At 51.6% G+C, this 57671-nt stretch carries 50 protein-coding genes (2 of these 50 running past the window's edge); 11 read left to right on the top strand and 39 right to left on the bottom strand.

The window, feature by feature from the left end:
• The 7 genes from NSQ80_RS04405 to NSQ80_RS04375 form a co-directional block, all read right to left on the bottom strand.
• Window positions 1-773: the 5' portion of an amidohydrolase gene (locus NSQ80_RS04405; protein WP_009224589.1), read on the bottom strand. It extends 427 nt beyond the left edge of the window; the window shows 773 of its 1200 coding nt (coding positions 1-773); its start codon is at window positions 771-773; its stop codon lies beyond the left edge, outside the window.
• 1 nt (window position 774) lies between these two features.
• Window positions 775-1791, bottom strand: a complete 1017-nt coding sequence (locus NSQ80_RS04400) for an LLM class flavin-dependent oxidoreductase (protein ID WP_339301524.1) — start codon at window positions 1789-1791, stop codon at window positions 775-777.
• A gap of 29 nt (window positions 1792-1820) precedes the next feature.
• Window positions 1821-2573, bottom strand: coding sequence for an amino acid ABC transporter ATP-binding protein (locus tag NSQ80_RS04395; RefSeq protein ID WP_339301522.1), 753 nt, complete (start codon window positions 2571-2573; stop codon window positions 1821-1823).
• On the bottom strand, window positions 2570-3280 hold the full coding sequence (locus NSQ80_RS04390; RefSeq protein ID WP_009224586.1) for an amino acid ABC transporter permease: 711 nt from the start codon (window positions 3278-3280) through the stop codon (window positions 2570-2572). The genes NSQ80_RS04395 and NSQ80_RS04390 overlap by 4 nt, the downstream gene beginning before the upstream one ends.
• On the bottom strand, window positions 3277-4062 hold the full coding sequence (locus NSQ80_RS04385; protein ID WP_339301520.1) for an amino acid ABC transporter permease: 786 nt from the start codon (window positions 4060-4062) through the stop codon (window positions 3277-3279). Before NSQ80_RS04385 ends, NSQ80_RS04390 begins: the two co-directional genes overlap by 4 nt.
• Before the next feature lie 30 nt (window positions 4063-4092).
• Window positions 4093-4920 carry a transporter substrate-binding domain-containing protein gene (locus NSQ80_RS04380; RefSeq protein WP_339301518.1) on the bottom strand — a complete coding sequence of 276 codons (828 nt, stop codon included), beginning with the start codon at window positions 4918-4920 and terminating at the stop codon, window positions 4093-4095.
• 103 nt (window positions 4921-5023) lie between these two features.
• Window positions 5024-5932, bottom strand: coding sequence for a LysR family transcriptional regulator (locus NSQ80_RS04375; protein ID WP_036644893.1), 909 nt, complete (start codon window positions 5930-5932; stop codon window positions 5024-5026).
• A gap of 244 nt (window positions 5933-6176) precedes the next feature.
• On the opposite strand from NSQ80_RS04375, the gene NSQ80_RS04370 reads away from it, so the two are divergent.
• Together NSQ80_RS04370 and NSQ80_RS04365 are read left to right on the top strand one after the other, a co-directional pair.
• Window positions 6177-6722 carry a GNAT family N-acetyltransferase gene (locus NSQ80_RS04370; RefSeq protein ID WP_127576342.1) on the top strand — a complete coding sequence of 182 codons (546 nt, stop codon included), beginning with the start codon at window positions 6177-6179 and terminating at the stop codon, window positions 6720-6722.
• Between the two features lie 119 nt (window positions 6723-6841).
• Window positions 6842-7591, top strand: a complete 750-nt coding sequence (locus NSQ80_RS04365; protein WP_260069732.1) for a GTP pyrophosphokinase family protein — start codon at window positions 6842-6844, stop codon at window positions 7589-7591.
• Window positions 7592-7665: 74 nt separating this feature from the next.
• Here the strand turns inward: NSQ80_RS04365 and NSQ80_RS04360 are convergent, their stop codons facing one another.
• The 3 genes from NSQ80_RS04360 to NSQ80_RS04350 all read right to left on the bottom strand — a co-directional run bounded on the left by NSQ80_RS04360 (window position 7666) and on the right by NSQ80_RS04350 (window position 11441).
• Window positions 7666-8898 (bottom strand): DEAD/DEAH box helicase, encoded by a 1233-nt coding sequence (locus NSQ80_RS04360; RefSeq protein WP_339301515.1) that lies wholly within the window; start codon window positions 8896-8898, stop codon window positions 7666-7668.
• Between the two features lie 508 nt (window positions 8899-9406).
• Window positions 9407-10561 (bottom strand): IS4 family transposase, encoded by a 1155-nt coding sequence (locus NSQ80_RS04355; protein WP_339302159.1) that lies wholly within the window; start codon window positions 10559-10561, stop codon window positions 9407-9409.
• 286 nt (window positions 10562-10847) lie between these two features.
• A complete protein-coding gene (locus tag NSQ80_RS04350) occupies window positions 10848-11441 on the bottom strand; it encodes a GNAT family N-acetyltransferase (protein WP_339301513.1) in 594 nt (197 codons plus the stop codon).
• Window positions 11442-11686: 245 nt separating this feature from the next.
• Here NSQ80_RS04350 and NSQ80_RS04345 point away from each other — a divergent pair, with 245 nt between their 5' ends.
• The 4 genes from NSQ80_RS04345 (at window position 11687) to NSQ80_RS04330 (ending at window position 17343) form a co-directional block, all read left to right on the top strand.
• Complete coding sequence (locus tag NSQ80_RS04345) at window positions 11687-13462, top strand: ABC transporter ATP-binding protein (protein ID WP_260069729.1); 1776 nt, start codon at window positions 11687-11689, stop codon at window positions 13460-13462.
• On the top strand, window positions 13449-15227 hold the full coding sequence (locus tag NSQ80_RS04340) for an ABC transporter ATP-binding protein (protein ID WP_009224576.1): 1779 nt from the start codon (window positions 13449-13451) through the stop codon (window positions 15225-15227). Before NSQ80_RS04345 ends, NSQ80_RS04340 begins: the two co-directional genes overlap by 14 nt.
• Before the next feature lie 218 nt (window positions 15228-15445).
• Window positions 15446-17002, top strand: a complete 1557-nt coding sequence (locus NSQ80_RS04335) for a flavocytochrome c (protein WP_009224575.1) — start codon at window positions 15446-15448, stop codon at window positions 17000-17002.
• A 143-nt stretch (window positions 17003-17145) separates the two neighbouring features.
• The gene (locus tag NSQ80_RS04330; protein ID WP_339301511.1) at window positions 17146-17343 is read left to right on the top strand and encodes a hypothetical protein; all 198 of its coding nucleotides are present in this window, start codon (window positions 17146-17148) and stop codon (window positions 17341-17343) included.
• A gap of 158 nt (window positions 17344-17501) precedes the next feature.
• On the opposite strand, the gene NSQ80_RS04325 is transcribed toward NSQ80_RS04330, so the two are convergent.
• The 14 genes from NSQ80_RS04325 to NSQ80_RS04260 all read right to left on the bottom strand — a co-directional run bounded on the left by NSQ80_RS04325 (window position 17502) and on the right by NSQ80_RS04260 (window position 34820).
• Window positions 17502-18209 carry a DNA alkylation repair protein gene (locus NSQ80_RS04325; RefSeq protein ID WP_009224573.1) on the bottom strand — a complete coding sequence of 236 codons (708 nt, stop codon included), beginning with the start codon at window positions 18207-18209 and terminating at the stop codon, window positions 17502-17504.
• A 106-nt stretch (window positions 18210-18315) separates the two neighbouring features.
• Window positions 18316-19167 (bottom strand): SUMF1/EgtB/PvdO family nonheme iron enzyme, encoded by an 852-nt coding sequence (locus NSQ80_RS04320; protein WP_036644892.1) that lies wholly within the window; start codon window positions 19165-19167, stop codon window positions 18316-18318.
• Between the two features lie 99 nt (window positions 19168-19266).
• On the bottom strand, window positions 19267-19902 hold the full coding sequence (locus NSQ80_RS04315; RefSeq protein ID WP_036644891.1) for a glycoside hydrolase family 11 protein: 636 nt from the start codon (window positions 19900-19902) through the stop codon (window positions 19267-19269).
• Window positions 19903-20382: 480 nt separating this feature from the next.
• Window positions 20383-21897 carry a cation acetate symporter gene (locus NSQ80_RS04310; protein WP_339301508.1) on the bottom strand — a complete coding sequence of 505 codons (1515 nt, stop codon included), beginning with the start codon at window positions 21895-21897 and terminating at the stop codon, window positions 20383-20385.
• A gap of 5 nt (window positions 21898-21902) precedes the next feature.
• On the bottom strand, window positions 21903-22244 hold the full coding sequence (locus tag NSQ80_RS04305; RefSeq protein ID WP_009224569.1) for a DUF485 domain-containing protein: 342 nt from the start codon (window positions 22242-22244) through the stop codon (window positions 21903-21905).
• Window positions 22245-22359: 115 nt separating this feature from the next.
• The gene (locus tag NSQ80_RS04300) at window positions 22360-22545 is read right to left on the bottom strand and encodes a hypothetical protein (protein WP_339301506.1); all 186 of its coding nucleotides are present in this window, start codon (window positions 22543-22545) and stop codon (window positions 22360-22362) included.
• Window positions 22546-22659: 114 nt separating this feature from the next.
• Window positions 22660-23103: a MarR family transcriptional regulator gene (locus NSQ80_RS04295; protein ID WP_009224567.1), complete on the bottom strand. Its 444-nt coding sequence runs from the start codon at window positions 23101-23103 to the stop codon at window positions 22660-22662.
• 144 nt (window positions 23104-23247) lie between these two features.
• Window positions 23248-24666, bottom strand: coding sequence for a group II intron reverse transcriptase/maturase (gene ltrA, locus NSQ80_RS04290; RefSeq protein WP_339301504.1), 1419 nt, complete (start codon window positions 24664-24666; stop codon window positions 23248-23250).
• Between the two features lie 447 nt (window positions 24667-25113).
• Window positions 25114-26463, bottom strand: coding sequence for a sodium-dependent transporter (locus NSQ80_RS04285; RefSeq protein WP_323079269.1), 1350 nt, complete (start codon window positions 26461-26463; stop codon window positions 25114-25116).
• Between the two features lie 74 nt (window positions 26464-26537).
• The gene (locus tag NSQ80_RS04280; RefSeq protein WP_339301501.1) at window positions 26538-28841 is read right to left on the bottom strand and encodes a helix-turn-helix domain-containing protein; all 2304 of its coding nucleotides are present in this window, start codon (window positions 28839-28841) and stop codon (window positions 26538-26540) included.
• Window positions 28842-28947: 106 nt separating this feature from the next.
• Complete coding sequence (locus NSQ80_RS04275; RefSeq protein WP_260069724.1) at window positions 28948-30462, bottom strand: extracellular solute-binding protein; 1515 nt, start codon at window positions 30460-30462, stop codon at window positions 28948-28950.
• A gap of 37 nt (window positions 30463-30499) precedes the next feature.
• Window positions 30500-31378, bottom strand: coding sequence for a carbohydrate ABC transporter permease (locus tag NSQ80_RS04270; protein ID WP_036644887.1), 879 nt, complete (start codon window positions 31376-31378; stop codon window positions 30500-30502).
• 4 nt (window positions 31379-31382) lie between these two features.
• Window positions 31383-32354, bottom strand: coding sequence for a sugar ABC transporter permease (locus NSQ80_RS04265; protein WP_323079272.1), 972 nt, complete (start codon window positions 32352-32354; stop codon window positions 31383-31385).
• 267 nt (window positions 32355-32621) lie between these two features.
• The gene (locus NSQ80_RS04260) at window positions 32622-34820 is read right to left on the bottom strand and encodes an ATP-dependent helicase (RefSeq protein WP_339301499.1); all 2199 of its coding nucleotides are present in this window, start codon (window positions 34818-34820) and stop codon (window positions 32622-32624) included.
• 155 nt (window positions 34821-34975) lie between these two features.
• On the opposite strand from NSQ80_RS04260, the gene NSQ80_RS04255 reads away from it, so the two are divergent.
• Window positions 34976-35560, top strand: coding sequence for a GNAT family N-acetyltransferase (locus NSQ80_RS04255; protein WP_036644885.1), 585 nt, complete (start codon window positions 34976-34978; stop codon window positions 35558-35560).
• Window positions 35561-35619: 59 nt separating this feature from the next.
• Here the strand turns inward: NSQ80_RS04255 and NSQ80_RS04250 are convergent, their stop codons facing one another.
• From NSQ80_RS04250 to NSQ80_RS04235, 4 genes are all read right to left on the bottom strand, one after another.
• Window positions 35620-36342 (bottom strand): MFS transporter, encoded by a 723-nt coding sequence (locus NSQ80_RS04250; protein ID WP_339301497.1) that lies wholly within the window; start codon window positions 36340-36342, stop codon window positions 35620-35622.
• Between the two features lies 1 nt (window position 36343).
• Window positions 36344-36532, bottom strand: a complete 189-nt coding sequence (locus NSQ80_RS04245; RefSeq protein WP_339301495.1) for a HAMP domain-containing sensor histidine kinase — start codon at window positions 36530-36532, stop codon at window positions 36344-36346.
• Window positions 36533-36720: 188 nt separating this feature from the next.
• Entirely contained in the window at window positions 36721-37641 is a 921-nt protein-coding gene (locus NSQ80_RS04240) for a tRNA-dihydrouridine synthase (protein ID WP_339302158.1), read from the bottom strand.
• A gap of 311 nt (window positions 37642-37952) precedes the next feature.
• Window positions 37953-38702, bottom strand: a complete 750-nt coding sequence (locus NSQ80_RS04235; RefSeq protein ID WP_260069718.1) for a carbohydrate-binding protein — start codon at window positions 38700-38702, stop codon at window positions 37953-37955.
• Between the two features lie 309 nt (window positions 38703-39011).
• On the opposite strand from NSQ80_RS04235, the gene NSQ80_RS04230 reads away from it, so the two are divergent.
• Window positions 39012-39821, top strand: a complete 810-nt coding sequence (locus NSQ80_RS04230) for a methyltransferase domain-containing protein (protein WP_339301492.1) — start codon at window positions 39012-39014, stop codon at window positions 39819-39821.
• A 659-nt stretch (window positions 39822-40480) separates the two neighbouring features.
• Here the strand turns inward: NSQ80_RS04230 and NSQ80_RS04225 are convergent.
• The 8 genes from NSQ80_RS04225 to NSQ80_RS04190 form a co-directional block, all read right to left on the bottom strand.
• Window positions 40481-41296 (bottom strand): hypothetical protein, encoded by an 816-nt coding sequence (locus NSQ80_RS04225; RefSeq protein WP_323079282.1) that lies wholly within the window; start codon window positions 41294-41296, stop codon window positions 40481-40483.
• Window positions 41289-43766: an FtsX-like permease family protein gene (locus tag NSQ80_RS04220; RefSeq protein ID WP_323079283.1), complete on the bottom strand. Its 2478-nt coding sequence runs from the start codon at window positions 43764-43766 to the stop codon at window positions 41289-41291. Before NSQ80_RS04220 ends, NSQ80_RS04225 begins: the two co-directional genes overlap by 8 nt.
• Complete coding sequence (locus tag NSQ80_RS04215) at window positions 43763-44446, bottom strand: ABC transporter ATP-binding protein (protein WP_323079284.1); 684 nt, start codon at window positions 44444-44446, stop codon at window positions 43763-43765. The genes NSQ80_RS04220 and NSQ80_RS04215 overlap by 4 nt, the downstream gene beginning before the upstream one ends.
• Before the next feature lie 30 nt (window positions 44447-44476).
• Window positions 44477-45748 (bottom strand): MFS transporter, encoded by a 1272-nt coding sequence (locus NSQ80_RS04210; protein WP_323079285.1) that lies wholly within the window; start codon window positions 45746-45748, stop codon window positions 44477-44479.
• Between the two features lie 206 nt (window positions 45749-45954).
• The gene (locus tag NSQ80_RS04205; protein WP_323079286.1) at window positions 45955-46503 is read right to left on the bottom strand and encodes a hypothetical protein; all 549 of its coding nucleotides are present in this window, start codon (window positions 46501-46503) and stop codon (window positions 45955-45957) included.
• Between the two features lie 61 nt (window positions 46504-46564).
• Window positions 46565-48367, bottom strand: a complete 1803-nt coding sequence (locus NSQ80_RS04200) for an ABC transporter ATP-binding protein (RefSeq protein ID WP_339301489.1) — start codon at window positions 48365-48367, stop codon at window positions 46565-46567.
• A 237-nt stretch (window positions 48368-48604) separates the two neighbouring features.
• Window positions 48605-49252 carry a response regulator transcription factor gene (locus tag NSQ80_RS04195; RefSeq protein ID WP_323079290.1) on the bottom strand — a complete coding sequence of 216 codons (648 nt, stop codon included), beginning with the start codon at window positions 49250-49252 and terminating at the stop codon, window positions 48605-48607.
• Between the two features lie 5 nt (window positions 49253-49257).
• Window positions 49258-51462: a PAS domain S-box protein gene (locus NSQ80_RS04190; protein ID WP_339301487.1), complete on the bottom strand. Its 2205-nt coding sequence runs from the start codon at window positions 51460-51462 to the stop codon at window positions 49258-49260.
• Between the two features lie 199 nt (window positions 51463-51661).
• Between NSQ80_RS04190 and NSQ80_RS04185 the strand changes: the two genes are divergently transcribed.
• The 3 genes from NSQ80_RS04185 to NSQ80_RS04175 all read left to right on the top strand — a co-directional run bounded on the left by NSQ80_RS04185 (window position 51662) and on the right by NSQ80_RS04175 (window position 54087).
• Window positions 51662-52051 (top strand): transposase, encoded by a 390-nt coding sequence (locus NSQ80_RS04185; RefSeq protein WP_339301485.1) that lies wholly within the window; start codon window positions 51662-51664, stop codon window positions 52049-52051.
• Between the two features lie 105 nt (window positions 52052-52156).
• Window positions 52157-52345 carry a hypothetical protein gene (locus tag NSQ80_RS04180; protein WP_323079308.1) on the top strand — a complete coding sequence of 63 codons (189 nt, stop codon included), beginning with the start codon at window positions 52157-52159 and terminating at the stop codon, window positions 52343-52345.
• Between the two features lie 521 nt (window positions 52346-52866).
• Window positions 52867-54087 (top strand): MFS transporter, encoded by a 1221-nt coding sequence (locus NSQ80_RS04175; RefSeq protein WP_339301483.1) that lies wholly within the window; start codon window positions 52867-52869, stop codon window positions 54085-54087.
• 182 nt (window positions 54088-54269) lie between these two features.
• On the opposite strand, the gene NSQ80_RS04170 is transcribed toward NSQ80_RS04175, so the two are convergent.
• The 3 genes from NSQ80_RS04170 to NSQ80_RS04160 form a co-directional block, all read right to left on the bottom strand.
• Window positions 54270-54545 carry a recombinase family protein gene (locus NSQ80_RS04170; protein WP_326249726.1) on the bottom strand — a complete coding sequence of 92 codons (276 nt, stop codon included), beginning with the start codon at window positions 54543-54545 and terminating at the stop codon, window positions 54270-54272.
• A gap of 380 nt (window positions 54546-54925) precedes the next feature.
• On the bottom strand, window positions 54926-56815 hold the full coding sequence (locus NSQ80_RS04165; protein ID WP_339301481.1) for an IucA/IucC family protein: 1890 nt from the start codon (window positions 56813-56815) through the stop codon (window positions 54926-54928).
• Window positions 56787-57671: the 3' portion of a type III PLP-dependent enzyme gene (locus NSQ80_RS04160; protein WP_323079296.1), read on the bottom strand. It continues 351 nt past the right edge of the window; 885 of the gene's 1236 nt are visible here — the last part of the coding sequence; the start codon falls outside the window, past its right edge; its stop codon occupies window positions 56787-56789. The genes NSQ80_RS04165 and NSQ80_RS04160 overlap by 29 nt, the downstream gene beginning before the upstream one ends.

Genomic DNA, 57671 nt, shown 5'->3' with positions numbered 1-57671 from the left:
TCCAGCAGCGCTGTTTCAGGGACGACGTTCCATGCCGTGCCGCTGTGGAGCTTCGTGACGCTGATGACGGCACTCTCCAGGGAGCCGACGTTCCGGCTGATAATCGATTGCAGCACCGTCACGAGATGCGCGGCGGTGACGATCGGGTCGTTGCCGGCTTCCGGCACGGCGGCGTGGGTCCCCCGTCCCGCGACCTCTACAACAAAGCCATCGGCGGCGGCCATAAGCGCGCCGCTCTTGATCCCGATCGTCCCGACGGGAAGATCGGGCTTATTGTGCATGCCGAAGATCGCCTGCACCCCATCGAGCGCCCCGCTGGCGATGACTTGCCGCGCGCCTTTGGCCTTCTCTTCGGCTGGCTGGAAGATCAGCCGGACCGTGCCCTTCAGTTCCTCCTCCCGCGCTTTAAGGGCATACGCCGTACCGATCAGGGCGGCAGTATGGAAATCATGCCCGCAGGCGTGCATCTTGCCGGGATTCGCCGAAGCAAACGGGAGTCCCGTCTCCTCCTGAATCGGCAGTGCGTCGATATCCGCCCGAAGCGCGATGACCGGCCCGCCCTGGAGCCCGCCAACCTCGGCTACCAGCCCCGTTGTCAGCGGAATGTCCAGGATCCGGATGCCCGCTTCCTCCAGCCAGCCGCGAATTTGACGGGTCGTCTCGAACTCTTCGTTTGACAGTTCCGGGTACCGGTGCAACTCCCGGCGAATCTCTACGAACCGCGCTGCCGCTGTACCGGACAACTCTTGAGTCGTATAAGTATCGTTAGACATGTTACGCCTCCACCGTCACTTCGACTAATGCTTCGCGAAGCAGCTCAAAGGAGCGGACTCGCTTCTCGAAAGGCGTGATATTGCTGGTGACAATCACTTCCTCGATGCCGGTGTCCTTCTGCAGCGCGAACAGCTGCTCCCGGACCGTTGCCTTGGTCCCTTTAACAATCCAAGGCTCCTGCTCCTCGATCGTATAGGGCTCTCCGGCCTGACGGCCGAACTCTTCCGCTTGCTCCCGTGTGCCAAGCGTCACCAATTTGCCGCTGGCGAGCCGCACCTTCACAACCTTCTGATTGCCGGCAAGCTCGGCGGCTTCCGCTTCAGATTCGGCGACGATGACGGACAACGCCAGGATGACTTGAGGCTCGGTACCGTGGGACGCCTCAAAGCTCTCCCGGTAGGTTTGGATCGCCTTGAGCGCAATCGCCGGATCCCCGTTAATAAACAAGGAAAACACATAAGGCAAGCCTAGTCCTGCAGCGATTTGCGCACTATCCACGCTCGCCCCAAGCACGTAGAGCTCAGGAGCCTCCGCCGGGAGCGGGGCCGCGCGCAATCCGGCCAGCGGATGGTCCGCCTCCAGGCGGTTCTGCACGTATTTGCGCAGCTCCACGATTTTGTCTGTCAAGGTCGCCGATTCCCTTACGCCTTGCTGCAAAGCCTGCGTGCTCTTCGGCAAACCTCCTGGAGCCCGGCCAACGCCAAGGTCGACCCGCCCCGGCGCCAGAGAAGCCAGCACGTTGAAATTTTCCGCCACCTTATACGGGCTGTAATGCTGGAGCATCACGCCGCCGGAGCCGATCCGGATCGTGCTCGTTTTCGCCAGAAGGTAGGAAATCAGCACCTCGGGCGAGGAACCGGCCACCTGCTCCGAATCATGATGCTCAGACACCCAAAACCGCCGGAACCCCAGCTCCTCGGATTTGCGGGCCAGCGATACGGTATGCTTAAACGCCTGCTCCGCACTCTCCCCCGGGTAAACCGGGCTTTGATCCAACACGCTAATCGTGAGTCCCATCTCTCTTTCGCCTCCTAAATCCTAAATGCTTAAATGCTATAGCTCGGCTCAGGGGTAATCCGTTTCAGAAACTGCTTCGTCCGCTCTTCACGCGGATGATACAGCAGCTCCGCCGGGCTCCCTTCTTCCACGATGACGCCGCCGTCCATAAATACGGCGTGGTTGGCCACATCCCGGGCAAACCCCATCTCATGGGTCACGACGATCATCGTGATCCCTTCCTTGGCAATCTTGCGAATGACCTCCAGCACTTCGCCAACCAGCTCCGGGTCCAGCGCCGACGTAGGTTCGTCAAATAAAATAACCTCCGGCTCAAGCGCCAGTGCTCGGGCAATGCCCACAAGCTGCTGCTGGCCTCCGGACAGCTGGCTTGGATAAGCGTCCAGCTTACCGGCCAGCCCCACCTTCTCCAGCAAAGCGATGCTGCGGACTTTGGCTTCTTCCTTGGGTATTTTTTTGACGATCACCAAGCCTTCCATCACGTTCTCCAGCGCCGTCTTGTGCCGAAACAAGTTATATTGCTGAAACACCATCGCCGTCTTTTGCCGGAGGGCATGAATGTCTTTCTTGGTCGCGCGGCTGCAGTTCACCCGGTAATCGCCGATGGCAATCTCGCCGCCGCTGGGCTTCTCCAGATAGTTGATGCATCGCAGCAGCGTCGTTTTGCCGGAGCCGCTTGGTCCCAGAATGACTACGACATCGCCTTGGTTCACCGTCAGATCAATCGATTTTAAGACCTGCTGGCGCCCAAAAGACTTGGATAATTGACGAAGCTGAATCATGCCACTCCCCCCCGATTGTAAAGTTGGATTCGTTTCTCGAGCCGCGCCGTGAGCCGTTCGATCAGGACGGTCAGCCCCCAGAAAATCAACGCCGCCGCAACATAGGCCTCAAAAAACTTCCAGTTGGTCGAGGCAACGATTTGCGCTTTCGCGTTAATATCCACGACGGATACGGTAAAAGCCAGCGTCGACCCGTGCAGCATCCCGATCGCCGAGTTGGACAGGTTCGGCAGGCTGAACGCCAGCGCCTGGGGGAACACGATCCGCCGCAGCGCCTGAAACGTCGTCATCCCGATGGAATAGGCCGCTTCGAGCTGCCCGCGGTTCACCGCCAGCAGCCCCGAGCGGACGACCTCGGACATATAGGCCCCGGCCGTGATAGAAAAGGAAATATAGGCAAAAGCAATCATCGGAATGGAGGCGGACTTAAAGCCCCAGCCGAACCCCTCCGATAAGCCGTCAATAATGACCGGCAACCCGAAGTAAATCAGCAATAAGTGCGTCAGCATGGGCGTCCCGCGAATAAAGGTGACATAAGCGGTGGAGATTTGCCCCAGCACAGGAACCCGATACAGCCGGAACAGCGCCGTGATCACGCCAATGACAAACCCAACCGAGACGGACACGGCGGTGATCATTAAGGTGGTGGGAATCGCCGACAACAGCTGAACGAAGGCCGTCCAGACAAAAGAAGGGTCGATTTTCATAGTTTTGCGCCTCCTTTTTCTGCGCCGAGCCCAACAAACATGCCTCTCAGCGACGGCTTCCGCTCGATCCGGAACCTCCTTCTCTCCGCTCCATCCGGCTGCTCATGCTTCAGCAAACGCCGTTCGGCGGCCCGCAGCAGCTTCTCTAATGTGAAGCTCACGACCAAATAGATGAACGCCAGAGCCAAATACGCTTCAATAAAATGCTGAGTAAGCGCGCCAAGCGTCTGGGCTTTGCCGGTGAGTTCCATGACGCCAAGGGTAAACGCCAGCGAAGTATCCTTCAACAAAGCAATCACCATATTGGAGAAGACCGGCACCGCCAACGCCAACGCTTGCGGCAATACAATTCGGGTGAATGCTTGATGCCCCTTCATCCCGATCGCATAGGCTGCTTCGACCTGTCCCCGATCCACGGCCGTCACCGAAGCGCGGATCATCTCCGACATAAAGGCTCCGGTATGCAGGCCGTAGGTCAAAATGACGAAGAACAACACGGGCGCTCGGGAGATATCCAGGTGGACCAGCTTCAACAGCTCCGGCAAGCCATAGTAGAACAGGAACAATTGGATCAAGATCGGCGTCCCTCTGAAAAAAGAGACATATACCTTCGAAAACTGCTGCAACACCGGAATCCGATACAGCCGGGGGAACGCGATCACAAACCCGACGATCATTCCCGTCAGCAGCGACCCGCCCACAATCAGCAAGGTGACGCCCAGCGTCGACCACAGCTTCGAAAAGGCGCTGATCACGAAAGAAAAATCAAACGGTGCCCCCACGAAAATCTCCCTCCTTTCCCGCCTTTTTGATTAGCTAGTGAAGTCTTCCCCAAGCCATTCCTTGCTCAGCTTGCTTAAGGTTCCATCCGCCTTCAATTCCTTGATGACCCCGTCGATCGCATCCGCCAGCTTCTGTCCCTCCGGATCGTCTTTGCGGAAGACGAAGAGAATATCGGCTTGTGACAGCTCCTCCCCGGTCGTCTTCAGCTTGCCTTGAGGATCGATCAGCGACAGCGAGAAGTCCGCTCCCAATGTGGCTTCGACGCGGCCGGAAGTGATTTGGCTGACCGTATCGTTGGCTGCACCGCTCTGGTACACGATCTCGATAGCATTGTTATTTTCCTTGTTGTAGTTCTCCAAAATTTGTGCCTGCGCGCTGGTTGGTGAGGTCAACACCTTCTTCCCCTTCAAATCATCCAAGGAATGAATCGTATTGTTGTCTTTCGCGACGATGATCTTATTTCTCCAGTGCGCGTAGGGCTCTTTGTTAAACAGGTATTTCTCGGACCGCTCCGGGTTCTTCTCCATCTCATGAGCGACAAAATCGATCTTCTTCGTCTCCAAGCTCAGCAGCAGGTTGGAAAACTCCTGGGTCTGGAACTCGAATTCATATTCCTCAAGACGCTGATCGATCTCGCGGACCAGCTCAACGTCAAATCCGGTTAATTTTCCGTTCTCGTCGATAAAGCATACTTTCGGAAAGCCTGTGCCCGTCCCTACGATGATTTTCTTCACTTCCCCCAAGGCCGCACTCGCCGCCGTATCCTTCGCTTCCGTCCCGCCGGACGCTCCCGCTCCGCATCCTGCCAGCGCCCCCGCTAACACCAGTACGGCCGCTGCACTTAACCATCTCTTCATGTCTCTAACCCCTTCCTTATTCACGGTGATCTTCGTTTTACAATCCCTATAAGTTTAGTCAGGATTATGTTGACACTACTTTACTGTGATTTTTGTTACACGTCTAATCGAGTTTTTCTATGGGTACATGCAAATCGTCGATAGGAGAAGCGCCTAGCTCTAACAAAGCGTCCAAAAACACGTTGTTTTCACCGCTGAGGGAGATAAGGTGGGTTTGTAAAGAAACGCCTGCCGTCTCAAGGATGTCTACCGGCACGAGGATTCCCTCCTGCACTTCTTGTCTGGCGGACAACCCAGGGAGAAAGCAGATGCCGGCCCGGCTGATCACAAGCTTCTTCGCAGTCTCGGCATTATCGACTTGAAATACGATGTTTGGCGGCTGCTCCAGGCTTTCGAACGCGCGGTGAATTCGCATCCAGTCGAGGGAGCCGCATTCGAAGAACACCAGCGGTTCCCGCCGGATGTCGCGGATGGATGCACTTCCGGCAGCGGCAAGCGGGTGATCCTTATACACGTATAGCCGGATCGGATCATCATAGAAAGGATAGGATTGGAACGACGGACTCATCTGCTTGCGTGCAAATGCCACATCGATTTCCTTGGCCGCCAGCTTGCCTGCCAGAACGTCAGTCGGACCGGTTGTCACCTTGAAGTTGATCAGCGGAAAGCGTTGATGCAGAAGCACGAGCAGGTGCGGCATTAAATAGTTGGACACGGAAACGGTGCTGCCAATCCGAAGCTCCTCAGGGGTACCCGGCCGGGAATGGAGATGATGTTTTCCCTTTTGGTAGATCTGGAGGATTTGCTGGGCATAAGGCAGAAATTGTTTTCCCTTCTCCGTCAGCTGGATTTGTTTCCCCAAGCGATCGAACAATCGGCAATCCAGCTCCCGCTCCAGCGATTGAATCCGCGCGGTCACCGTCGGCTGCGAAAGAAATAACACCTCCGCCGCTTTGTTGAAGCTGCCGTAGTGATTGATGTATACAAACGCCTCAATATGATCGATGTTCAAAAAGATCCCTCCCCTAATTACTCTATATTTCTTACTATACCAATCTATATAGGCGGTTTTATTAAAATTATCCTTAATCTTAGGGAGCCCGCCACTTTTTGTCAATCGTTCGATATAGAATTTTTTAATGTCTGTGTAAATATTTTTATATTCCGATGCGGTTAGTCGGTATTTAGTCTATACTGATTTCACTTCACCTGATTGGGATGTTAAATGAATTACTTCGATAAGGAGTGTTGGAGAGATGAGCCGTTTAGAGCAGGAAGTGTTAATCCGGGATGCCCGGGAGGATGAACGGGAACAAATTGCCAAGGTGATGCTGGAAGCTTACCGGCAATATGCGTTTGATATGCCCCGTGAGCGGTGGGAGGAATATCGCGAGAACATCCGAAGCTCTGTCTACGGCAACGGCCCTTATGCCCGCCTTGTCGCCGAGCTTAACGGAGACATCGTGGGCAGCGTGCAGCTGTTCCTGAACTCGGAAGCGGCCTATGGGAGATCGGACCTAGGCATCCAATCCCCCATCATCCGGCTGCTCGCCGTATCCCCCTATGCCCGCAGACGCGGAATTGCAAAGCAGCTTATTCGTGAGGCCGCCCGCCGATCCCTGGAGCTGGGCGCCCGCACGCTGTACCTACATACGTCGGACATGATGGCCGCTGCGGTGAAGCTGTATGAGAGCCTCGGATTCGAACGGGCTTACGAAGCTGATACCACCAATGGGGAGACCCTGGTCAAATCGTATAAGATCCAATTGACGGACGCGTTGCCCCTGCTGCAAACCTCGTAAGTACAATCAATCAGGGGCGTTCGCTCATGATATCCCCCTTTCTGGCATCTGGCCTGTCTCCTAAGCTATAATGGAAATGGAAATCATGTGATGAACAATGTTAAAGGACGGAGCCCCTAATGATAAATCAATCTTTTGTGAACCCCTTAGAGCAAATGAAGGCCTTGCAGAAGTCGTTGACCCGATTTATGATGATGTACAAATTTGCTCTCCACGAGGTGGAGACAAAAATCGAAATTTTGCAGGAGGAGTTTCAGCTTCTCCACGACTACAATCCGATCGAGCATACGAAGTCTAGAATCAAATCTCCGGAAAGCATCATGAAGAAGCTGTACCGCAAAGGCGGCGCTTCCTCCTTAGAGGATATCAAGCGCAGTATCCGCGACATCGCCGGCATTCGCATCACCTGTTCGTTTATCTCGGACATTTACCGGATCAGCGAAATGCTGCAGGCGCAGAAGGACCTGAAGATCCTTACGATCAAAGATTACATCAAGAACCCTAAGCCGAACGGATACAAAAGCCTGCACATGCTGGTCGAAGTGCCGGTGTTCATGTCAGACGGCGAGGAAATGGTGTGCGTCGAAATTCAGATCCGCACCATTGCCATGGATTTCTGGGCCAGTCTGGAGCACAAAATTTTCTATAAATACAACGAGTCCGTACCGGATCGTCTGCTCCAGGATCTCAAGAACGCCGCCGACACCGCCTACGAGCTGGACTTGAAAATGGAACAGCTGCAGCAGGAAATGGAGGAAATCAAGCACGCTCACCAAGTCGAAGCCTCCGAAGAGTTCCAGTTGCTCATCGACAACCAGAAGTTCAACATTCCGCAGAAGCTGCTGAAGTTGTTGTCGGGCGGGGAATGAGCCTTAGGAAGACCTACAAGAATAGGAGTTGCCCTGTACCATCATCAAGATGGGAGGTGCAACTCCTTCTTCATTTAGCGGGATTGTCTTACACGTTTGGTGTTCAAGGATTCCGTGCGCTTCTTGGACTCCCTTGCCGGCTGCACCGGCTTTGGAGCTAAGGCGGTCTGTTGCATCGGATAAGGGTGCTCCTTAATGACAGGGATCCGCTTTCCGATCAATTTCTCGATATCGGCCAGGTACGGCTTCTCGTCAAAATCGCAGAACGAAATGGCGACGCCGCTTTGTCCGGCCCGGCCGGTCCGCCCGATCCGGTGGACGTATGTTTCGGGAATATTCGGCAGCTCATAGTTGATGACGTGGGACAACTCGTCGATGTCGATGCCCCGTGCCGCAATATCGGTAGCAACCAGGACGCGCAAGGTGCGATTCTTGAAATCTTGCAAAGCCGTCTGCCTAGCGCCTTGCGATTTGTCGCCATGGATGGCTTTGGCGCTGACCTGCGCCTTCGTTAAGTGGCGCACCAACCGGTCCGCCCCATGCTTGGTCCGCGTAAAGACGATGGCGGATTCGATGGACGGGTCTTTCAAAAGATGAATCAGCAGATCCCTCTTGTTGCCCTTGTCCACGTAATACAGATACTGCCCGATGGTGTCCACCGTTGAGGAAACCGGCGTAATCTCCACCTTGACGGGATTTCTCAGGATGGAATCGGCCATTTGCGCGATCGCATCTGGCATCGTGGCGGAGAAGAGCAAGGTTTGCCGCTGGGACGGTGTCTTGGCGATGATCTTCTTGACGTCGTGGATAAAGCCCATATCCAGCATGCGATCCGCTTCATCCAAAATCAGGAGCTCCACGTTCTTCAGATCGATCAGCTTCTGCTGCATGAGATCGTTCAGCCTTCCGGGCGTGGCCACCAGAATGTCTACGCCCTTTTGCAGCGCGGCCTCCTGCGGTTTCTGCGACACGCCGCCAAAGATGACGGCGCATTTCAGAGGCAGGTACTTGCCGTAGGAGCAAAAATTTTCGTAAATCTGCAGCGCCAGCTCGCGGGTTGGCGTGATCACAAGCGCGCGGATGTTCCGCCGGCCTGCACGCGGGGCGCCATCCTTATGCAGCAACTGCAGTGTAGGGATGGCAAATGCTGCGGTTTTCCCCGTACCGGTCTGCGCGCAACCCAGCAAGTCTTGGCCGCTGAGTATCGGCGGGATCGCTTGTTGTTGAATCGGCGTAGGTGCCGTATAATTTTCCTGCTCCAACGCTTTTAAGATCGAAGGGATCAGGTTCAGTTCTTTAAATTGCATAATAACTCCTTGCCGGCCTTACTGCCGGAATCGCTAATTTTGGCAGGAAGCGCCCAAGGCTTGAAGCTCGTTCCACCAATCTTACCAATATAACACTTCACAGGTAACCCGGCAAATGGAGAGTTGGATCGGACCGGTTCGGTGCATGCGCGATGGCCGACCGTTCTCATTTCGGCAGAGCATTCCGATAAGGCCCTTTTGTGGCGTTATTTCCGCCCTTTTGCACTCCATGAAGAAAATAAGGCCCTTTTAGGGTCTTATTTGGAGGAAAAGAGGCTGAAATGTCCCGTATTGGCCCGATTTGAGATCAATAAGGCCATTTTAGGGCCTTATTTTCACTAGCGTTGCATTAAGACTTCTTTCTGCTTTGATTCAGACAAATACAGAACAACGATATAGTATATACAAACCGGATTAGTATATATTTTACAGACGCACTTTGCTTAAATTTGAAAAAGTTTAGAGGGGATTAGACCCGCACGTTACCCATTTTTTAAAATTTAAGTATTTAGTTCAATACTTCTACAATGATTCGTGGCTTCATCGATTTGTTCGCCTGCTTGGGGGGCCGACCGTTTCGCTTCGTTCGTCCTTTTGAGCTCCGTGTGGGCTTTTTGAATAAGGCTTCATGCAGCCTAGTCCATGACCGATCGGCATAGAGTCGAATCAATCGAAGTAACTGCCAAACGGTTTGCTTGCACTCTAGCTTCAGGCGTAGCAACAGGCACAGAGCATAGGATATCAACGCGATATACATCTGGTTCCAGATGGCTTCTGCGGTGTACCCATGAGGCTTCACTAAACGGAGGTGTTGCTTAATCCATTTAAAGAATAGCTCGATTTGCCAACGATGCCGATATACATCTGCAATTTGGTGCACGGACAAATCCATGCGACTTGTCACAAGGCGATATAAACGACCTTGCTGATCCTGAAACTCAATGAGTCGCAACTTCATTTGCTGCCCTGGCAGAGTTACATCCGCATCCCGAATGAAATCTCCCCGCTTGGGAAGAGCCCGTTCCTTGAGGATCGTCAATCGGGTATTATCCTTAACCCGAGCCACAAACTTCATCCCTTGGTCCACCCAGGCTTGAAAATGCTTGTGCACCTGATAGCCTCGGTCCATCACATAGGTCACTTCTTTATCGACCGTAAAGTTTGGGGCAACTTCGTGGTCTGCGACATCTTTGGTTGAGGCGATGATTTTATCTGGAACCATCGTCTTCGCGTCGACGACTAGAAGTGAAGTGTGCATTTTCACGCCGTGATTGGATGCAGAGCAGTAAGCCCATTTGGAAAGAATCGCTGGCAAGGTGATTTGAGTAGAATCCATGATCGCGAGCTTTCCGATCTTAGTCGTGATTCCTGGCTTACTCTCCGTTAGTTGTTGGATTTGTCTCGTTACTTGCATGAAAAGCAGGTGAAGGTTCTCTAGGGGAAGCTTCTTCATTTTCCGCGAGAGTTGGGATGGGCTTATGCTTTCAAGTCCACCAAGTATCGCTTGAAAATCTTCATTGGCTTCAAGATGCTCGGACATTTCAGCATAAGACTCTCGTTGCTGTAACTGGGCTTCAATGAACAGCAGTAGGGAAGAACCGACAAAAAGCTTGCGAGCACGATAATCCAAAACGCTATCTCGGGAAGAATTAATATTTAACATTTGTAGACATTGACATATGACACTTAAATTTGTACTGTTATCCATAGAAATCTCCTTTTGTTGAGAGGTTGATGGATAACCTTTGGATCAACTCAACATTAGGGGATTTCTTTATTTTTGTACATGAAAACCAGCCTATAATTTGCAAATTTAGTAAATTGTTGATTTGAAATATCGTTTGAAAAGTTAATGCAACGCTAGTGCCTTATTTTACGAGGAACGTGTTGATTTTGAAGAATAAGACCACTTTTTACCCTTATTTCAGCACCGAGTGAAGTCGGAAACCCTACCTGCGCACCACGTAGTCCTCCACCTGACACAACCATACCATATGGTCTTGCCCCGGCCCCCAGTAGTCCTTGGCCACGGCATAAGGCTCACCGAACTTGCGAAGCCACTTCTGCTGCGCCCGCTTGTAGCCGCTGTCGAGGCAGAACCGCTCGATGCCCCGCTCCCGCAGCGCCTTCGCCATCGCCTCGATCAAAGCCGATCCGATGCCTTGTCCTTGATAGGCGGACAGCACGTACAAGCTCCCCAGCTCGCCAACATTGTCCAACGCGTGCTGGGTACATTCCCTGATTTCCTTCCCGCAAGGGCCAAAGGAAATGATGCCGACCACCTCCCGAGCGATCTTCGCAGCGAGGAAAAAGACAGGGCTCTCCACCGCTTGTGGCCCATCCCCGCGTGAATCAAAGCCAGGTGCAGCCCCAAGCGCTGCGTCCACCAGCTGGATTTTCCCCTCAATTTCCTCGCGGATATCTTCTATTAAATGTCCAAGCCCTTCCGCGGCAAACGCCTCTGGAATCGTCTGCTCGAATACCCGGCAGGCTTCCTCTCGATCTTCAGCGGTTAACGGTACGATGACGATATCCTCGACCATGGCAATCCCTCCTTCACTTTTTTTCATATCGGCCTGCAAAATCGGAGCTATTCACTTCATATTCTAAAGATTTTACCGAAATAAAAGCAAAGAGGCGATCCCATCACGAAAACGCTAACCTACGTGACAACACGCTGGAATATGCGGGTTTTACCTGTGAACGGTTGTGGTATAATCACGATGATTTGCGAAAACGGGGTTGCATTTGACAGCTTGCAACAACAAACAGAAACGGGTGATCAGAATTGTTTGAACTCAAATGGCTGTGGCAGAATTTGGAGGGCAACCGGGCCAGATATATCACGGCGCTGGTGCTTTCCGTCGTGGGCTCCTCGCTCATGATTATCAATCCGTACATAGGCCAACGCATTGTCGACACGTTTATCACAGGTGAACATGCGATGGAAAATTTATCGCAGCAACGGGGACTGCTGATCATGCTCTGCTTGGGGATGATTGGTTTCTCTCTGCTGCGGACGGGGCTTGCTTATTTGACGACGATGCAATACGAGCAGGCTTCGCAAAATATGCTGTACAAAGTCCGCATCTACCTCTACAACAAAATCCAAGGCCAGGATATGGAGTACTATGACCATAACCGGACCGGGGACCTCATGACCAAGATGACCGGGGACCTGGACATGGTGCGGCACTCGATGGCGTGGATTATCAAGACGATTATTGAATCGGTGACGATCTTTGTTGCGGCCGTCGCTTATTTTTTCACAATTGATGCTGTGTTGACGCTGTGGCTGCTGATCTTGGCGCCTCCGATCTTCATCGTGGCTTACATCTTCGCGAAAAAGGTCCGTCCAATGTACGTGGATCTGCGCGAGCGGTTGTCCCAACTGAACACGATCACCCAAGAGAACATCTCGGGGAACCGCGTCGTTAAAGCCTTTGCCCGTGAAGAATTTGAAATTGAAAAGTTCACCGACAAGAACATTCACTTCTCAGAAGCGAACAAGAAAGCCGCGCTCGTGTGGCTGGACTACTTCCCGTATCTGGAGACGTTCGCACAAGCGTTTAACGTGATCCTGATGCTGGCTGGCGGATATTTTGTCATGCAGGGACGGATTACCTTCGGGGAATTTTCCGCGTTCTCCGCATTGATCTGGGCCGTATCCAACCCGATGCGCAACATCGGCATTATCATTAACGATATTCAACGTTTCTTCGCCAGCTTAAGTAAAATTGTAGAAATTTATTACGCCAAACCAAAAATCGTAAACGAGCACAAAGCGATCGAAAAGCGCCGTTACGAAGGACGGATCGAATTCAAGCATGTCAGCTTCAAATATGACAGCAATGAAGTGCTTCACGATATCAGCTTCTCGGTGAATCCGGGGGAAACGATCGCCATTATGGGCTCAACCGGTTCGGGCAAAACATCGCTCGTAAACCTGATCCCCCGCTTTTACGACGTATCCGACGGGCAAGTGTTGGTTGACGGCGTGGACGTCCGCGACCTGGAGCTCGATGAGCTCCGCAGCAACATCGGCATCGCGACCCAGGACGTGCTGCTGTTCTCCGATACGATCGACGGAAATATCGCTTACGGCGATCCCGAGCTGCCGGAGGAACAAACGAGAGAGTATGCCCGGCTCGCTGCTGCGCATGATTTTATTACGAAAATGCCGGAAGGGTATGACACCATCGTTGGGGAACGCGGCGTCGGCTTATCCGGCGGTCAGAAGCAGCGGATTGCGCTGGCCCGGGCGCTGGCGGTGCGCCGACCGATTCTGATCCTCGACGACACCACCTCCGCGGTTGACTTGGAAACCGAGGAGCATATCCAGAAGAGCTTGCGCGAGCTGAACTTCCCGTGCACGAAGCTGATCATTGCCCAGCGCGTGTCGACCACGGCCGAAGCGGACCGCATTCTGATCCTGGACGGCGGACGGCTGATCGAGGAAGGCACCCATGCGGAATTGCTCGCGAAACGCGGCTATTATTACGATGTATTTATGCTTCAAAATGAAGGGATCGGAAGGACGGTGAGCGCCCATGGCCAGAAATAAGTTCGATGTGGATGAGAATCTGGAGTCTCCTTTTGACATAAAGCACTTCAAACGTGCCATGGTGTACATCCGAAAACAGCAGAAGCCGATGATCATCGCGTTTGTGCTGAGCGCCTTGTCGGCTGCAATCGCGCTGTCGGCGCCGCTCATTATTCAACACGTTGTGGACGTGACGATTCCGGAGAAAGCGTTTGGTGCGCTGGTCGGGTGGTCTGCGCTGATGCTGCTCACGATCGTGGTCAGCGTCGAGCTGGCGACGATCCGCTCCCGGATCATGACCCGGGTCGGCCAGGATATCATCTTCGATATCCGTACGGATCTGTTCAAGCATCTGCAGCAGCTGCCGTTTAAATATTACGACGACCGCCCGCAAGGGAAAATCCTGATCCGCGTCGTCAACTACGTTAACGCCGTATCGGACGTTTTGTCCAACGGGATCATCAACTTTATTTTGGAGATCGTCAATTTGATCTTTATCGCTGTGTTTATGTTTGCGTTGGATGTCCGGTTGTCGTTCGTCACCTTGGCCGGATTGCCGGTGTTCCTCGGCGTTATGCTGCTGATCAAAACCCGGCAGCGCCGGGCATGGCAGGCTGTTTCCAACAAAAGCTCCAACATGAACGCGTATTTGCAGGAGAGCATCAGCGGGATTGGCGTGACGCAAATTTTCTCCCGCGAGAAGCATAACGAAGGCATCTTTACCCGCCTGGCCGGCAACTACCGCAAGGAATGGATGCGGGCGCTTCGCTACAACGCCCTGATCCCGTTCTCCGTCGACAACCTGGCGACGATCGTCACGACGCTGATCTATATGGTTGGCTTGCTTGCGATGGGTCCGGAAGGCGTGACCTTCGGGGTCATCCTTGCGATGAGTAACTATGCGGCCCGCTTCTGGCAACCGATCCTGAACCTGTCCCAGCTGTATAACAACTTCATTAACGCCGTCGCTTATCTGGAACGGATCTTCGAAACGATGGATGAACCGGTGACGGTCAGCGATGTCCCGGGGGCGAAGGCTTTGCCACCGGTGCAGGGCAACGTCCAATTCAAAGACGTTACGTTTGCTTACGATCCAGGCCTGAACATTCTGGAGCACCTGAACTTCGAGGTAAAAGCCGGGGAAAGCATCGCCCTCGTCGGACCGACGGGCGCGGGCAAGACCACGGTCGTCAACCTCATCTCGCGCTTCTATAATGTGAGCGAAGGTGCGATTCTGATCGATGGTCACGACATCTCTCAAGTGACGTTGAAGTCGCTGCGCAGCCAGATGGGGATAATGCTGCAGGATAGCTTTATTTTCTCGGGTACGATCATGGATAATATCCGATACGGCAAGCTGGACGCCACCGAGGAGGAAGTCATCGCCGCGGCCAAAACGGTCTGCGCGGACGAGTTCATCCGCGAGTTTGAGCAAGGGTACTACACCGAGGTGAACGAACGCGGCTCGAAGCTCTCCCAAGGACAGCGGCAGCTCATCTCGTTCGCCCGGACGCTGCTGGCCGATCCGCGCATTCTGATCCTGGACGAAGCGACCTCCTCGATCGACGCCAAGACGGAGCGCCTGCTTCAGCAAGGCTTAAACGAGCTGCTCAAGGGACGCACCTCGTTTATCATCGCGCACCGGCTGTCGACGGTGAAGAACTGCGACCGCATCATGTATGTCTCCGACAAGGGGATTGCCGAATCCGGCTCGCATGATGAGCTGATGGCCAAACGTGGTCTGTACTACCGCTTGTATACCGCGCAGAAGATGGAAGCTGTATAGATCATGCAAAAATAAAGGCAATTCCGCCAAGCCAATTTAACCTGGCTGACGGAGTTGCCTTTTTGTTTTTACCGGACGCTGGGTACCGGACGCTGGGATATCAAAATTTGTCGAATTGTGAAATGGTTCACTTACTATGGTATGCCCTTATGTTATCCTCTCCAAGGGGAACGAAAGAGAAACAGCACCCCGATATAGACAGAAGTGGAGGGTTTATCATGCAAAAGAAAGTTACAGCAGCACTCATTCTCGTCTTATCCTTGATGCTTGTCATCGCGGGATGCGGCAACAATGGGAATGAGCCTCAGAACCAGGCTCAGGATCAGAACCAGACGCAGGCTGGCGGACAGACGGACAAAGCCAAAGAAAACGAAGCCGAAGCCGTAGCCGGCGCATCCGAAAAAAGCTATACGCCTCACGATCAATTGAAGGACAGCTACGATATCATTATCATCGGCGCAGGCGGTGCTGGCATGACCGCAGCACTCGAAGCGAAAGCCAACGGTATGAACCCCGTTATCTTCGAGAAAATGCCGGTGGCCGGCGGTAACACGACGAAATCGTCCTCCGGCATGAACGCCTCGGAGACGAAATTCCAAAAGGAACAAGGCATTGAAGACAGCAACGACAAGTTCTATGAAGAGACGCTAAAAGGTGGCCACAATACAAATGATACCGAACTGTTGCGTTTCTTCGTTGACCATTCCGCAGGCGCGATCGATTGGCTCGATTCCATTGGCATTCGGTTGAATAACCTCACGATTACGGGCGGCATGAGCGAAAAACGCACGCACCGTCCGGAAGACGGCTCCGCCGTGGGACAATACCTGGTGGACGGCCTGGTCCGAAACGTTGAAGAACAAGGCATTCCGTTGTTCGTCAACGCCAATGTCAAGGAGATTACTCAGCAAGACGGCAAAGTCAACGGCGTGAAGGTGGTCCTGAACGATACCGAAGAAAAAACGATTACCGGCAAAGCCGTCATCGTGGCGACCGGCGGTTACGGGGCCAATCCGGAAATGATCACGCAGTTTAGACCGGACTTAAAGGGATATGTCACGACCAACCAAGCTGGCAGCACCGGCGACGGCATTACGATGATTGAGAAATTGGGCGGCGTTACCGTTGATATGGATCAGATCCAGGTTCACCCGACTGTTCAACAGGAGAAATCTTATCTGATCGGTGAAGCCGTGCGCGGCGAAGGCGCGATCCTTGTTTCCAGCGAAGGCAAGCGTTTCTTTAATGAAATGGACACGCGCGATAAAGTGACCAACGCGATCAATGCCCTGCCTGAGAAGTCCGCCTACCTTGTCTTTGATTCCGGTGTGAAATCCCGAGCTAAAGCGATCCAACAATATGAGAAGATGGGCATTGTACTCCAGGGCGACACGATTGAAGCTTTGGCCGAAAAGATGGGTGTACCGGCAAATGCTTTGGCGCAAACGTTAGAAACTTGGAACGCGGCTGTTCAGAATCAAAATGACGCCGAATTCGGCAGAACCACCGGGATGGATAACGATTTGTCCGGCGCACCGTACTATGCCATCAAAATTGCTCCCGGCATCCACTACACCATGGGCGGCGTGAAAATCAACACCAACACAGAAGTATTGAACAAAGAAGGCAACCCGATCCCAGGTCTGTTTGCCGCTGGCGAAGTTACCGGCGGGTTGCACGGGGATAACCGGATCGGCGGCAACTCCGTGGCCGATATTATCATTTTCGGACGTCAGGCCGGCGTGAAGGCGGCCGAGTTCGTGAAGGCGCAATAAGCTGAACGATCATGAGATAGGGACCCGTCAAGGCTTGGACTCCAAAGAGTTCGAGCTTTGGCGGATTTTCTTTTTTGAGGAAATGATCTTTGGGAATACTAAATAACCACCCACGATACACGAAACCTAAGGAGGTGCCTAAGATGAGCAAAAATGAGGACTACACTCAGCAGCAGCTGCAGCGGGCCAAGGCCAAGGACTCCACCAACGAAGGCCGAAAAGGCGCCTTCATGACGAAAGACGCCTGGAACCAGGACGGCAACCCTGCCGCAGCGACGGACGATTTCGGTCCCGAGATGAAGCCCGAGGACCCGCCGACGTTGAATGGAAAGCCGGTGTAGCTCGATTTCACCCGCATCAGGCCCAATTCTGTATGATTTTTCGAATACATTTCGCCGATATCGCCGAATTTAGCCGATTGTATTCGATTTTTCATATAGAATGCACCCGGTGGACTAACGCCCACAGCTACCAGCTCCGTGTCCCCTCCCCGCCAATCTCAACACCGCACATACTTCCGCTTAAAGCCCAGTTGCCCGCGATCCAGCGCTTTTTGAATGCTTTCCGAAGCGTTCAGAATGGCGCTTTTCTTCTTCCCCCGTTTCATCTCGACCGGGCCGATCGCCTGGGCGGTCTCCACCGCTTGAGTGTGGAGTGGCCGGTAAGAAACCCCGACGGTGTAAACAAAGTTATTCATCGCAGATTTCGTACGCTCGGGCGCATCGTGAATCGAGTTCTTCACCGTTTCCAGCATGCCGGCGAGCTTGCCCTCGTCAAATTCGCTGTCCGGCCGGCTCCCCAATAGCCAGCAGTAACAGCTCCACCCCGCCGACATCTTCAGCTCGTCCCCGCTGGCGATCCACTGGTCGGCCACCTCCTGGGCGATATCCGCCTCCGCCAAGGTGACGGCAACCACGAAGTCCGACAGCATATAGAAATACGCCCCCTCGATCCAGCGATCAAAATCCGCATGCGTCATCGCCTTCGGATCCGCAATCATCCCCGCAAAATACATCGCATCGTAATTCCCCGTCGCGTAAAGCTCCTCAGCCAAGGGCTGATTGATCTTGATCTGCCGGAACAGCGGCTTCATTTCTCCTGTGGCTACACCAAACAGCGGCTCCCGCGCGCCGTTGGACATGTACATTTTTTTCAGGCGCTCCTTACCGAGTGCCTCAAGCTCCTGCATCACCGTTTCCAGCTTCATTTATGGAGCCAGCTCCCTTCATCCCGTATGGGTTCTTCTCCCCCTAGCTTACTACGTGAGAAGGGCTTGATTCAATTCCAAAATAAGGCCAAGCGTCCTCGCCAAACTACTTGTTGCGCGCCAGGCGGAACCCTTGATCCGGGCCAAAGCCGCTCGCTTCAAACTTGCCGCGAAACGACACCTCGCTGCTGCTGACATCGCCGATCCAGCCGCCGCCTTTCACTACGCGAAATGAGCCACGCTTATAGTTCTGGTTCACCTCGTCCCCGTACCAATCCCAGCACCATTCCCTCACATTGCCAGACATATCGTACAGCCCCAGCTCATTGGGCTCCTTGCCGCCAACAGGCCGGGTTCGGCTATGATTACTCTCAATGATCGGCCAGTTCCAGTCCCCGCTCAGGTACTCCTCTCCGGCATTCCGCCAATACCAGGCCACATCGTCCACACGCGAGCTTCCGCTGTATTTATAGCTTTGGCTGTGCTGCCCACCCCCAGCTGCATACTCCCACTCTTCCTCCGTCGGCAGCCGATACCCGTTCGCGTCCGGATTGATGGTGACCGTCCATTTCACAGGATCGTATTCGCTTTGATTGTTGGGGTCTATTTTTTGCTTATCTATATTGTAAAAAGGTTTCAAGCCCTCTTTTATGCTCCGCTGATTGCAATACTCGATCACGTCGTACCAGCTCACCATCTCCACCGGCAATTGGTCGCCTTGGAACTGAGACGGATTGCTGCCCATCACTTCCACCCATTCTCTCTGGGTCACTTCATATTTTCCGATATAAAAATCAGCCAGTACCCTGCTCGAGCCATAAAAATTAGACCGGGTGTTCTTCACGCTCCCGCCTTGAACTAGCACGAAGGAGTCGTTCTGCCGCTCCGGTCTCCCCATTGCTGCCTGCGAGCAGGCGGAGACCAGCACCATGATGGTGATGGACAAGATCATGCTCATGTATCGCTTCCTCAAGGTCAGCTCCCCTTTGATTGAAGATCAGTGAAGGCCGCCGGCGGCAAACCGAACGGCCTTGAGACCAAATTTAGCGATGAACCATTACCACACCGTGACGTTGGATCTTCCGCTGCTCTGATAGCCTTCCGTCGCCAAGACCTGGTACGACCAGCTGCTGCCCAGGTTCATGCCCTTGCTTCTCCAGGCATTCACGTGATTGCTGAAGGTGATGGAGACGTTGCTGCCGGTTGGTCGTTTCGATTGCCGCACGCTCCAGAACTGTTGGAACGTCTGCGTGCCATCAATGGAAGGCGCATTATAGCGCATGGTCGTATAAATATCGTAGGTGCCTCCGTCGCTGTTCACCGTTCCTTTGTGAGTACCTGTTGGCCGGTACGTCCCCCAACTGTCGACAACGTAATACTCGATCAGCGAGTTTCTAGTCCATCCGTAAAGGGTCAAGTACCCGTTCCCCGAAGGTTCCCAGATGCCGGCATTGTAATTGATCGTCCGATTTGGCGACCCTACGCTCCAGCCTTTGCCGACCACGAAGTTCCCGCTATTTTGCCAAGTTACGCTGTAATTGCCCCCGGACCCGTTAACCGCATTCACCGTTCCGCCGCCATCCGTCCAATATTGCCAATAATCCGTTGCTGCACTCGAGGTTGCCCCAAATAAACCGAAACTCATCGAAGCCGTCAGGAGTAAAGTGAGCATCTTCTTTTTTAATTTCATCAAACATTCCTCCTCAGAAATAGATTTGACTAACAAAAATAATTCTTGCTCCCTGCTTCTTACCGAGGTCAAGCTTCGTTTCCTGGGGCATCACCTACCTTGGAGCCTCTTTTACCAACATTTAACTATCACCCCCTTTGATAGAAAATTATAGTAGGTAAGCGCATACATTTCACTTCACGAATTAAAGGTTTTATCTAGATTTTTACATATAAGAAAAACGTCTATCGACGTACATTCAAAGTAGACAGACCGCGTTTAGCGGTAGTTTTTCTTGCGATATCAGGATGCCAATGCCCCGAAGTTTATACTTTCTGATATCTTAAGAAAAACGTCTATCGACGTACATTCAAAGTAGACAGACCGCGTTTAGCGGAAGTTTTTCTTGCGATATCAGGATGCCAATGCCCCGAAGTTTATACTTTCTGATATCTTAAAAAAACGACCCCAATTGGAGTCGTTAGGTTGCAATTTAGCCTTTGCTTAAGCTCCGGTGTTCGCTTTAACCAGCACCTCGGCGTATTTCGCCTCATCTTTCTCGCGGGACAGGAAGGTGCCGACAAACGCAGCAAGAAAGCCGAGCGGGATGGAAATAATTCCCGGGTTCGTCATCGGGAAAAGAGCCGTTCCGGTCAGAATCGCCTTGCCCGGCTCCGGATCCCAGACGTTTGGACTTAGCGCCACAAGGATAATCGTGCTGAACAAACCAACCAGCATGCCGGATATCGCCCCCGTGCGGTTAAATCTTCGCCAGAACACGGTGAACAGGATAATCGGCAGATTAGCGCTTGCCGCAACGGCAAAAGCCAGCGAGACGAGGAAAGCCACGTTCATTTTCTGAGCAAAAAGAGCCAGCAGAATCGAGATGATCGATACGCCAATCGAGGCCCAGCGAGCCATCCGCAGCTGCTCGCCTTCGGACGCTTTGCCGCGGCGGACGATCTGTCCGTAGAAGTCGTGTGCAAAAGCCGACGCTGCGGACAGAACAAGGCCGGTGACCACAGCCAGGATCGTCGCAAACGCGACCGCCGAGATAAAAGCGAACAGGAAGTCGCCGCCAAGCGCCCTAGCCAGCAGCGGAGCGGCCATATTGCCGGCTTTGTCGACGGCGGTGATCTCCTCGGTGCCAACGAACGCAGCGGCCCCGAAGCCAAGGAAGATCGTCATCACGTAGAAGATCCCAATGATCCAAGTCGCGTAAACCACGGAGCTGCGAGCCGTACGGGCGTCCTTCACCGTAAAGAACCGGATCAAAATATGCGGCAGCCCCGCCGTCCCCAGCACCAATGCCAGGTTAAGCGATATCGTCTCCAGCGGCACGTTATATTTGTTGCCCGGATTTAAGTACTTTTCCATGAGTGGCGTTGCGGTCTTCATCTGCTCAAACATGCCGGTCAGGCTAAAATCAAACTTGGCGAAGACCATCAGCGAGATCACGAAGGTGCCGCCCATCAGCAAAATCGCTTTGGTGATCTGCACCCAGCTTGTGGCATGCATCCCGCCAAACACAACGTAGATGGTCATAAGCACCCCAACGATCAGCACCGAAGTGACGTAATCGAGTCCCAGCAGGAGCTTGATCAGCGCCCCGGCTCCAACAAGCTGCGCAATCATATAGAAGATCGAGATCACAATCGTATTCAGCGCCGCAAAGCCGCGGACTTCCTTGTTCGCAAAGCGGGACGCAATCATGTCAGCAACGGTATACTTGCCCAGATTCCGCAGCGGTTCCGCAACCAGGTACAACACGACAAGATAAGCAACGAGAAACCCGATGCTGTAAAAGAATCCGTCGAACCCAACCAAGGCGATCGACCCGGCAATACCGAGAAATGACGCGGCCGACATATAGTCACCGGCGATGGCGGTTCCATTTTGCCAGCCCTTCAGCCCGCCGCCTGCGGTGTAGAATTCACTGGTGTTGTTCGTTTTTTTCGCGGCAAAATAGGTAATGACCAACGTCAACAGCACAATCGCGCAAAATAAAGTAAATGCCATGATCGTTACGCCCCCATTTCCCGCCGAATTTCATCCGCCAACCGGTCGAACCTTCGCGCAACACGCGAGTACAGGATGCACAGCGCCCACGTCATGATAAACTGAGCGAACGCGAACAGCCATGCCCAGGAAATCGGGCCAATCGCCGGCTGATTCAATACCTCCGAATACGAGGTCATGATCGGGAGCGCGAAGTAAAACAGCAGGAAAAAGACAGTCGACGGAATAATGAACCGTTTCTTGCGGGAGATCAGCGTCTTGAACTTGGCGGAATGCCACACCTCGGTATAGCTCTTCCCTTTCGCCGCTTTTGCGGCCTTCGCACCTTTTGCAACTTTCGCAGCCATCCTTCACCCTCCAAATCTCTAAATTTGTAAGTCACCCAATATATGTAAGCGATTCAAATTCATTTTATGCAAGGTTAGGCTTGCGAAATGTTTAATTTTTAACTTTTTGGTAGATTCATATGCGGATAAAAAAAGACACCCGAAATCCGCTCAGGTGCCTTTGTGGGCTCTTTTTTCTTAACGGGATCAGAACCAGCGCCCCAACGATGATGCCCATCCCCAAAATGGCTGCGGTCCAATACAATCCGCCAAACCCGGTCTGAGCGGCCATCTTCGTGATCTCGGCCACGCTGTCGGCCAATACCTGCGCCTAATCCGGCTGCGAGCGCCAGCGGCGTAAAATCGCTCAAAACTGTGATGAGCGCTTTGCCATTGCCATCCCTCCATCATTCATATCTACTTCCAGGTCCCCGGGTTAGAAATTTTTGAGCGCATTTTCGGCAATTCGTCTTAGCAGGCTCGACACGAGCTTCACTTCCTCCTCAGCAAACCCTTCAAGCAGTTTGGTTTCTGTTTGATGTATATGTTCAAAGATCTGATCCACCAATAGTTTCGCCTTTTCCGTCAGCAAAATAATCCGCGCTCGCGAATCCTCTGGATCTTCAGATCGTACGATAAATTGTTTCTGTTCCAGCCGTTTAATCAATCCGCTCACCGTTGGGTTTGTTAAATTGAGAGCAACCTCAATATCCCGCTGGCGGATTTTTCGATCCGCGTGATGAGCCAGAAATAAGATCAAGTTGGCTTGACTATGCGTTAATCCAACTTCCTTCAGGTGAAGATCTCCGATTTTGCTAGCCTGATTCTCGATGATCTTCAAAGAAGATATCAGGATTGGTTTTCTGCTTTCATGCTGCATCCCTTCACCACCTTTTACAGAGCATGCTATCTAAATATATAGCAAGCTTTGTAAATAAGTCAAAATCGGGTAGGAGGCTACCCATTAATTGGGCAGCCGACCTCCCACACCACCGTACGTACCGTTCGGTATACGGCGGTTCCATTAGGAATGCGCAGTAACTTGTCGATAATAATCAGAAAAGAAAAGGAATCCGAGGTTCTTCAGCCTATTGTTACCGAGGGACTTCGAGAGGATTGGGCTATTGGAGATTCTCCAATAGCCCTTTCTTGTGTTTGCGTATTCCCACGCCTTCTGTTCATGAATTCCGAGCGATATAAGCCTTTCGAGTTTCGTCCTCACTCGTTTCCATTGCTTCCAGAAGACCATTCGGATACGCCTTCTCATCCATTTATCAGTGGTTTGGAGTAGTTGTTTCATGTCAGCAAGCTTGAAATAATTTACCCATCCCATGATGTAACGCCTAAGCTTCAGCGCCCGGTCGGTGTTGCCCATTCCGTTGCTTCTCGACGTTAGCTCTTTCACTTTAGCTTTCATCTTGGATACGGATTTGGGATGGATTCTGACCCGCGTTTCCCCTTTGCTCTGGTAGAATGAGAAGCCAAGAAATTTAACTTTTGTCGCATCGTCCACGATCGTTTTCTCCCGGTTTACCTTGAGAAACAACTTCTTCTCGATGTAAGGGAGAATTTTCGTCAGGGTACGCTCCGCACTCCTCCTGCTCCGGCAGAATATGAGCATATCGTCTGCGTATCCCACGAATCGATGTCCTCTTGCTTCCAGTTCCTTGTCCAATTCATTCAGCATGATATTGCTGAGAATCGGACTTAGGTTCCCTCCCTGCGGTACGCCGATTTCCGTGTCCTCAAACTTATGCTTCACGACGACTCCCGCCCGGAGATACTTATGGATGAGCGAGATCACTCGTCCGTCTTTGATCGTTCTTGAAAGCACTTCGATGAGCTTGCTTTGGTTGACGGTGTCAAAGTATTTCTCCAAGTCCATATCCACCACGTAACGATATCCCTCTTGCACGTATTGTTGGCTTCGTTTCATCGCGTGGTGTGCGCTCCGTTTGGGTCGGAATCCGTAGCTGTTGTCTGAAAACTGCCTCTCATAAATTGGCGTAAGCACTTGGGCGATTGCCTGCTGGATGACTCGGTCAACCACTGTTGGAATGCCAAGGTTTCTCTTCTTTCCGTTCTCTTTGGGAATCTCTACCCTTCGAACGGGATTCGGGCGGTACTTGCCGCCCAAGATCAGTTGCTTGATGGTCTCGCCATTGTCTCTGAGATATTGTAGAAGTTCATCTACTCCCATCCCGTCGATTCCGTGCGATCCCTTGTTCGCTTTGACTCTCTTGAATGCTTCGTTCAAGTTGTCCCTGCTAACGATTTTCTCAAGCAACCGGTCCTTCGACTCGGTTGCGTTGGTGTCGTCGGTTTCGGTTATCCTCGCAGGACTGTGCACTCCCGCATATCCTTCGTGTTCCGCACTATTCTTTTGCAGAGAGTCTTCCGTTGGAAGTTGGCTGCCCTTGGCTCCTGTTTCGGTAACTTTCATTGACTTCACCTCCTAAGGTTCAGCCCTTCCCTCGAACCGTCGACTGTTCGCAGTACTATGGCGTCTGCTGACTTCTCATGATAAATCTTGTTTCAACCGTGATTCGAAGTGCATCTCCTCACGTCCATGAGACCTCCCACGGTAAGACGATTCACTTTCCTTCCATATACCCACATCATTTACATTGGTACGTCCGTGTAGTTAATTGGACTTCGTCTTGTTTAGCAGACTCATCCCGTATCCTATGCCTGATGATGTTCGTGTTCCTTGGGCCGGAAGTTTGCCTCCAGCTTCCTTTGGATTCCACCTCGCGGTGGACACCCTTGCTCTTGGCTAGTGGTTGGTAACTACAAACCCCCACAGTGGACTTTCACCACCTAGTTAATCGCCATGCGTGGCACACCAAAAAAAAGGGACGCGATAGACCGCGCCCCTTGCTTAAACTTCCTAAAACTTGATCACTCCGGTGGTATGCAACAGCACAAGCACGACGAGTACCGGCGCGATATACCGAACCATAAACAGCCATAACCGGAACCAACCGGACTTGAGCCCGGCAGCTTCCGCGGCATTTTTCCAAAAGTACCCTACAAAGAGGGTCGTAATCAAGCCGCCCACCGGCAGCAAAATATTCGAGGTAATGAAATCAAGCCAGTCGAAGAAGTTCTTCCCGCCCATGTCCATCAAAGCAGGTACGACGCCAAAGGACAAGACGGAGGGCAGCCCGACCAACAGAACGAGGACGCTGATGATCGTCACGGACATTCCGCGGCCCCAGCCCCAACGGTCCATCACGTAGGTAACCGGCACTTCCAGCAGCGATACCGCAGAGGTCAATGCTGCAATCGCCAGCAGGATGAAGAACAACCCGCCGAAGAAGGCGCCAAACGGCATAGCCGAGAACGCAGCCGGCAGCGCGATGAAGACCAAGGACGGCCCGGCGTTGGACTCTAAGCCAAAAGAAGCGGTCGTCGGGAAAATGATCAACCCCGCAATAAACGCATAGACCAAGTCCCCTGCCCCGATCGCCAGCGTGGCCGTGCCAAGGGATTGACGCTTATCTACGTAAGCCCCGTAGGTGAGCAAAATCCCCATCCCCAGCGATAACGAGAAGAAGGCATGTCCCAGCGCAACCAAAGCCGCCTCCGGACTCAACTTCGAGAAATCCGGTTGAAGGAAGAAGGAGACGCCCTCCCCAGCTCCCGGTAAGGTTAATGCCCGAATCATCAAAATGATCAGAAGAACAACAAGACCCGGAATCAGCACTTTATTGAACTTTTCAATGCCGCCGGAGATCCCTTTCCCTACCACAATGGCGGTAACCAGCACAGACACCGCTTGCCATACGAGCGGCATCAGGCCTTGGGTGAACGAGCCGAATTGCCCGCTATAGTCGGAATTGACATATAGACTTCCGCTGAAGGACTGAACAGCATAATGAAGCGTCCAGCCGGCAACGATGACATAGAAGCTCAGGATGAGAAATGGAGCGATGACTTGCAGCAGCCCGAGACGGCCAAACACTTTAGGACCGCCGGCTTTAACAAAGGAGGTAGACGCACTTCCGCGTCCTGCCCGCCCAATGGCCAGCTCCGCCAACAGCAGAGGCAAGCCAATCAAGATCAAACAGATAATAAAGAGAAGGAAGAAGGCAGCCCCTCCGTGTTCGCCCGTAATATACGGGAATTTCCACATATTTCCGAGACCTACGGAACTGCCAATCGCAGCCAAGATAAAACCGGCAGAAGAGAAACGCTCATTCCGCCCTTGGCCTAGCTGAGTTTGTGTTGTTTTCATGACGACCCCCAAATCTTATTATATTTCTCTATTATAATGAAAAAGGATGCAGTGAGGGATATGAAATTTTTACTTTATTTCATGATTTTCTCGCGGTATTGTCCCGGCGTAATCTGTTCAAACCTTTTAAATAGCCGGATAAAATAGGAAGGTTGTAACCCAACCTGCTCTGCAATCTCATTCACTTTCATATCCGAGTCGCTGAGCAGTTCCTTCGCCTTATCGATCCGGAGGGCCGTTAAATAATCGATGAAATTCATGCCGGTCACCTGTTTGAACAAGCGGCTAAGCGTATATGGCGTTGTATTAAAATGATGCGCGCACGCTTCGAGCGAAATCCCTTCTGCGAACTGATCCTTCAGCATTACCGTCACCTGTTCGATGAGCGGCTTCGCTCGGGCCGTCTGATCCTCGCTTAACTTCTGCGCATACGGGAGGATGATTTTTTGTTGAAAAAAACGCACGATCTGCTCCGGCTCCCGAATTTGATTTAATTGCTCAAACGGGTTGTCACCTTCGTATAACTGGTGAGGCTGGTAGCCGGTCTCCAATAACGTATGCATGATGCTTCCCAGCACCTGCATCACGCCTTCCTTCAGCAGCTTCTCTTTGCCCGAATGCAGGACCAGCTCCGAGATAAATGCCTCGATCAGCTGCATCGCCTGCTCGCATTGCCCCATCCGCAACGCTTGAAGCAGTTCCTTCTCCAAAGCAAAGGGATAATGAACCTCTTGTGGCGTATAGGGCAGAATCTCCTCTAAATCAAGCACCTGGCATTGTTCCTTTAGATCCCGATAAAGAATCGCGTTCTGGAGAAACGGCAGCATTTCCGGAATATCCTTGATCTCGTTGGTTAACCGGCCAATGCAAATCGTCGTTTGCATCTTAAGCAGCGAACTGATTGTACGGACTAAATCCTCCGCCAAGCTGAACAGCTCTTCCTTGACATGCGGTTTTCTTGTTTCGGACGGAAAAGAGAGCAGGATCCCCACGGTGAGGTCATGGAAATGGATAATTTCCGCCTGAATGCCCCGGCTTCGCACCATTTCCTGTGCGATGTTGGCCGCGGCGAAGGAGACCAGATATTCATCGTTCTCCATAAAACGGTTGTCTGCTTTGGACACCCCCGTGACCCGCGCCAGCATAAGCCCAAACCACTGCGATTCCGATGACCATCCAAAGGTCTCTAACCTTGCACGGATTTCCGGCTCCTTCAGCGAGTAAACATGCCCCTGCACCAGCTGCATCATAAAAGCGGCCCTCAGCGAGGGATACGCTTGCTTCAGCTTCGTCTCCAAGGCTTTACGTTCTTCGCTCAAATGGTTCCACTGGTTGGCGATATAGTCCAATTCATCTCCTACCTCAGACCCGGGGTCCGGCTTCTGCGTTTTGACCAGGCGAACCAACCGGCGGATTGGACGGTAGAGCCGATGCGAAGCCATCCAGGAGAACAGACAAGCCACGATCAGCCCGACGCCTCCCATCCCCAAAATAATTCGGGAGATAATCACGATCGGCGCGGTGAGTTGCGACAGCTGCATCGTGGTGACGTATCTCCAAGGTTCGCCTAAGCGGGAATATTCCCCGTAAGAGATCAAATAGGATTTATCTTTCCATTCAAATAGATAAGAGCCGGTCTTCTCCTTCCTCAGCATGACGCTCTCCTGCACGGCAAGCTCCAGCTCCGCATTCTTCCGGTTCAGGGACGACGGGGAGACCAGCAGCGAGCCATCCTTCCCCATCAAAAAGGAAGCGCCCTCATTATCAACCGACATGCCTTCCACCATTTGCACCAGCTTCGACTGATCCAAATAAAAAATCAGCGCGCCGTATGGCTTGCCGATACTCGGCAGCTTATGGACGAGAGCCACATAAGGGCCTGCCCCTTTTCCGTTTACCTTCGTTAAGTCGAACTGCCAAAACTCCGCTCTGCCTTGCTGCAGCAACCCGTGAAATTGCTTCTGTTGCCGGACATCGGTCACTGGGACGATCCCTTCAATATCCGATACGATCACCGGCTTCTGCCGGTCTAAATACAAATAGACTTGGTCAATTAAAGGATAGGCTCCTTTCATGACCCCCAAAAAACGATAAAGGTTATGCGTCACGTTATATTCGTCAATTAAATCAATCTCTCCGAGCCTTCCGTCCAGACGACTGTCCAAGGACCACTGCGTCGCAGCCAGCTCCAGTTGGGCTAAATTTTCGTTCATTCGATCAATTGTCTTCACCAATAAAGCGTCATGATGACGCGTGATTTCATTTTCCATATAGGCACGGCCAGCGATGTAGAACGTAATCCCTATAATCACGGTGGGCAGGCTGGTGACACATAACACCAAAAATAAGCTTCTTCGAAAAAAATGGCTCTTCTTCATAAATCCCCGCCTTTCCGTAGTTTCCATTGGTACTCCCTATCTTACTATAGATGGAAACGAGGAAAATCCCCCGAAAACCATATTTTTGGTCTCGGGGGCTGGGTCATTATTCACTTTTTGCACGTTTCTGATAGGCTTCGTTCATCTCTTCGGTAATTTTGAGCAAATCCGGATCCGCCTTCAATTTCTCCACGTATTCATCCCAAGCGCTGATCGGTTCTTTCCCCATCATCACCTTGGTTTTCATATCTTGAATTTTCTTGCGCAGCTCCGTCCCTACTAAGGTGCTGGTCTCCGAATACAGTCCGATCGCCGGATCCCCAATGCTGATTTTCGCTTTCTCGTCGATAATTTTCTTGTTCCGTTCCAGGACATCAAGCGGCATTCCTGTACGATAAGCCCGGAGGTAGGGATCATATTTCAGAAAAATTTGACCCAGCGCCTGCTGAGCGACAATATCCTTCTGGGCTTGCGGCGTCGCTAATTTGATGCCGTTCTCCTCGGTATAGTGCACATCCTTGAAGCCGAAGTTGGCCAAGTCGCTTCCTTCCTGGCTTGCCCCATAATCCATCAGCTTCAGCAGCTGCTTCATTTTGTCTTCGGGAACGGTTTTGGGAATCGCAAACATCCCGAAAAATCCGCTGTCTTTATTGGAATACCCGTTCAGCGAAACCAAGGGCAGGAAGTCGGCTTCAGGAATCGTTTTACGCAGCTCTTCCGTAGGCTCCCAAGCCGCCTCCACCGTATCCTGGAACCCGCCGCCGCGATTCGATTTGAGCAAGTCCTTGGACTGCGTATTTTTTAATACGGCAAAATCCTCCGGAATCAGCTTTTCCGTATAAGCCCGATTCAGCCAAACCAGACTCTCTCTGACTTCAGGCAACAGGTTGACGTTCACCAGCTTGCCGTCGATCAACTTCCACTCGCCGTTCACTTGGGTGAAGCTGTTCTGAAGCTGACCGAAATTGGCCATCCCGTTTTGATCCACAAACCCGATATACCCGATCGTATCCTTCTTCCCATTTCCGTCCGGGTCTTGCTCAACGAACGCTTTAAGCACTTCATAGAGCTCGTCGGTCGTGGTTGGAACGTCCAGCTTCAGCTTATCCAGCCAGTCCTTACGCAGGTAAGTGAACCCTCCGCCATCGGTAGGGCGCGGACGCGGGATGCCGTAGTTTTTACCGTCAGCCTGCTTCGTGTTTTCCCAGGATTCTTTGGGGTACTGCATTAAGTTCGGGTAGTCCTGAAGATACGGGGTCAGATCCCAGAAGGCACCTTGCGCCACCATCCCCCGCACTTGCGCATTAAACGGGTCATCCAGCAGGATGAGATCCGGAATATCGCCGGAAGCCAAGGTGACATTCACTTTATCCCCATAGTTATTGGGAGAGACCCAGGTGATATTCAACTTGGTATTGGTCCGCTTCTCGAATTCTTTGACGACCACATTATCCGGTCCCGGAGGCTCCGGCGTGTAATACATGGTCATAATGCTTACCTCCAGCGGCTTGGTCGAGCCCTCCGAACCGCTGGATCCCGACTTCGTGCCAGCTGAACAAGCGGATAGCAACAGACTCACGAGCAAGGTGACACTCAACAAGACGAAACTCTTTTTTTGCATGACGCATTGACCTCCCTATTCGAATAAATAGATAAGACTATTCCTTGACCGAACCCACCATGGCCCCTTTGGCAAAATGCTTCTGCAAAAAGGGATACACGAGTAGAATCGGAACGGTCGCGATCACTACGGCCGCCATTTTCAGCGTCTCCGGCGGAATTCGCTGCTCGGACATCATTTCCGCCGCAACGGAACCCCCGGCAGCGGTTGAAGCATCGATGAGCATATTTTGCAGCAACACTTGGAGAGGCTGCTTGGAGAACTCGTTGATATAAAGAAGCGCCGTAAAGAAGGTGTTCCAATAAGCCACGGCGTAAAACAACCCAAATGCCGCCAGCGAAGGCAGCGACAAGGGAAGAATGACGCGATACCACACGCTGACATCATTGCAGCCGTCAATTCGGGCCGCCTCCTCCAGACTGGTTGGGATACTGTCAAAAAATCCTTTCATCAGGAGGACGTACCACCCATTGGTCAGCACCGGGAGAATCAGGGACCAAATGCTATTGATCAGGTGCAGGTCACGGACCAGCAAATAAGGCGGGATGATGCCAGGATTAAACAACGTGGTCAGTAAGATCAGCAGCATGATGACTTTCCGCCCCAGCAAGCGCTTACGAGAAATCGCATAGGCCAAGCAAGAGGTAATTAACAAGCTAAGCGCCGTGCCAACCAGCGCCAGAAAGACGCTGTTGCCGGTAGCGTTTAAGAATGCATTGGTGGACATTAAGTATTTATAAGAATCCAGGCTCCACTGTTTGGGAAACAGTTGAAGTTCGCTGGAACGGTACGCGGACGGTTCCGTAAACGAAACGACAAACACGTAGTATAACGGAAAAAACGTAATCAGGCTGATGATGCCGAGCAGGATGGCATTAACGGCTTGAAACATCCGATCACGGCTGCGATAACTCATCCGGTTAGTACACCCCTTCCTCGCCAAACTTCTTAGCCAGCTTGTTCGTCCCAATGACGAGAATCAATCCCACCATCGACTTAAATAAACCAACGGCCGTACTGTAACTAAATTGTCCCTGCTTCACGCCTAGACGATACACATACGTATCGAAGACGTCGGCCACCTCTGAGACGGCCCCGTTCATCATGAGGAACACTTGCTCGAAGCCGACATCCATAATGTGACCCATGCGCAGAATCAGCAAAATCACAATGACCGAGCGGATGCCGGGCAGCGTAACATTCCACATTTGGCGGAACTGGCCCGCCCCATCGATTTTGGCCGCCTCGTAGAGCTGCGGATCTATGCTGGCCATCGCTGCTAAGAAGATAATCGTTCCCCACCCGGCATCCTTCCAGATGGATTGGGCGGTGAGCATGGCCCAGAAATAATTTTTACTGGTGAGAAAATCGATTTTCTCAAAGCCCAAACTCACCAACATTTGATTAACCGCTCCATCTCCCGTTGAGAACAAAATGAAGGTAATCCCTACAATAATGACCCAAGATAAGAAATGCGGCAGATAAACGATGGATTGTACAATTTTCTTATAAGCCTGCTGCCTCACTTCGTTGAGCATCAAGGAGAGTAGAATGGGCAGCGGAAAAAAGAAGATGAGCGACAACGTGTTAATTGCGAGCGTATTTCGAAACAACATAAAGAAATCAGGATTGGAGAAAAACCGCCGGAAATGCTCCAGTCCCACCCAAGGACTGGCCAACACCCCCTGATAAGGCGAATAGTTCTGAAATGAGATGATGATTCCCCACATCGGAACGTATTTGAAGATCAGAAAGTACAGCAGGCCCGGTAGTGCCAACACATAAAGGAATTTATCCCGGATCAGGATTTTCCCAATTTGTCGCAGCCGGTGACTGCGGGCCCTGGTTACAGGCGTTGTCCGTTTTGTAATCGGTTCCAAGGAGGAAGCCATGTTTCCCTCTCCTTTCCCTTTGATGTTCGATGTAATCACTCTAAGATGCCCGTCAATTTCCAGCAATCGCTTATTTTTGCAGGCGGGTAGAATGAAGGAAATTCAGGATTGGCAGTACATTTCCTGGAATTGATTATTCTTGCAGGGCGGTTGATAAAAAAAAGACGCTGAAATGATCAGCGTCTCTCCTGCTTAAACCTGTTTAAGCAGATGCTTATTTCTTAGCGGTATACTTGTGTATAGCCGGTGCGATTGGGGTGGCGATCGCTATGATGCACCTTCTGCTCGCTCCAACAAGCCCATTTGGAGACAGGTGGTCGTTGATAAGGCTTTTTCCCCGGTCTCAAACCGGATATGAACCCGTTCCCCGTTCACTTGAACGATCATGCCTTTTCCGAAAGCCCGATGGACAATGGATTCCCCTTCCCTTAGCTCGGCCAGATTTCGGATGGCGTTGGGGTTGTCCTGCGATAGAGCGGGCATGGGTGGCGAAGCCACGGATGAAGCCGCGGACGCTTGGGATGGAAGTTGGATGTACCTGACGGATGCCACGAACCTCGACTCCGTCACCTCTACCCCATCCCGTTTCTTGTAAGTCAGAAGCTCCAGATGCTTCTTCGCCCGGGTCATCCCCACATAAAACAGCCGGGTCGCCTCCTCCATCATTTCCGCGTTCTCCTTATCCGCCTTAGACGGGATGATCCCCTCAACAAGATCGATCATATACACTCGCTCGAACTCCAGGCCCTTGGAGCTGTGCATTGTCGAGAAGGTGACGGCATTTTGCCCTCGCTTGGACCTTGCCGTTCGCAAGGCAGACTCCAGGTATTTTAATCTGGCGGCAAACTCCTCCATGGTATGTAGCCCCGCCGCAATTTCCTCCAGCGTGTTCAGGATGCCGATCAGATATTCCATGCGGAACCCCTTCCACTCGCAAATCTTCTCAAGGGCTTTCTCATAGCCCAAGCGATCGCGGATCACGTGAATGGCATGCAGCGGCGGCATCCCCTTCATTTCCTGAAACGTTTCCTTGCACATCTGCAGCTGCTTCACTTGATAATCCTTCAACGGCACCCGATTCAGCAGATTATCAAAGACCGATTCGTCATTCTGGATCTTGAGCAGCGCCGCCATCTGCTCCTTGCTGATATAACCATTAAATTTCAGATGGATTTTCTCCAGAATATCGGGACGTTTATCCGTGAACGTCATCCGCATGAAATTCAGGATATCCTCGACAACCCAATGGGAAAAGAACCGGTTATCCGCATCCTTCATATAAAAAGGAATGCCCGCACGATCAAATTCGTTCATTAAAGCGATGGATGAGGAATTATTCCGATAAAGGATCGCCACCTCGGCAAGGTTCTCGATCTGCTGAATCTCTTTCGCCAGATATTTGGCCTGATCGCCGTAATCGTCCAAGCAGCGAATCTCAATTGGCTTATGCGGGGGATTCTCGGTGAACATCTTTTTCGGGTATCGGTCCTGATTGCGCTGGATAAACGTGTTGGCGACGTCCACGATATCCGGGGAAGAGCGGTAATTTTGCTCCATAAACAAAATCGCCGCCTCCGGATAGACTTGCTTGAAGTTCAGCAAATACGCAGGATCCGCCCCTCGCCAGCTGTACAAGCTCTGATCATCGTCGGCAACGACGCATAAGTTACGATGCTTATGCACCAGCTTCTCGATAATCGCATGCTGCACCCTGGACGTATCCTGGCTCTCATCTGTGAGGACATAATCATAACGCCCCTGATACCTGCGAAGCACCCCTTCATTCTCCGCCAGAATCCGTTCGCAAACCACCAGCATGTCGTCATAATCAAGCAGCAGCGACCGGGTGCCAGACTGCTTAAAGAGCTCGTACTCCCGCAAGATCCGTTCGGCATGGGGCACCTCTACTTTGACCTTAGACCATTGCTCGGAGGGGATCATTTTATTTTTGATAAAGCTAATATAGGTCGTCAGCTCATCTAACTGGTCATCCGTAATATTCTCTCCGGCTATCGCTTTAAAGAGATTCCGCAATATGATCTTCTTGTGTAGCGGGAGTTGCTCCGAACCGCTGGTTTCTTGCTGGGCCGCGTCGATATCGCCTTCGATGATCTGGAACGGCGTCTGGGTCGCACGGAAATGCTCTCGCACCACCTCGTAAGCCAGGCTATGAATCGTGGAGAAATCAACAGGCGTCAGCTCTGGGAAAAAGGCTTTAAACCGCTCCTTCATATCGTTCGCCGAAGCGCGGCTAAACGTTACCGCCTTGATCCTTCTGGGAGGAACCCCCTTCTCCTCGATCAGATACCCGATCCGCATAATGATCGTTGTGGTCTTCCCCGATCCCGGTGAAGCTAACAAAAGCAAGGGTCCCTCTGTTTGAAGGACCGCTTGCTTCTGGATTTCATTTAATTCAACACCTAATTCTTCGTTCTTGCGAAGGAAGAAGGAATTTGCTTTGTTCATGATGACTGCCCTTTCGAATGTTCCGATTGCATTACCTACTATAACTCAATTTTGCTAGAATGACATCTCCTAGTCATCATGATTAACTTCCACTTGAGTAAAAATCAATGCATATGATATGCTGATTGGAAATATTTTCTGGGAGTGTGGAGATAATGGGCACTACAAATATGGATCCAATATTAATAGAGTTCCCTGAAAGCTTCGAAAGTGAGCGCTTATTGATCCGTGCGCCATTATGGGGAGATGGAGCGGCCATAAATGAGGCTGTTAAAGAGAGTATTGAGCAATTACGGCCGTGGATGCCCTGGGCACAAAGCATCTCAACGATCGAACAATCCGAGGCAGACATACGACGAGCCCGATTGCACTTCCTAGAACGTAAAGATCTGAGGCTTATTCTAGTACATAAGAATACAGGTCAAATCGTTGGCAGCAGTGGTCTCCATCGAATCGATTGGCAGGCACGTAAATTTGAAATTGGATATTGGGTGCGTACCTCTTTTGAAAGACAAGGTTACGTAACCGAAGCCGTAAATGCCATTACGCGTTTTTCCTTAGAAGAGCTGCACGCCAATCGTATTGAGATCAGATGTGACTCACGTAATACACGGAGTGCAAGAGTAGCCGAACGCTTGGGCTTTAGATTGGAAGGAATTCTACGTAACGATGCATGTGCGGTTGATGGTTCGCTAAGGGATACCATGGTATTTTCGAAGGTTCGCGGGGTTGAGTTTTAGACTATCAGCTGTTTGAAATAAAGAAGACACCCGGAAGAATTCCGAGTGTCTTCTTGAGTTTAGGCTCTTTTCTTATGAGGCAAGAAGAAAATAAACACAAGCGATACAATCGTGAAGCCCACTGACCACATAAAGGTATGGTTAAAAGCTGTATTCAGCGTTGAGATATCGTGAACGGATTGGGCGTTAATTTGATTCTGTAAGATGACGGCAAAAACAGAAGCTCCAAACGCACCCCCAATTTGTTGGAGGATCCGGGTCGCGCTGCTGGCATGCGGAATCAATTCCTTAGATAATCCCTCATAGGCGGTTGCCATGATGGGGAGCATCAGGCCCCCAAGTCCTCCGCCGCGGACAATCAGGGAGATCGCCAGCAGAACCTCGCTGGTATCGGCTGCCCCCAAGGCAAAGGGAAGGGTTCCGAGCAGCGTCAGAATGGTACCACCGAGAACCACCCATCGGGAGCCGATGGTATCCGTCAGTTTCCCTGCCAAGGAGCGGGTCATTAACATCCCGACGCCTTGAGGAATCAATAGTAACCCTGAAGCAAGCACGCTCTGACCACGAACCTGTTGATAGTAGAGCGGCAATAACAACATGCCTGCATAGGAAGAGAGTCCTGTAGATCTCGTGAGACATGAGTGGTTGATTACTTTAGAACCCGTCTCCATGGCGACCATGGAAGAGATCGTAGATGAGATTTTTTTGCCGCTGCTGAAATGAGAAGTGAACAGACGAAGACGCCCCTTCACCCTGAAATTGAGAGTGATGTGGGGCGTCATTTTATGGTCCCTTAGATTGGAGATCTATACCAAGCGGCAGCCGAATCGTAAATACCGAGCCTACTCCAAGTTCGCTGTCTACCTCAACTGTCCCCTCGCACAGATCGATAATGCGCTTGACAATGGTTAATCCCAATCCGGTCCCCGTCATGGAACGGGAGGGATCGCCTTGGTAAAATTTATCAAACATGCGCCGCATCCGTGGTGGAAAATCTGGAGATCGCACGAAGAATGCACCGGATCTCCGACCGAGGAGCCGTTGACCGTGTCATTCAGAAGCTCGATCTGTGGGTGGACGAGAGATTGACGCCATTCGGCACATTCTTTCAGAGCATGGGTGTTCTACCATAATTGACCTGTTTTTGCTTTAGGCTCACTCTAGTCACTGACCGTCTGCTCAGCAAACTCATCTAGCATCTTCCGCACTTCATCGGTTGACGTTGTGCTCATCAACTGATTTCTTAATTCACTTGCCCCGCGGAACCCTTTGACATAAACCTTGAAAAAACGTTGCAGCGCCTTGAACGGACGCGCCTCCAATTGTTCGGAATACTGATCATGGAGATCCAAATGCAGTCTTAACAGATCAAGATATTCGGTAGTGCTATGCTCTCTCGGCTCTTTTTCAAAGGCAAATGGGTTCTTAAAAATCCCTCTTCCAATCATGATCCCATCCACCCCATACTGTTCTGCCAGCTTCAAACCGGTTTGCCGGTCCGGAATGTCTCCATTAATCGTAAGCAGGGTCTGTGGTGCCACTTGATCTCGAAGCGCCTTAATTTCCGGAATCAATTCCCAGTGGGCCGCAACTTGGCTCATTTCTTCTCGGGTGCGCAGGTGGATCGACAGATTCACAATGTCTTGCTTCAAAATATGGGTCAACCAATCCCGCCATTCCTCCACCTCGTTGAAACCAAGTCTCGTCTTCACGCTTACAGGCAATCCCCCGGCCTTGGCGGCTTGGATCACTTCGGCGGCAACCGTAGGACGGAGAATTAAGCCGCTCCCCTTCCCATTGGTGGCCACATTCGGAACCGGGCACCCCATATTGATATCGATCCCCTGGAATCCTTGCTTGGCCATACCGATACTCATCTTTGCAAAATACTCCGGCTTATCGCCCCATATATGCGCCACGATCGGTTGTTCATCTTCGGTAAAGAGCAGACGCCCGCGTACGCTATGATTCCCCTCCGGGTGACAATAGCTCTCCGTATTGGCAAACTCCGTGAAGAAGACGTCCGGTCTGCCTGCTTGACTCACGACATGACGAAACACCACATGCGTCACATCTTCCATTGGTGCAAGTATAAAAAAAGGCCGCGGTAAATCACGCCAAAAATTTCGGTTCACTTCAACCTCAAATCCTCTCGTTATAATACCTTATCTATTATATAATCATCCCCACTTTCTTCAAATGGTCATGCATGCAAGCTCCGGGAAAAGTAGCAGGATCGAAGCTGGGTTAGCGTTGAAGGAGAAAGAAGTCGCCCTCAGGCATGATGACGGCCAGGTGCAGAAGCCTTGGAAGCGGCTATAGGTAATTAAAAAAACAAAAACAAGACCCACCCAAACCAGACGTTTAGGTAGATCTTGTTATCCTCTACGCCTTAGTATCTGCCGCCATAGCTCTTATACTGAGCGTAAACGGTATTTGCATATTGGTCGGCCAGAATCGGGCGGCCATAGGAATCCGTAGCACCCGGATACCAATAATCTCCCCCGTTATAGTGCAATAAGCCGTTATAGATGCTGCCGAATCGAACAATCTTCTCATTCAAAATCAGTGCACCCATATATACCTGATCCTGCTCACTGTTGTGATTATAGGCATGGCCATATTTCGCACTAAATTGAGATAAATACGCATTCCGCGTGTTGGGTTCAACCTGCATCAATCCGTCGCCGGCTGAGGGACTGCCCGATAAACCATCTCCAAAGTAGCTTTCCTTCTTGATCACGGCGCTTAGCAATAAAGCAAAATCTCCGCCTTTGCCATAGGCATTATCCGCATTCATCACATAGGTCCAGATGCGGCTCGGAACTTCCGCTGGTTTTGTTACTGTGGAAGGCGGGGTTGTTGGTGGTGGGGTTGGTGTAGTTCCACCGCCGCCGCCGCTTAACGACCATAAAGCAGGAACAACCGGGGGTTCCCAACCGACGAGGGAAGTATGCGCTTGAATACAAGTATAAGTACTTCCGTTATAAGTTACGGTATCGTTGACTGCATAGGAAGTATTTGGAGCCCATGCTCCTCTGGAGGCTGCACTCGCTGGAAGAACTGCGAAAAATGTAGATAGGAATACGGCTAAAGCGACCATAAGTGATGCGGCTTTAATAGAGACCTTTCTACTAATCATTTGAATACCTCCTAGTATAAATAATTTGCGACTCACTCCGGATATGAGCCACAAAATTGTAATCGCTTTCTATTCTATATTTTCATATATTGTTAAATAAAAGAAATATTTACATTTCGATCATACAAAAATATGAAAATAATTCCAATGGTGCTTAAGTCCTAAATAAATCTTCCGACTACCTGGACGCCCCCAAACCTTATTTTTTTCTCAACGGGTAGTTGAATCTGAGAAAAATTCAAATAGGAGGTTATTGTTCATTCCGGGCGGCGCCCCTACAATGGGGTACATGAAGGAGCGTGAGATAACATGAAGGAACAATTGGCGAGAAACATAAGTATCTACCGCAAAGAGAAGGGGCTTACGCAAGAAGAATTGGCACAAATCCTCGGGGTTTCTTTTCAAGCCATATCCAAATGGGAAAATGCCCAGACGATGCCTGATATATCGCTCTTACCCCCGTTATCCAGAACCCTGGAAGTCAGCATCGACAAACTTCTGGGCTATGCCTCGCAAGACAAACGGATTACGATTTATGAGGATGCGTATAAGACGCAAGAATATTACTGGGGGACTGTGCCGAATCAAGCCTGTTATCAGGTCTTACAACTTATGCCGCCAACCAAACACTTAAAATTACTGGATGTGGGATGCGGCGAAGGGAAAGACGCGGTCTTCTTTGCACGAAATGGATATGATGTCAGCGCCTTTGATGTTTCGGATGCCGGAATTGAGAAAACGAGGAAACTTGCTGAACAAGCCGGCGTTCATGTTCATGTCTTTAAGGCAGATATTTTAGATTACCGTTTAGATACTTATTACGACATCATCTTTTCCAGCGGGGTGCTTCACTACATCAAACCGGAGTATCGTAAAGACATCTTTGAAAATTATAAGCAATTCACGAATGAAAACGGCCTGCACGTCTTGAATGTGTTCGTACATAAACCGTTTATCGCTCCACCTCCCGAAAAAGAGCCCCATGCCTATAAATGGTACTCTGGTGAATTGCTCTCCCATTATCACAACTGGCTGATCAAAGATAGCTCAGAAATTGTGTTCGACTGCCATTCCTCAGGGATTCCTCACAAACATGCCATGACGAAATTGATTGCCTAGAAGATCAGCTCACTAGACTAACAAAAAAAGAGGGGTTCTCCGCCCCTCTTGTGTCTATCTGGTCACTTCCTCCTTGACAGAAATAATTTGATCAGGAGAACCAAATCTTCTGAAAAAATCCCCATCTGCGATTTTCCAAAATCAGATTTTATTTTGAATTGATGCTGAAACACCTCCAATAATGCGGGGGTCATCATTTCTTCCTTCGAATAATTTACACCATCCCCAACAGAGATCACCGAATATCATCGTACCTAACGCGATGTCAGATACCCTCAATCCACTCTTGCCTAGCAAGAACCCACCGATGATCCGCATTCCGATCACCCCTTTCAAACACAAGCTTCCTAAAGCGATTTTCGTCGCCACGAATAACACGATCCCCTAACAAGAGAATTTGGCTAGCCAAATTCAGTGCTTGCTGCAATATGAGACATCCGTCTCGCGTTGCCTCCGAAGGCACCTGCCGGGGAAAATGAAAGCAACGCTGAAACGACAAAAGACGCTGATCGCTCAACGTCTTCATGCGAAACGTTATGGTGGTTTTCGTTAACCTACAAGTGTCAGATGAAAAAACACTTGTACCACTTTTGCTCGTTTTATTGGGTTTGCTGATGCTGGAAACCAGAAAGCCTTAGGGTAAACCATACTAGCACTGACTATACCGGAACGTTCACAACATAGGATACCGTAAAAACTTGATTGTCCCTTTGAAACTGCCCCCATATCTTATAGATTCCGCTTCTCGGGAACGATGTCTCAAAAGTTGCATCCGGCCCCTCCCCTTGGCCTTCATCCGCATGCACGTGCAGATACTGTTCACCGTCTTGCGAGAGGACCACCACGTGTCCAATTGCCCCTAAGTAGGGCTGTAGATCGGTAATTGGCTGTCCTGTCGCAGCATCGGCAAAGGAAAACTTCAGCGTAAGCTCTTCACCTGCCGCCGGTTGATCCATAGTAAGCTTGACTTGTATCCCCTCGGACACCTTGCTCAGGTTTGCATCCACCTCGACTGGAACCGGCTCTGCGCTCTGGCCCTCAACCTGAACCCATTCCATTTTCGACATGGAATTGGCGCCCTCCGGCTTAAAGTCAGCGATCAGCCTGTATTCTCCGCCAGCGGGAAAGTCGTTCGCAATTTCAAACACGCCGTTTCCTATATACTCGGGATGTACGTGATTGAAATAGGACAAATCCTTACTGATAACGATGAGATGAAGGAGTTTCTCATGATTGATTTTAAATCGGTCGATCGGCGTTCCGTCCTTCTTCTTGATCTCGATCCGAATTCGCTTACCCTCTTCGGACCCCGACGATTCGTTGCCGCCAACTGTCCATGTCGCCTGCACCTCGTCCGATAACAGGATTGGGCTGACGGGAGCGACTTTCTCGTCTTCCCACGAAGTGTTCGTTCCGCAAGCGGATAACAGCACGATTATTAAGAAAAGCAGCAAATATAGGATCGTTCTACTCATATCTTAACGCCTCGCTTAACGGGGTTTTGGACGCCCTGGATGCCGGAGTGAAGCTGGAAACCAAACTGACTAATATTCCGAATAGGGCGATGCACAGAATGATGATCCACGATAATTCGAATCGATAGGTCAGGTAACTGATCTCAACAAACGTCGAAGTCAAATACACTAATAAGATTCCGAAAATGCAGCCGACTACGGAAGCGGCGAGTCCGATGCCGAAGCCTTCCAGCATGATCATCCCGACCACCTGTCGCCTTGTAACCCCGACTGCACGCATCATCCCAAGCTCTCGAATGCGTTCCATAATATTGATTAGCAGCGTATTCGTAATTCCCATGCCCGAGATGATGATGGATATGATCACAAGACCGTTTATCACACTGAACGTGCCGGTGTATATGGAACCCACCATCGTTACGATATCTTCCGGACCGAACATCTCTTCGATCCTTTCCCCGAATTGACCAAATATATTTTCTCTAATCTGCAACGGGGAGGCAGCATGATCATTAAGCACAAGCACATTTTTCGCGTTTAGGATTCCAAAGTAATCGTTAAAGGAATCTTCCTGCATAAAAGCGCCGTACCCGCCGTCCTTCATGGTGCTGACGACTGCGGCAACCTTGAAGGCGTGTTGGCCCTTCTGCGTTTCAAGCTCGATGGTCTCCCCGACCTTGCCGCCCCAAGCCGCATAGGCGGCTTTATCCAGAATGATCTCATCCCGACTTAGCTTACCGACCAATTCGCTGCGCGATGTGCCGGACCCCGTGAATAACGGGAACCGGTCGATCCACGCCCCAGCTCCGACCACTGGGAGCTTGCGCTGCTGGCCGTTCAGGTTCCAAATGGCAGAATACACCGTATACGCCCTTGCATCAGCCACTCCCGGAATATTCTTAATCCGTTCAAGATCCGATTCTTCCGTGTGATGAAACGTAATATCCAGGTTGCCGCCGTACGAGGCGAAGACGACTTTCTCATAAGACTGAATGAATGCCGAATTCATGGAGCTCATCAGCACGACCATCGCAATGCCCCAACAGAGAATGACGGAGGTCATTGCATTGCGGGCCAGGTTGCGTCTCGCATTGCTTACGGCCATTTGCCCGCTCAACCGGAATATCCGACGATAGATGGGCTGCAGAAGGAACATCAACAGGTTGAACAAGTAAGGATAGACAAGTGCGATTCCGATCAACAAAGGTACGATCAGAAGCAGATGTTTGATGAAGAAGCTTGCGGCGATCAACGCACATCCCGCCGCAAGCCGCCCCATTCCGGGGGATGTCTTGGTGTGCTTGGGTATGAGCGCCTCAATCACGCTGATCTTCCCTACTTGCCGAATCGGGATAAGAGCCGCGGCTAACGGGACCAGGATGCCAGCCGGCACAGCTATCGCGAAGCCTTTAAGCAGCACCAGGTTTGTATCTTCATGAACACTGAATATCATATAGATTAGCATCGTTAGAACGTTGCCGAAGCCGTATCCCAACAATAGACCGATGGCTGTTCCGGAGATGGCCAGGATCAGTACCTCGCAAAGGACAAAAGCGCGCAATTGCTCGGTCAAGTACCCAATCGTCTTGAGAACGGCAAATTCCTTCTTACGTTCTTTAACGCTGACGTACATGCTGTTAAAGATGATAAACCCGCTTAGCGCTATGCCGAGAAACCCTGCCAAATACAGCACCAGGAAAAAAGTGCCCGAGTCGCTTACCGAACCGAAATCGACCACGACAGGCTGCATGTACATGTTCCCATATCGTTTGACCAATTCATCCGCTTGCTGCTCTACCGATTTGATATTGGATTCATCGAGAGACTTGATCTGCACCTCCTGGATTTTGCCGGCGAGTCCAAACCAATCCTGCAGAACGGGCAACGGCACGGCTGCCGCCCAATGATGGTACTTCGCCATCATCCAGCCGGACGGCCCCATCAGCTCCGCCGTATATTTGACGATAGCGGATACTTGAATGCTTTTGATACCCTTGTCGGTATCGAAAGATATCGTATCGCCAACATCGGTTTTCCACACTCTGGCCGTCCTGTCGGTAATCACCGCGCCGCCGGCCGTCAAGCTCCCTTTGACGACTTGGAAGTGGGTAAGCGGCGTATCCAATCGCGTGTAACCGCTAAGCACAATCCTTTTCTGAATGTCGGTTATTCCCTCTTGCTCCAGGTGCAGCTTGGTCGTGTGCTTAAGTACGGCGATCGAGGCCGTATTGTTCAGCTTCTCAAAGTCTTTGTACACGCTTTCCGGCATATAGGCTTCAGTACCCGAGACGATATAATCCGCCTTGCCGAAGGCTGCTTTTAAATACAGCGGGAACGTTCTTTTGGCGGTATCTACGGAAGCGGTCACCGCAAACGTGGACGCCACCCCAATGATAATGGACAGGAAAGTCAGCAGCGTTCTGAGCTTACGGCGCATTAAGTTGCGCCAGGCGAATTGCAGCGATTTCATACTCGGCTTTCTCCTCCCTGTACGACTTCTCCATCCTGAATCATGACGATTCGATCCGCTATCTCCGCGGCCTTGCGGTCATGGGTAACCATCACCACAGTGATCCCCTCTTCTTTGTTTAAACGCGAGAGGAGATTCAGAATTCCTACACCGTTCGTTTGGTCCAGATTACCTGTCGGTTCATCCGCCAGAATAAGTTGAGGTTTCATCGCAAGAGCTCGAGCAATGGCAACGCGCTGCTGCTGACCTCCGCTTAACTGCGAAGGGAATTGTGAAGCTCTGCCTTCCAGATTTACATCTTGGAGCAGTTGGTTGACTCTTGTGGCGATCTCCGACGATGGAGCCTTATTGGCAGAGAGCGAAAGGCCGATATTCTCGGCTACCGTCATCATGGGCAGCAATTGATAGTTTTGGAACACGAAGCCGACTTTCGTACGGCGAAACAACGTTCTTTGCTTCTCGTTGAGAACGTTCAACCGTACCCCATCGACCGTTATCTCTCCCGAGGTCGGAAGGTCCAGACCGCCTATCAGTTGCAGCAACGTGCTTTTGCCCGAACCGCTGGGCCCCATGATAGCGATGAACTCGCCTCTCTTGATATGAAGATCGTTCTCCTTGAGTGCGGTATAGTTCCCTGCTTCCAAAGCAAACACTTTGGACACTCTGTTCAATTTGATCATCGCGTGTGATCCCTCCAATAAATTAATCAATTAATGGTGAAATGCGCCAGAGTGAGCCGTTGCAGCGGAAGGTGCAGGCTGCTTGTGGCGCAGCAACGGGACGACGCCTATTGCACCGGCTAGAAAAAGAACGGCGGACAGTCCATATATAACTCCCAATGGAAGACTGGCTTTAAGAATACCGACAATGCTCATGGTCAGTACCATCCCGCCAATAAAAATCGGGCTCATGATTCCGCTAACCCTGCCGACGTAAGCTTCGTCTGCATGGCTCATCATCAACGTCTGGCAGGAGATATGGATGAAGGGAACCAAGAGTCCCGCAGCGAATTGAGCGGTGAAAGCCACTCCGATCGATGTGGTCGTGCCGATAAGAGCGACCGCCGCGCCGCTGCATACGAATCCAATCAACAGCATGACACGGGGCGGCATACGCCGGGACAATGCCATCATGAGCATGCCGCCGAGAATGATGCCGACGCCATTCATTGTTGTAAACCACTGCAGATGCTCCGCTTTAAGGCCCAAATGCTCTGTTATCACATAGATGCCGAGCGGGTTGATAAGTCCAAGCGCAAGACCCGCAGCCAGGAAGAAGCTTGCCATGTAGAGGAAGATCTTGTTCGCCATCACGTATTGCAAGCCGGACTTGATGTCCTGAGTCAACCTCGTCGGCTGCACCGACGGCACAGTACGATCCTTGGGAAGAGTCGTCAGCACGGCTGCGGATAACACAAAGCAAATCCCCATAATGACGACGGCCGTCTGAATGCCGAAGTAGAAGTAAACGAGCGTTCCCAGCACAGGACCTAATATCATGAAAACAGCCTGGATCGTCTGATACAGGGACATTCCCTTCTGCATCTGAGATGCCGGCACATGCAACTTGAATAACTTCATGCCGGCCGGCTGTGAGAATTGGGACAGAATCGACGATACGAGCGTGGCGAAGAAAATAGCCTGCCAGCCGCCGACTATCAAGGCAAGAAGAACGATAAAGACGGAGGCTGCACTCAATAGATCACAAGCCACCATGGTACGCTTAGGCCTCCACCGGTCCGCGAAAGCCCCTCCGATAAAGGAGAAGATGAAAATTGGGGCGTACTCGGCTACAGAGATCAAGGAGACGGCGATCGGATCCTTATTCGTCTGCTCCGTTACGAAGAGGAGGATTGCAAAATTTCGAATCCAGATTCCAAGCTGCAAAAAGACGGCGGAGAAAAGAATGGAGCGGATAACCCGATTCGCAAAAAACGATCGATTGTCTGACACAGATGAGAGTTTAGCTGCATGATGATGCATACGGATCTACACCTTTCATAGTGGGTTGTTAATCCCATCATAAGGGGTGGCGAGCAGGCCAAACGCGCCATTTTTGAGCAGTGACGCGCATAATTTGGTACTGGAAATGGCTTCTTTTTGCGGTGATCGCGCAATGTACGAGCATACGCGGCAAAACACAAAAAGCGCCCAGCTGCAGGGCGCTCTTTCGTTTTAAATCCTCACGCTTATAAAATTAACTCGATCCAATTGCTTCGGTAAAAGGTTTCCTCCGAGAGATCTTCGTTAACCCCGATGGCCGCACGACTGCCGATCGCTGCGGCGATGACGAGCTGGGAGGGAGCGGCGGCCGCCGTATCTCCTGCGGCGTAGACTCCCCTTACGCTGGTTTTGCCGAAAGCATCGGTTATAATGGTATTTTTCTCGTCTCGTATGCAGCCTAAAATGTCGGCAAATGGACTGCCGGAATATTTCTGAATCCATTCGCGAGTCGGTTTATAGCTCGGGGCATTTATTGTCGGCATATAAGGGACCACGATAATATCAGGGTTTTTCTGCAATAGATGATCCAGTTCTTGATAGGAGTAATGCGGGATTACATCCAGTCCGCCTGATATGGTCTTCACGTTTGTGTCCGGTGCGACGGCGTAAACATTATAAGCATCTGTCATCGACAATAAGGTGTACGGAATAAGAAAATCAAAGTCTTCCGTCGTTGAATCCGCCAGGACGACTGCTGCCGTAGGCTTATTGGGATCGTAGGGAGGGATGTTCACTCCTTCTAGCGAACCAACCGGCTCCTGGCGGCATTTCCTTCATTCTCCTTGAAAGTATGTTTCAACCAGCCATGACCGGTTCCGCCGCGCGGTCAGAAGGTTCCCCGCGCTCTGCAGCCATGCCGGCAGGATTTTGTTTCAGATAGAGCTCCTTATAATAACCGTTCTTCTGAAGCAGTTCCTCATGGCTGCCGCTTTCGACGATCGTACCTTTGCGGACGACGAAGATCCGGTCCGCATGGACCACCGTCGAAAGCCGGTGTGCGATCATGATAATCGTCTTGCCCTTGCAGAATCGCTCGATCGACGATTGGATGAGCTCTTCGCTTTCGTTATCGAGCGCGCTTGTCGCTTCATCCAGCAGAATGAGCGATGAATCCTTCAGGAACACGCGAGCCAGCGCGATCCGCTGTTTCTGCCCGCCCGACAGCTTGGCGCCCCGCTCGCCAACCTCCGTCCCGTACCCGTACGGCAACGCGCTGATGAACTCGTGAGCGAATGCCCTCCTCGCAGCCTCCACAATCTCCTCCTCCGTCGCGTCTGGCCTCGCAATGGCGATATTGTCCCGCACCGACGAGCTGTACAGGAAATTATCCTGCGTGACGATGCCGATCTGGCTCCGGAGGCTTGCAAGCGAGTAATCCCGGATATCCTTGTCATCGATGAGCACGCGGCCCGCGTCGACGTCGTACATGCGGGTCAGCAGCTGCAGCACGGTACTTTTCCCCCCGCCGCTCTCGCCCACGAAAGCGTAGGTCCCTCCTTTGCGGAGCACAAACGACATGTTATGCAAAATCCTCTCCTTCCCGTCATAGGAGAATGCGACGCGGTCAAACACGATCGAATCGGACAGCCGGGCAAGGACTGCGGGCTGCTCCTTTTCTTTGATGCACACCGGCGTAGCCAAAAAATCGAAGACTCGCTGAAGCGCCACGCTGCCCTCCGCGACCACGGGAATCGCCTGAACCAGTGCAGCCACCGGCGCCCGCATGCGGTCGACATAGGCGAAGAAGGCGATCAGGCTTCCCAGCGAAAGGCGGCCGTCAATGACGAAGAGGCTTCCGGCTGCAACGACCAGGAACGGCGTTATGTCGCTCAGCACATTAACCACGGCCAGCGATATCGCATGCGCTCCGGCCTGTTTGTCTGTCATCCGTTCGAACTGCTCCAGATGGCGTTCAAGCTGCTCGATGTCCCGCTCTTCCGACTGAAACAGCCTGGCGAGAATAGCACCCTGGATGCGCTCAAAGACGAAGCCGCTCAGCGCCGAACGGCAGCCCATCATCTGACGAGTCGTGCCTTTTACCCTACGGGAAAGGATGTGGGAGAGGGTGAACTGGATCGCGACCAGCAGCACGGCCAGCAAGGTTAGAACCGGGTTAAGCGAGAACATAATTCCCGTGACGAAGAGCAGCACGATCATCTCGATCCAAACGTTCGAGAATACCGCGGTCATATAGCCCCGGATTTTCTCAATATCGTCGAAGAACCGAGTACCGATCTCCCCGCTGCGATTGTCAGCGAAGTATTTCGTATCCAAAGCGTGAACCTTGGCGAACACGTCTTTCCGCAGAGCCGTGATGATGCGGTTGTTCGCCTTGTTCATGAAGTACTGCCGGACGTACTCCATCGGCGCCCGTACCGCGAAAAAGACGGCGATCATTACGCCTGCGATCAGGAACAGCTGTTCCATTTTGTCCGAATCGGTAAGCGTCTGGCTGCGCAGCAGTTGGTCGAACAGGTATTTGACCACGAGCGGCACGGAGAGCGGAATCAGGAACCGGAACAGACTTCCGGCGAAACCTAGTAGGTAGAGTGTTTTTTGCTTGCCTGCATAGGGCAGGAATTGTCGAAAGGGGTTCATGGCTGGCCTCCTGTTTCATGTAAGCTCGGTTTCATCTTAACGCAGGAGAGCCGCAGTCAACGCGCAAGGGTTGCGAGCCGCCGCGCATACGTTAGGGGCCTGCCACGCAATCCATTGCGCGCCGCACGCAAAAACAACCCAAAAAATGTGAAACCGCACCGCTTATTGATGGGCGGTGCGGTCTGAAAAACTCCGCTCTATTGCCGATTACCGGATCTTACTAGAAGAGTACACCTTTCAATACAAATCCTCCGCAGGCAAAATGCCGAGGCTTTTCGCCTTTCGAATGGCATCAACCCTTGAGTTGACGTGAAGCTTCTGGAACAGCTCCGTCAGTCCATATTCAAGAGAGCGCTGACTCACCATAAGCGTTTTGGAGATCTCCTTGTTGCTCTTGCCCTTGGCGAGCTCCCGCAGAAGACGGTCCTCCTCCCGTGTGATCGTGGTCGGCTCGTGCTCCGCGTCTCCCTGGACCTGAATTTCCTGTCGTCTTAGCTGCCTTAGCAGCTGCATCGGGATGATCGCCTGCTTCCTAGCTGCACAGCGGATGGCCAGAATGAGCTCTTCGCGAGTGGATGTCTTCGAAATGAAGCCCGATACGCCGGCCTCCATGAGGAGATTGAAATGCGGCGCGATTTCAAAACCGGAGTAGATGAGGATGACCGCGCCCGGCACGCAATCCAGCAGCTTGCGCGTCAGATCGGCGCCGTTGATGTTCGGCATGTATAGATCCAACAGGATGACGTCGAATTGATGGAGGCGCACCAAATCAGGCACAAGGTATACATCTGTCTCGATCGTGACGTTAATGTCCGGTTCCGATTCGATAAGCATTTTGGTCCCTTCGACCACCGAGCGGTGGTCGTCAACAAGCAGGATATTCATATCTTTCACCTCTCGTTCATATGCTTGGGGAACTGTATGGTGACATGGAAGCCCTTGCGGGGCGCCGACCGGAAATCGACCTTGCCTTCAAGGCTCTGCACCCGTTTCTCGATGCCAGCAATGCCCATGTGCTGGAATGAACCTTCCAAGCGCGACAGCCGCACGCCTACGCCGTCGTCCGAGTAACGGAACGTAAAACAACTGTCCTCGTCCGTCAGCGACATAATCACCTTCGACGCCCTTGAGTGCTTGGTGGCGTTGTTCAGCAGCTCTTGGACGATCCGGTAAACGCCGAGAATCTGATCTTCGTCCAGCGAACCGGCCATCTCATCCGCATGAAACTCAATTTCGTAGTTAGCGAACATGCGCAAATAGGCGAACAAGCTTTTCAGAGACTCGACCAGCCCCATTTTCAACAGAAAAGGCGGCCGCAGTTCGTTGCACGTAATCCGGATCTGATGGATCACATCAAGCAGCCCTTCTTCGATTTCGGCCAATTCTGAGCCGGTGCCGGTGTCGAACGATTTGGACGAACGAAGCGATTCGAGCTTCCGGTACCAGATGATCAGATCCTGCAGCACCGAATCATGCAGGTCGCTCGACAGCGACGCCCGCTCCTTCTCCGACAGCTTGAACAGCAGCCGGAGCATCCATCTCGGCGTTTCGCCCCTTGTCATCATCTCTTCCATCCGTTTCATCAGATCCTCAGTCCGGTACAGGTTGTCGTATAGGATCGTTACATAACGAACGGCCGTATCGAGCCATCTCTTCTCAGCCTCGGGCAGCGGACGGTTCAGTCCGATGGACAGCCATACCGGCTGCGGCTTCTCGCCTATGCGAATCCGGATCGTATTCGCGTCACGCTCCCCGCCTGAGGGTTCGGATACGCAAGACGGTTCATCCTTCGCTTCGACGATCGCCACCTCGGAGATGCAGAGTACGGCCTGCACCTCGTCGATCAGCCTGTCTTCCAGCTCCGATACCTTCATGACGCCCGCGAGGTCTTTGGATAGGCGATTCAAGCTTGACTGCAGGAAACTGGAGCGTTCCTCGCTCCGGATCAGCTCCCGCTCTTCATGCTTGCGCCTCGTAATATCCTTGATGATGCCATGAATTCCGTTTAGCTGGCCTGACAAGAAAATGGGCACAAACGTAATGCTCACGATTCGCTCTCCGCCTGTCATGTCCGCAAGCCGGCATTCGACGTCCCGTGGTGTGCCATCTTCCATAACTTCGAACAGCGTTTCGTAGACCAGACTGTGGTCCTCATCGAAAATCATCCCCATGAAGCACTGATTGGTCATTGTTTCTCGCTGGATGCCCGTTATTTGCTCAAATGCCTTGTTCGCATGCGCAAAATAAAGCCCCTCTAGCACAATGGTGAAAACGCCGTCCAAGTTGTGCTCAAACAAAGACTTGTACCTCTGCTCGCTCTCCTCCAGCGCGAGCTCGGCGCGCTTCTTGTCCGTGATGTCAAGCATGATGCCGTCCAACCGCTCCACCGCTCCTTCGTTGTCCAGGTGTGGATGGATAATCAGCTGCCCCCAGCGCGGCTCACCGGGATGATGAATCCAGCGGAACTCCTGGCGCACCGGCAGTCCCCGGTCGAGCTTTTCCCTCACTTCGCCCATCAGGAGCGCATTGTCGTCCGGATGGATATGGTCATGCAGGCGGATCGGACTCCTGATAATCTCTTGCCTTGGCAGGCCGCTGATTTTCTCCACGCTTTCAGAGATGAAAGTATATTGGGTGAAGTCCTTATCCGTGGACCATACCGCGGCGTTTACGTTGTCCAGAATGTTCTCGAGCAGACGCTCGGCCCGTTTGCGCGCCGTCACATCCCTTACCACCGCTACTACGTAGTTGACGTTTCCATCTCCGTGCAGCACCGGCATAACCTTAGTCTCCACTTCCAGAATGCGACCGTCTTTATGCTGCACCTGGTAGCCAATATCGACCGGCGTTCGGGCTTGTACGGTCTGAACCAGCGATTGCCTCACCCGCTCCTGATCCTCCGGTACGATGAGGGCGAAAGCGTCCATCCCCTCGTATTCCTCCACGCTGTAGCCGCTCTGCGTAAGGATGGAAGGTGACACGTAACGGACGATGGCTTCGCTGTCGACCACCACAATCGTATCGGATGTATGCTCGGCAACAATCCGGTACATTTCTTCTCTGCCGCCTGCTATAAAACTCTGATTATCGCTCATGGACAATACCCCTCTTAGCCTTGTCTCTTAGTCTCGTTCCATTATACCGGAGTTCCCTCCGTCACATCGCGCAAAAATACGGGCCGTCCCCGCAAAAATAGACTTAAATAGCTCCCATGGGCCTGTGCCATTTTCAACTAGTCGGCCATTGCGGTTTCCTTTCCCCCCAGTAATCAATCCCAACCAGTTCCGATTCTGGATGTTGTTCAGCGATTTTGGCAAGCAAATGCATGGGGTTGGTTCGAATCCATATTTTGCCTTAAGAAGAAGATCGAAAAAGACGCAGGGAGTAATTCTCCTTGCGCCTTTTCCGGTCAAAACGTATTCGGAAGTGGTTTCTGAATCAGCACTTCATCCGCAAAACGTTGGATCGCTAAAGTGTGAAGTCGCCCGCGAACTGAAGATCAAGGACAACACGCTATACGGCTGGATGAAGAAGTATAGTGGTGAACCGGAGATCGTTGCGGCGCAAGCGTTTAAGTCCGAAGACCATCAGCTCAGGGAGTTGCAAAAGCAAATACGAGATCTGCAAGAGGAGAACGAAATCTTAAAAAAAGCAATGCACTTCTTCGCGAAAGACCGTCGGTGAAATATACGTTCATCCACGAACACCGCTTTGAGTACCGACTGGAGAAGATGTGCAGCGTATTGAAAGTATCTCGCAGCGATCTCCGAGCGAACGGTGACGCGGATCATGAACGAGCAGCAGTGGCGGTCCCGGACAGTCAAGAAGTACAAAGCGACCACCAACTCCAAACACAGTCTACCCGTGCAGGACAATGTGCTGAACCAAGAGTTTACGGCCAGCAAGCCCAATGAAAAATGGGTGCAACACGCAGCTGATTTTGAACGCCAATACCACTTTAATGCGATAAATCAGTGAATTCTGTGTCTACTATCTTGACAGAGGTCCAGCTGTAAGTAGTGGCTGTATGAAAAAACTCTTTGCTGATCTAATTCTTCCTCGCAACATGGGAGCGAGCCTGTACACCCTTCTTCCACAAAGAAACAGATTTAAGCCCGTTTTTCAAAGTCATTTGTACTTTATCTGATTTATGACCGTCTAAACATAGGGATTCAAAACTGCTTATGATTTTATTCGAGATGAATAATTATGATTTATTGATATATTTTATCTCTAAATCTTAAATTAAATATAGTTAGAAATATATTACACTAATTATAGTTGCAAACTACACTAATCAATACAGATGACAAAACATGGAAGCATGTCTCTCTTTTTTACTGATTTCCTGCATATGACTTGCATCTTTTTTACCAGTTATGAAACTGTGAAATGAAAGTAAATTACTTCATTGGATCTCATTAAAGTTAACACGGTGGGGCTTCCGCAAGACGTATAGTAAGCTATTTTTCAATTACTATTTGAGCTAGGAGGGTTAAATGTTAAACTCATATCTTGTAGTTCTAAAAATACCTAGCATGTTACGATACATGACAGGTCTCGTATTTACCAAACTTGGCGGTTGGATGTGGAGTACTGGTTTAGTTCTATTTGTTTTGTACAAATATGATCATTCAACTGAGTTATCAGGTTTAGCTGTACTATTTAGTGTCATACCTGGTGTTATCATCTCCCCGGTGGTTGGAGTATTGATTGACAAATACGATCCTCGAAAAATAATTACGATTGGTCAAACGCTAACTGGTTTATTATGTGCATTGATCCCCGCTCTGTCCCTTCTTGGTGTTCTTCATTTTGGGATTCTGATGGTAATCGTCACATTGTTAAGTTTGATTCGACCGTTAGTAACTACCGCTTATCGAGCTTTGTTGCCCGCTCTCGTTCCCGCCAACCACTGGGATCAAGCCAATGCCCTTGACGGCATTATCCAAGAAACAGCCGTGATTATGGGACCAGCAATTATTGGTCTCTTAACCGGTTTTCTTAGTGCCGATGACGCGATGTTTGGAATATCTCTATTCTGGATGTTGGGTGCCATCGGTGGAACTGGCATAAAAAATGCACCGCAGAACTCAAGTAACGAACAAACTAAATTGCTACAAGGTGCTTGGTCAGGTTTACGTTTCCTTTTGAAAAACCCTTCCTTGAGAGGTCTTTCTTTTGCTATGCCATTTTACACAATGACTTTTGGGGTTTTCTATGTGGGCCTTCCCATTCTAGTAGAAGAAAGACTTCATTGGGAAGCGGCAGCCGTCGGTGGGCTTTGGACAATTCTTGGTTGTGCTTCCTTGGCGTCTAACCTCTTCTTCGGACGATACAATTCGCAAGGACGTGAAAGAAATAATTTAGCACTTGGAATGTTCATTAGTTTAGGCGGTTTCGCATTGGTCGCGATCTCCACGAATTTAATCCTGATCATTTGTGGCTTATTGATCATCGGTAGTCAGCAGGGGCTTGTCGATATTAATCTCCATTCGCTCCGCCAAAGGCGAACGGATCCTCAAATGTATGGACGCGTCGTTTCTTTAGGAGGAATGTTAATGTCGTTAGGCAGCCCAATCGGATCTAGCATAGCTGGAGTCACTCTTTCGAAGTCCTTGACTCTTACTCTCTTACTTCCAATTTTTTTCGGAGCTTTGGCCGTCTTAATGGTTATGTTATTAATACCTCGTAAGGAAAATAACACTCATATTTCATAACTTTGATTTTTTGGAAAACAGTCTGGTCGTAACCGGAAGTAACTGATAATTTCGAAACATTCCATAAACCCTAAAACAGCTAAGGGACAATAATAAAGACGCCTAGGAATTCTAAGGCGTCTTACGTTCATTTGAGCTTATTTCCGATCAATTTTTATATCAGTTTACATCAAGGCTTTAATTTAGGTATCGTTAATCATGCGCTGGAAATCCTCGCGCTTTGTAACCTGAGTACCGGTTATGGCTTCATCTGCATAAATATCAACCAGCACCCAGTCGCTTCGTTTGCTAACGAGATCGGTGTAATAGGCGACTTGCGACTTGTAGCTGCTCAATTGCTCCTCGGTGTCGGTACTTACGCGAGCGTAAGGGGCGCCGCGAAGAACATCCGATAACTTTCCGACGTTGTGATCGGATATTTTCCTACTTGCTTTAATTACTTCTACTTCGAGAGCCATGATGTTGTCCCGGTAATCAAAGATACTGCCAGTAATTGTTTTATCATAGCGATTTGCATGCTGTACCGGATGAGTTTATGGTTCATAAAAACCTCCCAATAATCCAGAAAAGCTGAAAAACAGAGATGCGCAACAAACATTATCACGTGTGTGCATCTCTGTTTCCGCCTCTGTTTTGGTTGCTTCTCCTCCATTAACCCTATCCGGCGGACAGTGGTTAGCCGTCCTCATAGGCTTCAAACCTCTTCCAGGATCGCTGCAAGCCGCCCCCATTGCGCTGAACTGTGGCTGGACGGAAGTATCATTATCCCTCCGCATGGGTCTTCGCCTTAAATGGAACTGCAAGAAAATTACTTCCTTGCAGTCTAAAAACTTTGTTCCTACAACCGTCCTCTAAGGAAAGGATTATGCCCGGTTCCTTTTCCCGACGGCATCGCACCGGGCACCCCGTCCGCTTCCAGCAGCGGTCGAACGACCAGCTTCACCGGCCACTCTCCGCTCTCGAAGATCGCCCGGTATAGCTCGGCGCGGTCGCTTTCCGGCAGCCCAGCCCCTTGCAGCGCTTCTTTCCAGGCCTGCTCCGTGATCGTCCACAACCGGGACTCCGGCAGATCGTACGCGCAGGACAAAGCTTCCATGATCGAAGCCAGATTGACCTGCGTCCCCAGCGATTGGACGTAAAAAATCAGCTTGTGAATCGTCTCGTTGTACAGGCTGTTGGAATAGCCGGGCCGTATGCGGTACCCGGGATCGCCGATGCCGTGCTTATCGAGATATGGCTGATGCAGGCGCACCGAATCGTGGTCGCGGAGCAGCAGCCCCTTCACTTGATTGCGCTCCAGAACCAGGCAGCAGTTCTGCCCGTGAATTTCCGGGACGATTCCGATCTTGAACAGCCGCATCACCACGTCATAGAACAGGTACGCAAGGTCGCTATAGAAGCTGAACACCTCTTCGCGGGAAAGCTCCTTGCCCAGGATTTCCGACAAAATATGCCGGTCTCCCAAATGGACGCCAAGCGCGGACATCGGAATCACCTTGCGTTCCGCCTCAAAAAGCTCCGGCGGGTATAGGCGAAGCTGGGCGGCCAAATGGCGCGGATGGTCGTCGAACAGCCCCATCGATGCCGGCATGTATCCCCACCAGTGCCGCTCCTCGCATAGGAAAACCCGGCCCTGCAGTGTGTCGTCGCAAGCTATGGCCTGACGCAGCAGCTTCTCCCCGGCCAAGCCGTTCAGCAGCTTCACGACCGGCAAATAGCGGGCGGCGCCCAGCGACAGCACGCTGACCGGCAGCTTGAGCATCGCCACAGCGGCCACAGCGTTAACGTCCGCTCCGCTCCCCACCTCCACGATGGATGGCGGAGCAAGAGAACGCAAGGAGGAGGTGGCTAGAAATTCACCAGCCTCCGCATTCAGCACCACGATCGTCCCCTCCTCGATTTCCCGGATAAAGCGGGGCAAAATCACCTGCTGAAGCTGCCACGGGTGCACAGGCAGAGGCACGTATTCGTCCGGCCTAAGCCCCCGCCGCTGCATCTCGTCCTCCACGGCGGCCCGCTGCTCAGCCGCAAGCAGATCCAGGCAGGACAACGGCCCTTCCGGGCAACCCCGTACGACCGAATCGGCGCGCACCGCTACCCAGCGCAGGCGGATCGGCTCCCCGAACTCCGCCGAATACTTCAGGCAGTCCTGCTCGGTAAACCCGATTTTCGCTTTGGCCGACGGATGGAACGGGCGATCGCGCAGCGCAGCGATTCGTTCTCCTTTGATAAACCACTCGTAAGCCGAGGACGGAGCAAACGCCAGCAACCCCTCCGCGCATTCCGGGCTCAGGCTCAACGCAAGCTGCCGGGCCGCCACCTCCACGCCGGTCAAAAAGTCTGCAACCCCCGGATGGCTGTAGGCTTCCTCCGACAACACCGCACGCAACACCGTTTTCGCCAGCTCCGCCGGAGAGTTGATGAAAGCCCAGCTTCCGTCGGACGCGCGTTTAAAAATTGGAGAATCCTGCACCCACTGAACGCCAAGCCTGGGGCTGTCTTCAACCAAAAACGCGATTTCCCCGGCAAAAATGCGAATCGCTCCATTACCGCCATAGCCGCTGTATAACCGCCGGATCTGCTCGGGCGCGGCCGACAGCGTCCCGAAAGTCCCCTCATCCAGCCGGAAAAACCGCTCTGTCAAAAAGGCGTTCATCAAATCGCCGGTAATCCGTAACTCCGCCGCCTGCCGTCCTGATTCAATTGTCCATGTTCGCATGGTATGCATGATCATTTCCTTCCGCTAAATAATAAAATTTCGGGTGCGGGTGCCCCAAAAAATCGTGGTGCGAGATCGTCCAGCAATAAGCGCCCGACTTCTCGAACACAACGATGTCACCGACGCGCAGCAGCTCGACTTCGGCATCCGCATGCAGCCGGTCCTTGGGCGTGCAAAGCTCGCCGACCAGCGTCACCTTGCCCCGCCTGATCTCTGGCCTGGCGAAAGGATACGCCCAACGCTCCGCCGGCAAGATAGCAAATGGATGATTATGCCCCCAGGAAGCGGGCAGCCGGTTGTGGTGGGTCCCTCCCCTCAGCACAGCAAAATGCCGATCATGCGAAGGCTTGATATCGATCACCTCCGCGGCGTAATAACCGTGGTCTGCTACGAGAAACCGGCCCGGCTCGAACCACAACTGAACTCTGGCTAGCCTTTTTCTAGCTTCGCTTCGTGCGATCAGGGAAGTGAACAAGGCCCAGTCGAACGCCGGAGCGTCATCGTAAGGGACGCCAAAGCCGCCTCCCGCGTTGACGATCTCAATGTCCAGACGGTAGCGTTCCATCCACTCTTCCGCTTTTCGCAAATACAGCTCGATCATTTCGGCATGCAGCTCCGCCCGCAAGTTGTTCGAGAGCGAGTGAAAATGAAAGCCGCATAACCTAACCGCGCCCCGCCCTTCTTCCCGTATAACGGCGATCGCTTCATCAAGCAGCTCCTCGTCCAGCCCGAAGGGGGTCGGACGGCCGCCCATCGTAATTTGGGTCTGCGGCAACGCGCTCGTTCTCAGGTTCATGCGCAGCAAAATCCGGACCGGCTCGCTCCGCCCTTGTGTAAGCCGGATCAGCCTTCTCAGCTCCAGCAG

Origin of the sequence: Paenibacillus sp. FSL K6-2441 (assembly GCF_037964765.1) — a bacterium.
Classification (GTDB): domain Bacteria; phylum Bacillota; class Bacilli; order Paenibacillales; family Paenibacillaceae; genus Fontibacillus; species Fontibacillus phoenicis.
Note: the sequence above shows the minus strand (reverse complement) of the source record. Positions and strands in the feature narration are given on the sequence as shown.

Excerpts from the sequence above, each read along its gene's own strand:
- NSQ80_RS04330 (WP_339301511.1), top strand. The coding sequence starts at position 17,146 with ATGAGCAAAAATGAGGACTACACTCAGCAGCAGCTGCAGCGGGCCAAG.
- NSQ80_RS04280 (WP_339301501.1), bottom strand. The coding sequence starts at position 28,841 with ATGAAGAAGAGCCATTTTTTTCGAAGAAGCTTATTTTTGGTGTTATGT.
- NSQ80_RS04255 (WP_036644885.1), top strand. The coding sequence starts at position 34,976 with ATGGGCACTACAAATATGGATCCAATATTAATAGAGTTCCCTGAAAGC.
- ltrA (WP_339301504.1), bottom strand. The coding sequence starts at position 24,666 with ATGAAAGTTACCGAAACAGGAGCCAAGGGCAGCCAACTTCCAACGGAA.
- NSQ80_RS04285 (WP_323079269.1), bottom strand. The coding sequence starts at position 26,463 with ATGAAAACAACACAAACTCAGCTAGGCCAAGGGCGGAATGAGCGTTTC.
- NSQ80_RS04400 (WP_339301524.1), bottom strand. The coding sequence starts at position 1,791 with ATGGGACTCACGATTAGCGTGTTGGATCAAAGCCCGGTTTACCCGGGG.
- NSQ80_RS04275 (WP_260069724.1), bottom strand. The coding sequence starts at position 30,462 with ATGCAAAAAAAGAGTTTCGTCTTGTTGAGTGTCACCTTGCTCGTGAGT.
- NSQ80_RS04270 (WP_036644887.1), bottom strand. The coding sequence starts at position 31,378 with ATGAGTTATCGCAGCCGTGATCGGATGTTTCAAGCCGTTAATGCCATC.
- NSQ80_RS04195 (WP_323079290.1), bottom strand. The coding sequence starts at position 49,252 with ATGAATATCCTGCTTGTTGACGACCACCGCTCGGTGGTCGAAGGGACC.
- NSQ80_RS04355 (WP_339302159.1), bottom strand. The coding sequence starts at position 10,561 with ATGTTAAATATTAATTCTTCCCGAGATAGCGTTTTGGATTATCGTGCT.
- NSQ80_RS04185 (WP_339301485.1), top strand. The coding sequence starts at position 51,662 with ATGTTGTTCAGCGATTTTGGCAAGCAAATGCATGGGGTTGGTTCGAAT.
- NSQ80_RS04370 (WP_127576342.1), top strand. The coding sequence starts at position 6,177 with ATGAGCCGTTTAGAGCAGGAAGTGTTAATCCGGGATGCCCGGGAGGAT.
- NSQ80_RS04340 (WP_009224576.1), top strand. The coding sequence starts at position 13,449 with ATGGCCAGAAATAAGTTCGATGTGGATGAGAATCTGGAGTCTCCTTTT.
- NSQ80_RS04295 (WP_009224567.1), bottom strand. The coding sequence starts at position 23,103 with ATGCAGCATGAAAGCAGAAAACCAATCCTGATATCTTCTTTGAAGATC.
- NSQ80_RS04365 (WP_260069732.1), top strand. The coding sequence starts at position 6,842 with ATGATAAATCAATCTTTTGTGAACCCCTTAGAGCAAATGAAGGCCTTG.
- NSQ80_RS04325 (WP_009224573.1), bottom strand. The coding sequence starts at position 18,209 with ATGAAGCTGGAAACGGTGATGCAGGAGCTTGAGGCACTCGGTAAGGAG.
- NSQ80_RS04390 (WP_009224586.1), bottom strand. The coding sequence starts at position 3,280 with ATGAAAATCGACCCTTCTTTTGTCTGGACGGCCTTCGTTCAGCTGTTG.
- NSQ80_RS04190 (WP_339301487.1), bottom strand. The coding sequence starts at position 51,462 with ATGAGCGATAATCAGAGTTTTATAGCAGGCGGCAGAGAAGAAATGTAC.
- NSQ80_RS04335 (WP_009224575.1), top strand. The coding sequence starts at position 15,446 with ATGCAAAAGAAAGTTACAGCAGCACTCATTCTCGTCTTATCCTTGATG.
- NSQ80_RS04240 (WP_339302158.1), bottom strand. The coding sequence starts at position 37,641 with ATGGAAGATGTGACGCATGTGGTGTTTCGTCATGTCGTGAGTCAAGCA.
- NSQ80_RS04380 (WP_339301518.1), bottom strand. The coding sequence starts at position 4,920 with ATGAAGAGATGGTTAAGTGCAGCGGCCGTACTGGTGTTAGCGGGGGCG.
- NSQ80_RS04165 (WP_339301481.1), bottom strand. The coding sequence starts at position 56,815 with ATGCATACCATGCGAACATGGACAATTGAATCAGGACGGCAGGCGGCG.
- NSQ80_RS04235 (WP_260069718.1), bottom strand. The coding sequence starts at position 38,702 with ATGATTAGTAGAAAGGTCTCTATTAAAGCCGCATCACTTATGGTCGCT.
- NSQ80_RS04360 (WP_339301515.1), bottom strand. The coding sequence starts at position 8,898 with ATGCAATTTAAAGAACTGAACCTGATCCCTTCGATCTTAAAAGCGTTG.
- NSQ80_RS04260 (WP_339301499.1), bottom strand. The coding sequence starts at position 34,820 with ATGAACAAAGCAAATTCCTTCTTCCTTCGCAAGAACGAAGAATTAGGT.
- NSQ80_RS04175 (WP_339301483.1), top strand. The coding sequence starts at position 52,867 with ATGTTAAACTCATATCTTGTAGTTCTAAAAATACCTAGCATGTTACGA.
- NSQ80_RS04310 (WP_339301508.1), bottom strand. The coding sequence starts at position 21,897 with ATGGCATTTACTTTATTTTGCGCGATTGTGCTGTTGACGTTGGTCATT.
- NSQ80_RS04350 (WP_339301513.1), bottom strand. The coding sequence starts at position 11,441 with ATGGTCGAGGATATCGTCATCGTACCGTTAACCGCTGAAGATCGAGAG.
- NSQ80_RS04395 (WP_339301522.1), bottom strand. The coding sequence starts at position 2,573 with ATGATTCAGCTTCGTCAATTATCCAAGTCTTTTGGGCGCCAGCAGGTC.
- NSQ80_RS04230 (WP_339301492.1), top strand. The coding sequence starts at position 39,012 with ATGAAGGAACAATTGGCGAGAAACATAAGTATCTACCGCAAAGAGAAG.
- NSQ80_RS04170 (WP_326249726.1), bottom strand. The coding sequence starts at position 54,545 with ATGGCTCTCGAAGTAGAAGTAATTAAAGCAAGTAGGAAAATATCCGAT.
- NSQ80_RS04200 (WP_339301489.1), bottom strand. The coding sequence starts at position 48,367 with ATGAACCCCTTTCGACAATTCCTGCCCTATGCAGGCAAGCAAAAAACA.
- NSQ80_RS04265 (WP_323079272.1), bottom strand. The coding sequence starts at position 32,354 with ATGGCTTCCTCCTTGGAACCGATTACAAAACGGACAACGCCTGTAACC.
- NSQ80_RS04320 (WP_036644892.1), bottom strand. The coding sequence starts at position 19,167 with ATGAGCATGATCTTGTCCATCACCATCATGGTGCTGGTCTCCGCCTGC.
- NSQ80_RS04210 (WP_323079285.1), bottom strand. The coding sequence starts at position 45,748 with ATGCATCATCATGCAGCTAAACTCTCATCTGTGTCAGACAATCGATCG.
- NSQ80_RS04250 (WP_339301497.1), bottom strand. The coding sequence starts at position 36,342 with ATGACGCCCCACATCACTCTCAATTTCAGGGTGAAGGGGCGTCTTCGT.
- NSQ80_RS04180 (WP_323079308.1), top strand. The coding sequence starts at position 52,157 with ATGAACGAGCAGCAGTGGCGGTCCCGGACAGTCAAGAAGTACAAAGCG.
- NSQ80_RS04305 (WP_009224569.1), bottom strand. The coding sequence starts at position 22,244 with ATGGCTGCGAAAGTTGCAAAAGGTGCGAAGGCCGCAAAAGCGGCGAAA.
- NSQ80_RS04220 (WP_323079283.1), bottom strand. The coding sequence starts at position 43,766 with ATGAAATCGCTGCAATTCGCCTGGCGCAACTTAATGCGCCGTAAGCTC.
- NSQ80_RS04245 (WP_339301495.1), bottom strand. The coding sequence starts at position 36,532 with ATGTTTGATAAATTTTACCAAGGCGATCCCTCCCGTTCCATGACGGGG.
- NSQ80_RS04215 (WP_323079284.1), bottom strand. The coding sequence starts at position 44,446 with ATGATCAAATTGAACAGAGTGTCCAAAGTGTTTGCTTTGGAAGCAGGG.
- NSQ80_RS04225 (WP_323079282.1), bottom strand. The coding sequence starts at position 41,296 with ATGAGTAGAACGATCCTATATTTGCTGCTTTTCTTAATAATCGTGCTG.